This window comes from Pseudonocardia sp. GCM10023141 (assembly GCF_042653605.1).
Map to the genome: position 1 here is coordinate 226,856 of NZ_JBHSIR010000055.1, position 55,947 is coordinate 282,802.

The 55,947-nt window shown below is 72.7% G+C and carries 55 protein-coding genes (2 of these 55 only partly in view); 33 read left to right on the plus strand and 22 right to left on the minus strand.

Translation table 11 applies throughout. The annotated features are described in order from the left end of the window. The 5 genes from prcB to ACFPFQ_RS30140 all read left to right on the plus strand — a co-directional run. Positions 1–359: the 3' end of a proteasome subunit beta gene (gene prcB / locus ACFPFQ_RS30120; protein WP_379624851.1), read on the plus strand. 508 nt of this gene lie to the left of the window's left edge; 359 of the gene's 867 nt are visible here — the last part of the coding sequence; its start codon lies off the left edge, out of view; its stop codon occupies positions 357–359. Positions 360–362: 3 nt separating this feature from the next. Next, positions 363–1,190, plus strand: coding sequence for a proteasome subunit alpha (gene prcA, locus ACFPFQ_RS30125; RefSeq protein ID WP_379624853.1), 828 nt, complete (start codon positions 363–365; stop codon positions 1,188–1,190). Positions 1,191–1,236: 46 nt separating this feature from the next. Then, positions 1,237–1,617 carry a VOC family protein gene (locus ACFPFQ_RS30130; protein WP_379624855.1) on the plus strand — a complete coding sequence of 127 codons (381 nt, stop codon included), beginning with the start codon at positions 1,237–1,239 and terminating at the stop codon, positions 1,615–1,617. A 220-nt stretch (positions 1,618–1,837) separates the two neighbouring features. Continuing rightward, complete coding sequence (locus tag ACFPFQ_RS30135; RefSeq protein WP_379624856.1) at positions 1,838–2,869, plus strand: LacI family DNA-binding transcriptional regulator; 1,032 nt, start codon at positions 1,838–1,840, stop codon at positions 2,867–2,869. Further along, the gene (locus tag ACFPFQ_RS30140) at positions 2,866–4,146 is read left to right on the plus strand and encodes a glycoside hydrolase 5 family protein (RefSeq protein ID WP_379624858.1); all 1,281 of its coding nucleotides are present in this window, start codon (positions 2,866–2,868) and stop codon (positions 4,144–4,146) included. Before ACFPFQ_RS30135 ends, ACFPFQ_RS30140 begins: the two co-directional genes overlap by 4 nt. A 9-nt stretch (positions 4,147–4,155) precedes the next feature. Here ACFPFQ_RS30140 and ACFPFQ_RS30145 read toward each other — a convergent pair whose 3' ends face one another. Then, a complete protein-coding gene (locus tag ACFPFQ_RS30145; RefSeq protein WP_379624860.1) occupies positions 4,156–5,691 on the minus strand; it encodes a bifunctional phosphatase PAP2/diacylglycerol kinase family protein in 1,536 nt (511 codons plus the stop codon). 66 nt (positions 5,692–5,757) lie between these two features. Between ACFPFQ_RS30145 and ACFPFQ_RS30150 the strand changes: the two genes are divergently transcribed. From ACFPFQ_RS30150 to ACFPFQ_RS30160, 3 genes are all read left to right on the plus strand, one after another. After that, positions 5,758–6,579, plus strand: a complete 822-nt coding sequence (locus tag ACFPFQ_RS30150) for a siderophore-interacting protein (RefSeq protein WP_379624861.1) — start codon at positions 5,758–5,760, stop codon at positions 6,577–6,579. A gap of 164 nt (positions 6,580–6,743) precedes the next feature. Beyond that, positions 6,744–8,105, plus strand: coding sequence for a Pup--protein ligase (pafA, locus tag ACFPFQ_RS30155; RefSeq protein WP_379624863.1), 1,362 nt, complete (start codon positions 6,744–6,746; stop codon positions 8,103–8,105). Between the two features lie 187 nt (positions 8,106–8,292). Continuing rightward, positions 8,293–8,664: a DUF1304 domain-containing protein gene (locus ACFPFQ_RS30160; RefSeq protein ID WP_379624865.1), complete on the plus strand. Its 372-nt coding sequence runs from the start codon at positions 8,293–8,295 to the stop codon at positions 8,662–8,664. Between the two features lie 18 nt (positions 8,665–8,682). On the opposite strand, the gene ACFPFQ_RS30165 is transcribed toward ACFPFQ_RS30160, so the two are convergent. Further along, positions 8,683–8,931, minus strand: a complete 249-nt coding sequence (locus tag ACFPFQ_RS30165; RefSeq protein ID WP_379624867.1) for a hypothetical protein — start codon at positions 8,929–8,931, stop codon at positions 8,683–8,685. Positions 8,932–9,012: 81 nt separating this feature from the next. Here ACFPFQ_RS30165 and ACFPFQ_RS30170 point away from each other — a divergent pair, with 81 nt between their 5' ends. From ACFPFQ_RS30170 to tatC, 5 genes are all read left to right on the plus strand, one after another. Further along, positions 9,013–10,017, plus strand: coding sequence for a helix-turn-helix transcriptional regulator (locus tag ACFPFQ_RS30170; RefSeq protein ID WP_379624869.1), 1,005 nt, complete (start codon positions 9,013–9,015; stop codon positions 10,015–10,017). After that, a complete protein-coding gene (locus ACFPFQ_RS30175) occupies positions 10,014–10,982 on the plus strand; it encodes a helix-turn-helix transcriptional regulator (RefSeq protein ID WP_379624871.1) in 969 nt (322 codons plus the stop codon). The genes ACFPFQ_RS30170 and ACFPFQ_RS30175 overlap by 4 nt, the downstream gene beginning before the upstream one ends. After that, a complete protein-coding gene (locus ACFPFQ_RS30180; protein ID WP_379624873.1) occupies positions 10,979–11,164 on the plus strand; it encodes a hypothetical protein in 186 nt (61 codons plus the stop codon). The genes ACFPFQ_RS30175 and ACFPFQ_RS30180 overlap by 4 nt, the downstream gene beginning before the upstream one ends. 182 nt (positions 11,165–11,346) lie before the next feature. After that, entirely contained in the window at positions 11,347–11,637 is a 291-nt protein-coding gene (gene tatA / locus ACFPFQ_RS30185; protein ID WP_379624875.1) for a Sec-independent protein translocase subunit TatA, read from the plus strand. Positions 11,638–11,703: 66 nt separating this feature from the next. Beyond that, positions 11,704–12,639 carry a twin-arginine translocase subunit TatC gene (tatC, locus tag ACFPFQ_RS30190; protein WP_379625482.1) on the plus strand — a complete coding sequence of 312 codons (936 nt, stop codon included), beginning with the start codon at positions 11,704–11,706 and terminating at the stop codon, positions 12,637–12,639. Here tatC and ACFPFQ_RS30195 read toward each other — a convergent pair. After that, positions 12,632–13,603 carry a helix-turn-helix transcriptional regulator gene (locus ACFPFQ_RS30195; RefSeq protein WP_379624877.1) on the minus strand — a complete coding sequence of 324 codons (972 nt, stop codon included), beginning with the start codon at positions 13,601–13,603 and terminating at the stop codon, positions 12,632–12,634. The two genes, tatC and ACFPFQ_RS30195, sit on opposite strands and share 8 nt — an antisense overlap. A gap of 82 nt (positions 13,604–13,685) precedes the next feature. Between ACFPFQ_RS30195 and ACFPFQ_RS30200 the strand changes: the two genes are divergently transcribed. Next, the gene (locus ACFPFQ_RS30200) at positions 13,686–14,384 is read left to right on the plus strand and encodes an alpha/beta fold hydrolase (RefSeq protein WP_379624879.1); all 699 of its coding nucleotides are present in this window, start codon (positions 13,686–13,688) and stop codon (positions 14,382–14,384) included. Here ACFPFQ_RS30200 and ACFPFQ_RS30205 read toward each other — a convergent pair whose 3' ends face one another. The 3 genes from ACFPFQ_RS30205 to ACFPFQ_RS30215 form a co-directional block, all read right to left on the minus strand. After that, on the minus strand, positions 14,385–15,962 hold the full coding sequence (locus ACFPFQ_RS30205; protein WP_379624881.1) for a carboxylesterase/lipase family protein: 1,578 nt from the start codon (positions 15,960–15,962) through the stop codon (positions 14,385–14,387). A 51-nt stretch (positions 15,963–16,013) separates the two neighbouring features. Next, positions 16,014–17,198: a Cmx/CmrA family chloramphenicol efflux MFS transporter gene (locus tag ACFPFQ_RS30210; RefSeq protein WP_379624883.1), complete on the minus strand. Its 1,185-nt coding sequence runs from the start codon at positions 17,196–17,198 to the stop codon at positions 16,014–16,016. Positions 17,199–17,275: 77 nt separating this feature from the next. Further along, the gene (locus tag ACFPFQ_RS30215; protein WP_379624885.1) at positions 17,276–17,863 is read right to left on the minus strand and encodes a TetR/AcrR family transcriptional regulator; all 588 of its coding nucleotides are present in this window, start codon (positions 17,861–17,863) and stop codon (positions 17,276–17,278) included. Between the two features lie 107 nt (positions 17,864–17,970). Here ACFPFQ_RS30215 and ACFPFQ_RS30220 point away from each other — a divergent pair, with 107 nt between their 5' ends. The 3 genes from ACFPFQ_RS30220 (at position 17,971) to ACFPFQ_RS30230 (ending at position 23,069) form a co-directional block, all read left to right on the plus strand. Next, the gene (locus tag ACFPFQ_RS30220; protein ID WP_379625483.1) at positions 17,971–20,766 is read left to right on the plus strand and encodes a DEAD/DEAH box helicase; all 2,796 of its coding nucleotides are present in this window, start codon (positions 17,971–17,973) and stop codon (positions 20,764–20,766) included. Positions 20,767–20,912: 146 nt separating this feature from the next. After that, the gene (locus tag ACFPFQ_RS30225) at positions 20,913–21,776 is read left to right on the plus strand and encodes a DUF4333 domain-containing protein (RefSeq protein WP_379624887.1); all 864 of its coding nucleotides are present in this window, start codon (positions 20,913–20,915) and stop codon (positions 21,774–21,776) included. Positions 21,777–21,848: 72 nt separating this feature from the next. Next, positions 21,849–23,069, plus strand: a complete 1,221-nt coding sequence (locus ACFPFQ_RS30230; protein WP_379624889.1) for a GNAT family N-acetyltransferase — start codon at positions 21,849–21,851, stop codon at positions 23,067–23,069. Positions 23,070–23,082: 13 nt separating this feature from the next. Here ACFPFQ_RS30230 and ACFPFQ_RS30235 read toward each other — a convergent pair whose 3' ends face one another. The 5 genes from ACFPFQ_RS30235 to ACFPFQ_RS30255 form a co-directional block, all read right to left on the minus strand. Continuing rightward, positions 23,083–24,420 carry an MBL fold metallo-hydrolase gene (locus ACFPFQ_RS30235; RefSeq protein ID WP_379624891.1) on the minus strand — a complete coding sequence of 446 codons (1,338 nt, stop codon included), beginning with the start codon at positions 24,418–24,420 and terminating at the stop codon, positions 23,083–23,085. Then, complete coding sequence (locus tag ACFPFQ_RS30240) at positions 24,417–25,322, minus strand: carbohydrate ABC transporter permease (protein ID WP_379624893.1); 906 nt, start codon at positions 25,320–25,322, stop codon at positions 24,417–24,419. Before ACFPFQ_RS30240 ends, ACFPFQ_RS30235 begins: the two co-directional genes overlap by 4 nt. A gap of 2 nt (positions 25,323–25,324) precedes the next feature. After that, complete coding sequence (locus tag ACFPFQ_RS30245) at positions 25,325–26,632, minus strand: extracellular solute-binding protein (RefSeq protein ID WP_379624895.1); 1,308 nt, start codon at positions 26,630–26,632, stop codon at positions 25,325–25,327. Positions 26,633–26,634: 2 nt separating this feature from the next. Further along, positions 26,635–27,561 (minus strand): carbohydrate ABC transporter permease, encoded by a 927-nt coding sequence (locus ACFPFQ_RS30250; RefSeq protein ID WP_379624897.1) that lies wholly within the window; start codon positions 27,559–27,561, stop codon positions 26,635–26,637. A 225-nt stretch (positions 27,562–27,786) separates the two neighbouring features. Continuing rightward, the gene (locus ACFPFQ_RS30255; RefSeq protein ID WP_379624899.1) at positions 27,787–28,755 is read right to left on the minus strand and encodes a 5'-3' exonuclease; all 969 of its coding nucleotides are present in this window, start codon (positions 28,753–28,755) and stop codon (positions 27,787–27,789) included. A 33-nt stretch (positions 28,756–28,788) separates the two neighbouring features. Between ACFPFQ_RS30255 and ACFPFQ_RS30260 the strand changes: the two genes are divergently transcribed. Beyond that, positions 28,789–29,913 (plus strand): M24 family metallopeptidase, encoded by a 1,125-nt coding sequence (locus ACFPFQ_RS30260; RefSeq protein ID WP_379624901.1) that lies wholly within the window; start codon positions 28,789–28,791, stop codon positions 29,911–29,913. 10 nt (positions 29,914–29,923) lie between these two features. On the opposite strand, the gene ACFPFQ_RS30265 is transcribed toward ACFPFQ_RS30260, so the two are convergent. Then, the gene (locus ACFPFQ_RS30265; RefSeq protein ID WP_379624903.1) at positions 29,924–30,964 is read right to left on the minus strand and encodes a GDSL-type esterase/lipase family protein; all 1,041 of its coding nucleotides are present in this window, start codon (positions 30,962–30,964) and stop codon (positions 29,924–29,926) included. Between the two features lie 241 nt (positions 30,965–31,205). Between ACFPFQ_RS30265 and ACFPFQ_RS30270 the strand changes: the two genes are divergently transcribed. From ACFPFQ_RS30270 to ACFPFQ_RS30295, 6 genes are all read left to right on the plus strand, one after another. Beyond that, positions 31,206–31,397, plus strand: a complete 192-nt coding sequence (locus ACFPFQ_RS30270; protein WP_379625484.1) for a PspC domain-containing protein — start codon at positions 31,206–31,208, stop codon at positions 31,395–31,397. A gap of 22 nt (positions 31,398–31,419) precedes the next feature. Then, positions 31,420–32,961, plus strand: a complete 1,542-nt coding sequence (locus ACFPFQ_RS30275; RefSeq protein ID WP_379624905.1) for an amidohydrolase — start codon at positions 31,420–31,422, stop codon at positions 32,959–32,961. Between the two features lie 251 nt (positions 32,962–33,212). After that, on the plus strand, positions 33,213–34,037 hold the full coding sequence (locus tag ACFPFQ_RS30280; protein WP_379624907.1) for a PIG-L deacetylase family protein: 825 nt from the start codon (positions 33,213–33,215) through the stop codon (positions 34,035–34,037). A 48-nt stretch (positions 34,038–34,085) separates the two neighbouring features. Then, positions 34,086–35,696, plus strand: a complete 1,611-nt coding sequence (lnt, locus tag ACFPFQ_RS30285; RefSeq protein ID WP_379624909.1) for an apolipoprotein N-acyltransferase — start codon at positions 34,086–34,088, stop codon at positions 35,694–35,696. Further along, entirely contained in the window at positions 35,689–36,540 is an 852-nt protein-coding gene (locus tag ACFPFQ_RS30290) for a polyprenol monophosphomannose synthase (RefSeq protein ID WP_379624911.1), read from the plus strand. The genes lnt and ACFPFQ_RS30290 overlap by 8 nt, the downstream gene beginning before the upstream one ends. Beyond that, on the plus strand, positions 36,537–37,034 hold the full coding sequence (locus ACFPFQ_RS30295) for a phosphoribosyltransferase (protein WP_379624913.1): 498 nt from the start codon (positions 36,537–36,539) through the stop codon (positions 37,032–37,034). Before ACFPFQ_RS30290 ends, ACFPFQ_RS30295 begins: the two co-directional genes overlap by 4 nt. Before the next feature lie 58 nt (positions 37,035–37,092). On the opposite strand, the gene ACFPFQ_RS30300 is transcribed toward ACFPFQ_RS30295, so the two are convergent. From ACFPFQ_RS30300 to ligD, 4 genes are all read right to left on the minus strand, one after another. Continuing rightward, a complete protein-coding gene (locus ACFPFQ_RS30300; RefSeq protein WP_379624915.1) occupies positions 37,093–37,437 on the minus strand; it encodes an RNA polymerase-binding protein RbpA in 345 nt (114 codons plus the stop codon). Between the two features lie 394 nt (positions 37,438–37,831). Continuing rightward, the gene (locus ACFPFQ_RS30305; RefSeq protein ID WP_379624917.1) at positions 37,832–39,169 is read right to left on the minus strand and encodes an MFS transporter; all 1,338 of its coding nucleotides are present in this window, start codon (positions 39,167–39,169) and stop codon (positions 37,832–37,834) included. A gap of 40 nt (positions 39,170–39,209) precedes the next feature. Next, on the minus strand, positions 39,210–40,004 hold the full coding sequence (locus tag ACFPFQ_RS30310; protein WP_379624919.1) for a glycerophosphodiester phosphodiesterase family protein: 795 nt from the start codon (positions 40,002–40,004) through the stop codon (positions 39,210–39,212). 26 nt (positions 40,005–40,030) lie between these two features. Continuing rightward, positions 40,031–41,941, minus strand: coding sequence for a non-homologous end-joining DNA ligase (gene ligD, locus ACFPFQ_RS30315; protein ID WP_379624921.1), 1,911 nt, complete (start codon positions 41,939–41,941; stop codon positions 40,031–40,033). Between the two features lie 127 nt (positions 41,942–42,068). Here ligD and ACFPFQ_RS30320 point away from each other — a divergent pair, with 127 nt between their 5' ends. Continuing rightward, on the plus strand, positions 42,069–42,266 hold the full coding sequence (locus tag ACFPFQ_RS30320) for a (2Fe-2S)-binding protein (protein WP_379624923.1): 198 nt from the start codon (positions 42,069–42,071) through the stop codon (positions 42,264–42,266). Between the two features lie 136 nt (positions 42,267–42,402). Beyond that, positions 42,403–42,888, plus strand: coding sequence for a bacterioferritin (bfr, locus tag ACFPFQ_RS30325; RefSeq protein ID WP_379624925.1), 486 nt, complete (start codon positions 42,403–42,405; stop codon positions 42,886–42,888). A gap of 394 nt (positions 42,889–43,282) precedes the next feature. On the opposite strand, the gene ACFPFQ_RS30330 is transcribed toward bfr, so the two are convergent. Further along, on the minus strand, positions 43,283–43,606 hold the full coding sequence (locus tag ACFPFQ_RS30330) for a type II toxin-antitoxin system prevent-host-death family antitoxin (protein WP_379624927.1): 324 nt from the start codon (positions 43,604–43,606) through the stop codon (positions 43,283–43,285). Positions 43,607–43,647: 41 nt separating this feature from the next. On the opposite strand from ACFPFQ_RS30330, the gene ACFPFQ_RS30335 reads away from it, so the two are divergent. After that, entirely contained in the window at positions 43,648–44,286 is a 639-nt protein-coding gene (locus ACFPFQ_RS30335; protein ID WP_379624929.1) for a nucleotidyltransferase domain-containing protein, read from the plus strand. Here the strand turns inward: ACFPFQ_RS30335 and ACFPFQ_RS30340 are convergent. The 3 genes from ACFPFQ_RS30340 to ACFPFQ_RS30350 form a co-directional block, all read right to left on the minus strand. Then, the gene (locus ACFPFQ_RS30340; protein WP_379624931.1) at positions 44,283–46,223 is read right to left on the minus strand and encodes an LLM class flavin-dependent oxidoreductase; all 1,941 of its coding nucleotides are present in this window, start codon (positions 46,221–46,223) and stop codon (positions 44,283–44,285) included. The genes ACFPFQ_RS30335 and ACFPFQ_RS30340 overlap by 4 nt on opposite strands. Then, the gene (locus ACFPFQ_RS30345) at positions 46,220–46,864 is read right to left on the minus strand and encodes a maleylpyruvate isomerase family mycothiol-dependent enzyme (RefSeq protein ID WP_379624933.1); all 645 of its coding nucleotides are present in this window, start codon (positions 46,862–46,864) and stop codon (positions 46,220–46,222) included. Before ACFPFQ_RS30345 ends, ACFPFQ_RS30340 begins: the two co-directional genes overlap by 4 nt. 81 nt (positions 46,865–46,945) lie before the next feature. Continuing rightward, positions 46,946–47,839 carry a LysR family transcriptional regulator gene (locus tag ACFPFQ_RS30350; RefSeq protein WP_379624935.1) on the minus strand — a complete coding sequence of 298 codons (894 nt, stop codon included), beginning with the start codon at positions 47,837–47,839 and terminating at the stop codon, positions 46,946–46,948. 202 nt (positions 47,840–48,041) lie between these two features. On the opposite strand from ACFPFQ_RS30350, the gene ACFPFQ_RS30355 reads away from it, so the two are divergent. Genes ACFPFQ_RS30355 through ACFPFQ_RS30365 form a run of 3 tightly spaced genes read left to right on the plus strand, consistent with a single transcriptional unit; the run spans position 48,042 to position 50,159 of the window. Further along, entirely contained in the window at positions 48,042–48,638 is a 597-nt protein-coding gene (locus ACFPFQ_RS30355) for a HEAT repeat domain-containing protein (RefSeq protein WP_379624936.1), read from the plus strand. After that, positions 48,632–49,660, plus strand: a complete 1,029-nt coding sequence (locus tag ACFPFQ_RS30360) for a MerR family transcriptional regulator (protein WP_379624938.1) — start codon at positions 48,632–48,634, stop codon at positions 49,658–49,660. Before ACFPFQ_RS30355 ends, ACFPFQ_RS30360 begins: the two co-directional genes overlap by 7 nt. A 19-nt stretch (positions 49,661–49,679) precedes the next feature. After that, positions 49,680–50,159: an alpha/beta fold hydrolase gene (locus ACFPFQ_RS30365; RefSeq protein ID WP_379624940.1), complete on the plus strand. Its 480-nt coding sequence runs from the start codon at positions 49,680–49,682 to the stop codon at positions 50,157–50,159. Positions 50,160–50,204: 45 nt separating this feature from the next. On the opposite strand, the gene secA2 is transcribed toward ACFPFQ_RS30365, so the two are convergent. Then, a complete protein-coding gene (gene secA2 / locus ACFPFQ_RS30370; RefSeq protein ID WP_379624942.1) occupies positions 50,205–52,493 on the minus strand; it encodes an accessory Sec system translocase SecA2 in 2,289 nt (762 codons plus the stop codon). A 104-nt stretch (positions 52,494–52,597) separates the two neighbouring features. Here secA2 and ACFPFQ_RS30375 point away from each other — a divergent pair, with 104 nt between their 5' ends. Continuing rightward, a complete protein-coding gene (locus ACFPFQ_RS30375) occupies positions 52,598–53,278 on the plus strand; it encodes a FadR/GntR family transcriptional regulator (RefSeq protein ID WP_379624944.1) in 681 nt (226 codons plus the stop codon). Further along, positions 53,278–54,501, plus strand: a complete 1,224-nt coding sequence (locus tag ACFPFQ_RS30380) for a CynX/NimT family MFS transporter (protein ID WP_379624946.1) — start codon at positions 53,278–53,280, stop codon at positions 54,499–54,501. Before ACFPFQ_RS30375 ends, ACFPFQ_RS30380 begins: the two co-directional genes overlap by 1 nt. A 30-nt stretch (positions 54,502–54,531) precedes the next feature. On the opposite strand, the gene ACFPFQ_RS30385 is transcribed toward ACFPFQ_RS30380, so the two are convergent. Then, positions 54,532–55,614, minus strand: coding sequence for an ABC transporter substrate-binding protein (locus ACFPFQ_RS30385; protein WP_379624948.1), 1,083 nt, complete (start codon positions 55,612–55,614; stop codon positions 54,532–54,534). A gap of 174 nt (positions 55,615–55,788) precedes the next feature. Here ACFPFQ_RS30385 and ACFPFQ_RS30390 point away from each other — a divergent pair, with 174 nt between their 5' ends. After that, positions 55,789–55,947: the 5' portion of an AAA family ATPase gene (locus ACFPFQ_RS30390; RefSeq protein ID WP_379625486.1), read on the plus strand. Its footprint extends 2,085 nt past the window's final position; only the first 159 of its 2,244 coding nucleotides appear in the window; it begins with the start codon at positions 55,789–55,791; its stop codon lies beyond the right edge, outside the window.

Here is a 55,947-nt window from a genome sequence, read left to right on the forward strand (position 1 = left end):
CCGATGCGGAGCCGTCGAAGGCCGGCCGCATCGTCACCTACGACGCCACCGGTGGCCGCTACGACGAGTGGGGCGGCTACCACTCCGTCGGATCGGGCTCGGTGTTCGCGAAGTCGGCGCTGAAGAAGCGCTACGACCACGCCGCCGACCTGCCCACCACGGTGCGCACCGCGATCGAGGCGCTCTACGACGCCGCCGACGACGACTCCGCCACCGGTGGACCCGACCTCACGCGGCGGATCTTCCCCGTGGTCGTCAGCATCACCGGTGCCGAGGGCGCGGTCCGTCGCCCGGAGGCCGAGATCGAAGCCGTGGTCCGCGAGGTCGTGGCCGGCCGTACCGAGAACCCGGGGGGCTGAGCCATGACGATGCCGTTCTACTCATCGGTCGACCAGCTGCTGCGCGACCGGTCGGAGCTGGCCCGCAAGGGCATCGCCCGCGGCCGCAGCGTCGTGGTCCTGACCTGCACCGACGGCGTGCTGTTCGTCGCGGAGAACCGCTCCAGCGCGCTGCACAAGGTCTCGGAGATCTACGACCGCATCGGCTTCGCCGCCGTCGGTCGCTACAACGAGTTCGACAACCTGCGCACCGGTGGCATCCGGATGGCCGACGTGCGTGGCTACGCCTACGACCGGCGCGACGTCACGGGCCGGATGCTCGCCAACGCCTACGCGCAGTCGCTCGGTTCGGCGTTCGTCGAGCAGCAGAAGCCCTACGAGGTGGAGCTGTGCCTCGCGGAGGTGGGTGTCACCTCCGATGCCGACCAGCTCTACCGCATCACCTACGACGGCTCCATCACCGACGAGCCGCAGTTCGTGGTGATGGGCGGCACCACCGAGCCGATCAGCGCGAAGCTCAAGGAGATCTACCAGCCGGGGCTCGGGCTGGCCGAGGCCATCGCGATCGCGGTGGAGGGACTGCAGGCCGGTGCGGCTCCGGGTGCGGCCCCGAGCAGCACCAGCGCCAACGGTGGCACCGCCGCACCGCGGGTGCTGGGGGTCAGCGCGCTGGAGGTGGCCCTGCTCGACCGGGCCCGGCCGCGTCGCACGTTCCGGCGCATCACGGGCACCGTCCTGCGTGACCTGTTGCCCACGGCCAACCAGGAGGTCGACGCTCCGGCGCCGACGTCCGACGAGGCCGTCGGCGGCGACGACACCGCGGCCGGTGGCGGGGACGACTCCACGAGCTGATCCATCCCTTGACCTGCAGTCGGGTCGAGGTCGCATGCTGGTGGACATGGCCATCGAGCTGAACCACACCATCGTCGCCAGCAAGGACAGGCGCAGCGCTGCGCGGTTCCTGACCGAGGTGCTCGGCCTTCCCGAGCCCGTCTCGTTCGGGCCGTTCGCGGTGGTGGCGCTGCACAACGGCGCCAACCTGGACTTCATGGACAGCGCCTCCGAGATCACGACGCAGCACTACGCGTTCCTGGTCTCGGAGGCGGAGTACGACGCCGTCACCGCCCGGGTGGCGGATCGGGGCGTCGCCACGTTCGCCGATCCGGGGCATCGCAGGCCGGGCCACAACACCCATGACGGTGGCCGGGCCTGCTACTTCGACTCGCCCGACGGGCACAACCTCGAGGTGTTGACCCGCTCGTACGGCAGCGGGGGCTGAGCGCGCCCGGTGGGGTGATCAGCGCGGGCACCATGAGTTGCAGGAAAGCCACTTTCCTGCCACGTCGTTGCGGGAAAGTGGCTTTCCTGCAACGGGGTACGGCTGGGGCCCACGGTATCGATAAACCGGTATAGTGCGGAAACGCATCGGGCCCCTCGGACGACTGCCAGTGGTCGGGCCCGGCACCGGCGGCGGCCCGATCGGGTGGGAAGGACTGCGGGTGGCCAAGCGACGGCCCAGGATCGACGACATCGCCGTGCGCGCAGGCGTCTCGAAGGGCGCGGTGTCGTTCGCGCTCAACGGCCGGCCGGGCGTCAGCGAGGAGACCCGCAGGCGGATCCTGGAGATCGCCGCCGAGCTCGACTGGCATCCCAACAGCGCTGCCCGCAACCTCGGGCGCTCCAAGACCGACGTCGTCGGGCTCGTCATCGCGCGCCCGGCGCGGACGCTGAGCGTGGAGCCGTTCTTCGCGTTGCTGACCTCGGGCATCCAGGCGGCGCTCGCGCAGAGCGGGCTGGGGTTGCAGATGCAGATCGTGGAGGACGTCGCGGCGGAGATCGGCGTCCACCGGCGCTGGTGGAACGAGCGCCGTGTCGACGGGCTGATCCTCATCGACCTGCAGGTGGACGACGCCCGCATCCCGGTGCTCGAGGAGCTCGGCGTGCCCGCTGTCGTGGTCGGCGGGCCCGGGCGCCACGGCACCGTCGCGAGCGTCTGGGCGGACGACCGCAAGGCGATGACCACGATCCTCGACCACCTGCTCGAGCTGGGCCACGAGCGCATCGCCCACGTCGCCGGACCGCCGCAGTTCCTGCACACGCAGCGCCGTCACGAGGCCGTGACGGCCGTCGCGCAGCGCCTCGGCAGCGCCACCGTCACCACGGTGAACACCGACTTCAGCGACGGTGAGGGCGCCGCGGCCACCCGGCAGCTGCTGGCCGCCCCGGTGCCGCCCACCGCGATCGTCTTCGACAGCGACGTGATGGCGCTGGCCGGGCTGGGGGTGGCCCGGGAGCTGGGCCTCGACGTGCCGCGGGACCTGTCGATCGTCGCCTTCGACGACTCGATACTGACGCGGCTGACCCACCCGTCGATCACGGCGCTCTCGCGCGACACGTTCGACTTCGGTTTCCAGGTGGCCAGCGCCCTGATCGACCAGCTCGACGGCGGTGCGCCCGTGCTCGAGCGCGAGCAGGTGACCCCACAGCTCGCGGTGCGCCAGAGCACCGCGCCCCCCGCTCGCACGACGTGAGGCAACCGACCTCCATGCCGCCCCGCTTCGGCGTCAACTACACCCCCCGCACGGGCTGGTTCCACCACTGGCTGGACTTCGACCTCGACGCGGTGCGTGCCGACCTCGACGCCATCGCCGCGCTGGGCGTCGATCACGTGCGGATGTTCGCGGTGTGGCCGCTCTTCCAGCCCAACCGCGGGCTGGTCCGGCCCGCGGCCCTGCGTCAGCTCGGCGCCATGGTCGATGCCGCCGCCGAGCGCGGGCTCGACGTGAGCGTCGACGGGCTGCAGGGGCACCTGTCGAGCTTCGACTTCGTCCCGTCGTGGGCCACCACCTGGCACCGGCAGAACCTGTTCACCGCCGACGGCGTGGTGGCCGGTCAGGCCGCCTACCTGACCGCGATCGCCCGGGAGCTGGCCGGGCGGCCCAACTTCCTGGGCATGAGCGTCGGCAACGAGTTCTCCCAGTTCGCGGGCGCGCAGCACCCCGAGCCGTCGACGTTGACGGTGGCCGAGGCCGAGCACTGGCTGCGCACGATGCTGGCGGCGTGCACCGCGGGTGCACCGCACGCCGAGCACCACCACTCCGAGTACGACGCCGCGCTGTTCGATCCGCAGCACCCCTTCACCCCGCAGTTGGGGGCCCGGCACGGCGCCCGCACCACCGTCCACTCGTGGATCTTCAACGGCACCGCGCGCCGCTACGGCGGGCTCAGCGAGCAGAGCGTGCGGCTGGCCGCGTACCTCGTGGAGCTGGCGAGGGCGTACGGCACCGATCCGCACCGCGAGGTGTGGTTGCAGGAGATCGGCGCGCCGGCCCCGCACGTCAGCGCGGCCGAGGCGCCCGAGTTCGCCCGGCGCACGCTCGAGCACGTGCTCGACTGTCACGGCCTCTACGGCGTGACGTGGTGGTGCTCGCACGACGTGGGCCGCGAGCTGCTCGACTTCCCGGAGCTGGAGTACTCGCTGGGCCTGATCGACCAGCAGCAGCGCGTCAAGGCCACGGGCTCGGTCGTCGCGGCGTTCGCCGGGGCACGATCGGCGCTCGCCGCGCCGGCAGCGCGCGCGGTCGGTCTCGTGCTCGAGGCCGGCGCCACCTCCGGCGACGACCTGCACGCACCGTTGCGTGCCACCTGCGCACCCGGTGGCGCGTTCTTCGAGGCCTGGATGGACCTGGCCATCGCGGGCCACCGGCCGGCGGTGGTGCTCGCCCCGTTCGCCGCGGATCCCGCCCACCTGACCGCCCGCGGCATCACCCACCTCATTCAGCCGGCCGAGGTGCACGCCGGAACCTGACGACCGCGGTCAGGTGCGCTGGAAGGGCCGGGCGCGTCCGGTCCAGCGGTCCTCGTCGCGGCGGTACACGGGGATCGGGTCGGGGGAGATCCGGAAGGTGAACCGGCTCGCCTTCGCCACCACCTCGCCGTCGGTGGCCAGCCGAGCGGGCCTGGTGAGCTCGATCTCGACCTGCGGCACCTCGATCTGGTGGTAGACGCGGCTGTGGGCCAGCGCCCCGAACACGAGACCACCGACCGCGCGGGTGCGGGCGAAGCGCAGGTCAGCGCGCAGCCAGCGGACGTCGAGCAGGCCGGAGTCGAGGGAGGGCCGCCAGGCCGGAACCATGCCGCGGGGGTGGTAGGGCCCGTTGCCGATGAAGATCAGCCACACCGACGTGGGCGTTCCGTTGATCGTCATCTCGACCGGCTGGTTGCGGCGCAGCATCGCCACGAGTGCCACGGCGAACGCGGGCCACTTGCCCCACTTGCCCTCCCAGCGCTCCCGCAGCCGCACGAGGTCGGGGTAGGCCCCGATGCTCGCGGTGTTGAGGAAGGGGCGGGCGTGGTCGCCGGTGGCGTCGTCGCCGTCGTGGACGTCGACGACGCCGATGTCGACGGCGACGGCCTGGCCCGACGTGCCGGCGTCGACGGCTTCCTGCATGTCGTAGATGCCGACGTCGCGGGCGAAGTGGTTGAGCGTGCCGGTGGGCACCACCACGAGCGGCAGCTTGCGGCGCGCGGCGACCGCGGCAGCAGCGGCCACCGTGCCGTCACCGCCCGCGACCCCGACCGCCTGCACCCAGCCCCCGCGGGCCGCGACGGCCTCGTCGAGCTGCTCGTCGAGGTCGCGGTCGGGATCGGCCCGGATCACCACGGCGCCCGGCAGGGCCGCCTCCAGCTCGCCTGCGGGGTCGACGTCGGCGTCGCCGGAGCGCTGGTTGGACACGATCACCAGGCCCTCGCCGCCGGGGAGCTCCGGTGCGGTGTCGATCGGGCGGGCGCGCGCCTCGTCCTGCTCCCGCACGGGCCACCAGCGGCGCGTGGCGAGCGCGACGCCGGTGCCCACCGCGGCACCGGCGAGCACATCGGTGCTCCAGTGCACGCCGTTGTGCACCCGCGAGTACGCGACGGTGGCGGCGATCGGGATCACGGCCATGCCCAGCCGTGGGCTCTCCAACGTGACCGCGGTGGCGAAGGCGGCAGCGGAGGCGGCGTGCCCGGACGGGAACGACGAGGACCGGGGCGCGTTGGCCAGCGTCCGGTAGCCCGGCAGCTCGTCGGCGGCGGGTCGGCGGCGCGGCAGCAATGGCTTGAACACGGCGTTGGACAGCGTGCTGGCTCCGGCGATGGACGCGAGCGCCCGCGCGGCGGCCTTGCGGCTGGTGCCGCGGCGGCCGGCGAGCAGTGCCGCGACGGCGAACCACAGCAGGCTGTGGTTGGCCGCGACCGACGTGCCCTTGAGCACCCCGTCCAGGCGCGAGGGCGGGAAGGCGGCGACGGCACGGGTGATCGCGTGGTCGGCGTCGTCGATGGTGCGTCCGGCACGCCGGATCCAGGAGAACACCAGCCGACCCTACGGGAGACATCCTGCCCTTTCCGGACGGAGTTCAGTGAGGTTAGCCTTGCCAATATGACGCGTGACGAACCGGACATCCAGCCCTACGAGGTGGAGGTGGTCGGGGTCCGGCCGCTGACCCCGAGCATCGTCCGGATCGAGGTGCAGGGCGCCGCACCCGAGCCGCTCGGCGTCCCGGACGAGGGCTGCGTGCTGCACGTTCCGCTGGCCGGGGGTGGGCGAGACACCGATGGTCGCTGGTACACGGTGCGCGCCTGCAACGGCAGCCGCCACACGTTCGACATCGTCACGCACGAGGGCGGGATCGGCGCCTCCTGGGCCCGGCGGGCCACCGTCGGGGACCGGATCGGCATCTCCGGTCGCCAGAGCTGGTTCAAGCGTCCAGCCGACGCGCGGTGGCAGGTGCTGATCGGTGACATCGCCGGGCTCCCCGCGATCTCCCGGATCGCCGAGGAGGCCCCCGCGGGGGTGGCCACCACGGCTGTCGTCGAGGTGCCGACGGCCGCCGACCGGTTGCCGATCGAGCGGGCCGCCACGACCTGGGTGCACAACCCCGACCCGGCAGCCGGCAGCAGGCTCGAGGAGCTGGCCCGCGGCATCGACCTGCCCGTCGGGTCGGGTTACGTCTACGTCGCGGGGGAGGCGGCCGCCACCCGCGGGGTGCGGAAGTACCTGCGCCACGAGCTGGGCATGGCCGCCGGCACGTACGGCGTCGTCGGGTACTGGCGGGTCGACGCGGAGCGCTGGCGCCGGCGCTACGAGAGCTCGGTCGAGGTCTACGAGAAGGCCTGGGAGCACGCCGAGCAGGCGGGCCGGGACGAGGAGGAGTCGGCGGACATCTACGAGGCCGATCTCGCGAAGGCGGGCCTGCTGTGAGCCGATCCCGTACGGTGCGTCGCCGCCCGGGTCGGCATTCCCCCTGATCGGCCGCTTGCCGGACATCCCGGCAGCTGTGTCGGCGTGGCCGACCGACGCGACGCGCCGGAATCCGACCGTCTCAGTCGTGACATCTGCGGGCCCTCTCCGCCTACGCTGGGGGGATGCAGCGGCGGATCTACGGTGTGGAGACCGAGTTCGGGGTCACCTGCACCTTCCACGGCCAGCGGCGCCTGTCCCCGGATGAGGTGGCGAGGTATCTGTTCCGCCGCGTCGTCTCCTGGGGACGTTCGTCGAACGTGTTCCTGCGCAACGGCGCGCGGCTCTACCTTGATGTCGGCAGCCACCCCGAGTACGCCACCGCCGAGTGCGATTCCCTCGCCCAGCTCGTCGCCCACGACAAGTCGGGGGAGCGGATCCTCGAGGATCTGCTCGTCGACGCGGAGCGCCGGCTGATCGACGAGGGCATCGGCGGCGACATCTACCTGTTCAAGAACAACACCGACTCGGCGGGCAACTCCTACGGCTGCCACGAGAACTACCTGGTCGCTCGCGCCGGCGAGTTCTCCCGGATCGCCGACGTGCTGCTGCCGTTCCTCGTCACGCGCCAGCTGATCTGCGGCGCCGGCAAGGTCCTGCAGACGCCGAGGGGAGCCGTCTACTGCCTCTCGCAGCGGGCCGAGCACATCTGGGAGGGTGTCTCGAGCGCCACCACCCGCTCCCGCCCGATCATCAACACCCGCGACGAACCGCACGCCGACGCCGAGCGCTACCGGCGCCTGCACGTCATCGTCGGCGACTCGAACATGTCCGAGGTGTCGCTGCTGCTCAAGGTCGGCTCCGCCACCCTTGTCCTGGAGATGATCGAGGCGGGTGTCCAGTTCCGCGACTTCACCCTCGACAACCCGATCCGCGCCATCCGCGAGATCAGCCACGACCTCACCGGCCGCCGCACCGTCCGGCTCGCAGGCGGGCGGGAGGCCAGCGCACTCGACATCCAGCGCGAGTACTACGCCCGCGCCGTCGAGCACGTCGCCACGCGCGGCTCCGAGGACCCCATGATCGAGCGGGTGCTCGAGCTGTGGGGCCGCACGCTGGACGCCATCGAGTCGGGCGACCTGTCCCGGATCGACCGCGAGATCGACTGGGCGATCAAGCACCGCCTGATCGAGCGCTACCGCGCGCGCAACGACATGGACATGGCCAACCCGCGCGTCGCGCAGCTCGACCTGGCCTACCACGACATCCGCCGCGGCCGTGGCCTGTTCGACCTGCTGCAGCGCAAGGGCATGGTCGACCGCGTCACCGACGACGGTGAGATCGAGGCGGCCAAGGACACTCCGCCCCAGACCACCCGGGCCAAGCTGCGGGGCGACTTCATCGCCGCCGCGCAGTCGGCCGGGCGCGACTTCACCGTCGACTGGGTGCACCTCAAGCTCAACGACCAGGCCCAGCGCACCGTGCTGTGCAAGGACCCGTTCCGGGCCGTCGACGAGCGGGTGGACCGGCTGATCGCGTCGTTGTAACGGCCCTCGCAGCAATCCGGGGCCTGGCGCGTGCCGGACGAGTGATCAACGCCCACAGGTTCCGGTTCGATCATGAGCCAGTGCGCGCTCGACCACCGGCACCTACTCGGCGCGGCGGGGGCAAGCGGCGAGAGAGGCACGGCCCACGGGCGCTACTGTGCGGCTCCCTGATCTTGTGGAGGACCCCGTGCTGATCGCCGCAGACGTTTTCATCGCGCTCGTTGCGCTGATCCACATCTACATCGTGGTGCTGGAGATGTTCCTGTGGCGCACGCCCCGGGCCCGGGCGGCTTTCGGGACCAGCGAGGCGGAGGCCGAAGCCACCGCCACGCTGGCCGCCAACCAGGGTCTCTACAACGGCTTCCTCGCCGCCGGTCTCATCGTGTCGCTCATCGTCGGCGGCCCGGCGACGGTCGCCGGGTTCGCGCTGGCGGTGTTCTCGCTGGCCTGTGTCGTGGTGGCCGGCATCTACGGCGCGGCCACCGTGAGCGTGCGGATCCTGCTCGTGCAGAGCGTGCCGGCCGCGATCGGACTCGTCCTGTCGTTCCTCGCGCGCTGACGGGCTGCCCCACCGGGCTCAGGCAGGCGGCTCACCGAGCATCCGGGTCCTGATCGCTGCCAGCTCGTCCTGCACCGTTGCCGAGGTGACGGTCTCGTCGTTGCGTCCGGGGTCGATACCGAGCGTGCGCAACAGCGCGGTGGCCGGTACGGCCGGATCACCGCCCTCACCCAGCACGGGGTGCAGCCCCTGGTCGACGAGATGGTGGAACACGAGGTTGACGACTGTCCACGGGCTGAACGTCTCCGCTGCCGGTACTGCTCCCATGACACCAGAGGGTGGAACCGCCGACGTCCCAGGTCAAGGCCGCGGGTGTTCCAGACTGAGACGGCGGATAAGATTCCCGGGGTGTCCTCCGCACGGGCCGAGCGTCTGGTGAACCTCGTGCTCTGCCTGCTGTCCACCCGGCAGTTCCTCACTGCCGAGCGCATCCGTTCGATCGTGCCCGGTTATGCCACGGCGCCGAACGACGAGGCGTTCTTCCGCATGTTCGAACGCGACAAGACCGAGCTGCGTGAGCTGGGCGTTCCGCTGGAGACCGGACGCACCTCCACCTTCGACGCCGTCGACGGCTACCGCATCGCGCGGCAGGACTACGAGCTCGCCGAGATCGACCTGGAACCCGACGAGGCCGCCGCCGTCGCGCTGGCCGGCAGGCTGTGGGATTCCCCGGCGCTGGCCGGGCCCGCCCACGGGGCACTGGTCAAGCTGCGAGCGGCCGGGGTCGAGGTCGACGAGGAGCAGGGCCGCGTCCAGCCGCGGGTGCGGGCTGCAGATCCGGCCTTCGCGCCGCTGCTCGCCGCGGTGCAGGCCGGCCGCGCCGTCACGTTCCTGCACCAGCGGGGCGGCCCCGGCGGCGAGGTCGTCCAGCGCACGGTCGAGCCGTGGGGCGTCGTGTCCTGGCGCGGACGCTGGTACCTGGTCGGTCACGACCGGGGCCGCGACGCGCCGCGCTCGTTCCGCGTGTCGCGGATCAGCGAGCCGGTCACCCCGATCGGTCCGCCCGGTGTGGTCACGGTGCCGGCCGGGGTGGACCTGATGACGATGGTGCGCCGCAACGTCGAGCCCGCCCCGGTGTCGGGCACCGCCCGGGTCTGGGTCGCAGCCGGACGCGCGCACGGGCTGCGCAGGCTGGGCCGGATACTCGGCCCGTACCAGCACGGTGGCCGGCCCGGCGACGAGCTGGAGATGGACCTGCGCGGCGTCGACACCGTCGCGCGCTGGCTCGCCGGTCACGGCCCCGACGTCGCGGTGCTGCAGCCGCCCGCGCTCGCCGACGCCGTGCGGGCGCTCTGGGTGGCCGCGGCGACACCGGCGGGCGAGCCCGCCGAGGTTCCCACGGGCGCGCCGTGAGTACCGGGGGCGTCGCCGACCGGTTGCCGCGCCTGCTGTCGCTGGTGCCCTACTTCCTCGGCAGGCCCGGCATCCCGATCGCCGAGGCCGCCGCCGACTTCGGCATCACCGAGAAGCAGCTGCGCCGCGACCTCGAACTGCTGTGGATGTGCGGGCTGCCCGGCTACGGCCCCGGTGACCTGGTCGACCTGTCCTTCGCCGGTGACACGGTCACCGTCACCGAGGACGCCGGGATGCGCCGCCCGTTGCGCCTGACCACCGCCGAGGCCACCGCCCTGCTCGTGGCGCTGCGCACGCTGGGTGACGTGCCCGGCGTCGTCGACACCGCCGCCGTGCAGCGGGCCACCGCGAAGATCGAGCGAGCCGTCGGTGACGCCGGCCTCGGTGGGCTCGCGGTGGCCATGTCGAGCATGGAGGAGGACACCACCGCCGCCGTGCGGGAGGCGCTGGCCGGCGGGCGGGCACTGCGCATCACCTACTACACCGCGGGCCGCGACGCGATCTCCCAGCGCACGATCGACCCCATGCGGCTGCTGATCGTGGAGGGTCGCGGCTACGTGGAGGCGTGGTGTCGCCGGGCCGAGGCGGTGCGGCTGTTCCGCCTCGACCGGGTCGAGGACGTCACGGTGCTCGACGAGCCCGCAGCGCCGCCGCAGGACGCCGAGCCCACCGACCTCTCCGAGGGCCTGTTCCGGCCCAGCGCCGAGCACCGCTACGCCGTGCTGCTGCTGGAGCGGGAGGCGCTGTGGGTGGCTGAGTACTACCCCGTCGACGAGATCGTGGAGCTCGAGGGTGACCGCGCCCGGGTGCTGATGCGCTTCGCCGACCCGGCCTGGCTGGTGCGGCTCGTGCTCGGCCTCGGCGGCGCCGCGCGGGTGCTGGAACCGCCCGAGCTGGCCGACGCCGTCGGCCGCCGGGCCCGGGAGGCGCTGGCCGTGGCCGGCGAGGAGGTGGGGCAGCCGTGAGCGACTTCGTTTCGGCCATCGGGATGCTCGTGCTCGGCGTGGTGTTGCTGGTGGTGCTCCTGTTGGTGTTGCTGCGCCCGCCGCTGCGGCGGTTCCTGCAGGCCAGGGCGCGGCTCGGCACCGAGGTCGGCACGCGGCTCGCGGTGCTGCGCAGCCTGTCGGACGAGCGCAGGCTGCGCTGAGCTCGTCGATCCGGGTGAACCGTCGCGGGCCGCGGCACGAATGAGGGGTGTCGCGATCACCGACACCGGTGCCGCGACGCGCACGGCGTAGACTGCGCTGGATTTCTCCTGGGGGAAGGGTTTCTCCGCGGGAGAGGGCATTTCTCGGGGATCCACTCCCCACGGGCGGAAGGACTGGTGCCATGCCGAGCCTCGGTGGCTGGGAGATCGTGATCATCCTGGGCGTGCTGGTGCTGCTCTTCGGCGCCAAGCGGCTGCCCGACATGGCCCGTTCCATCGGGCAGTCGGCGCGCGTGTTCAAGGGCGAGATGAAGGGCATGAAGAACGACGAGCCCGAGACGCCCGCGGCGCAGGCCACCCCGCCCGCACCGCCTGTCGCGCCGGCCCCGCTGCCGGCCGCCAGCACGACGGAACCGCCCGCGGCGCCGTCCACCCAGAACGCGTCGGGGCAGCCCGGCAGCAACGCGCAGTAGCCTGCGGCGGTGCCCAAGATCTCCTTGCGCCGAGGTGGCCGGAAGCCGGCCAACCCCGACGGCACGATGTCGCTCATCGAGCACCTCTACGAGCTGCGCTACCGGATCACCATCGCGCTGATCGCGATCGTGATCACCACGGTGTTCGGCTACATCTGGTTCGACGTGGCGTTCTTCGGCGCCCCGAGCCTGGGCAACATCCTCAAGGAGCCCTACTGCTCGATCCCGGCGTCGTCACGCGCGGTGTTCACCGCCGACGGCTCCTGCAAGCTGATCGGCACCGGCCCGTTCGACCAGTTCACGCTGCGCCTCAAGGTCGGCGTGCTGGCCGGGGTGGTGCTGGCCTGCCCGGTGTGGTTCTACCAGCTGTGGGCGTTCATCACCCCGGGTCTGTACGCCAAGGAGCGCCGCTACGCGCTCACGTTCGTCTCGTGCGCCGCGGTGCTGTTCCTCGCGGGTGCGGTCCTCGCGTTCTTCGTGGTGTCGCAGGGGCTGGCGTTCCTGCTCACCATCGGTTCCGAGGTGCAGACCACGGCGCTGTCGGGCGATTCCTACTTCGGGTTCGTCATCGCGCTGCTGCTGATCTTCGGGGTCAGCTTCGAGCTGCCGCTGCTGGTCGTGATGCTCAACCTGGTCGGCGTCGTCAGCTACGCCAAGCTCAAGGCGTGGCGCCGCGGCCTGGTCTTCGGCCTGTTCGTCTTCGCCGCCGTCGCCACCCCCGGCCAGGACCCGATCTCGATGACGGCGCTCGCGCTGGCGCTGGTGCTGCTGTTCGAGATCGCCATCCAGATCGCGCGGGTCAACGACGGGCGCAAGGCCAAGCGCCGCGAGGCGGAGGGCTGGGACAGCTGGGATCCCGACAGCCCGTCACCGATCGACACCACCCCGAGCGCCATCGACACCAGCCCGAGCATGGTCAACACCTCGCCGGCGCCGCTGCCGTCGGCGGTGCCCACACCGGAGCCGGTGGAGCGCCCGCAGCGCCTCGACGACGTCACCTGAGCGGTGGGTCCAGCGCGCTGCTCAGGCGCTGGGCCACTGCCGCGACCGCGGCACGCAGCTCGGGCCCGCCCTCCACCTGGAAGGGCAGCGGGATCCCGGCCAGCCATTCCCCGGCGTACATCCGGGGATTGCTGGTGGCGCCGACCAGTACGCACCGCTGCCCCTCGTCGAGGGGTTCGAGCCGGCCCATCGGCGCGGCCGCGTAGCGGGCGACCTCGGCAGCGGGCGCGTCGAACACGACCCGGGTCGCGAACTCCCAACCGGTCGCGAGGTGCTCCTCGAGCAGCCCGGCGGCGTCCAGGTCGGCCGGTACCCGGAACCCCTCGGTGCCCTGCGCGGCCGCTGTGATCCGGTCGACGCGGTAGGCGCGGACCGCCTCGACCCGCAGCGAATGGCACAGCAGGTACCAGTAGCCGTGGCGCACCACCACCGCCCAGGGTTCGACCTCCTCGTGCCACTCCCGCCCCGATGCGCTGCGGTAGCCGATGTGTACCCGTCGCTGCGCGTCGACCGCGTCGACGAGCGCGCTGGTCGTCGCCGGGTGGGGACGGTTGTCCTCGCGGACGGGTACGGCGGTGGCGTGTGACCGCAGGGTGGCGGCCTCCCGGCCAACCCCCTCCGGGAGCGCGCGGATGATCTTGCCGAGGGCGGCGCCGACCGGGTCGGCGGGGTCGGCGGCCGCGTGGTGCCCGTCGAGCACCGCCATGACCAGCCCGAGCGCCTCGGCGGCACTGAAGATCAGCGGCGGCAGTCGCAGGCCCCGGCCCAGGCGGTAACCGCCGTAGGGACCTCGCTCCGCGTCGACGGGGATCTCGGCCTCCCGCAGGATCGCGATGTAACGCCGGGCCGCCCGCCCGGTGACACCGAGCTGCTCGGCGATCTGGTCGGCGGTGATGCCGGGCTGGGCCTGCAGCAGCGCGAGCACGCGCAGCGCCCGCGCCGTCGGGCTCGCGTCCCTCGTCACGGCGAACAACGTATTGCGGAAGGAGATCGTCCGGTACGTCTCCTACGCTCGCGGCCATCCGATGGGGACGGGGAGTGGATCGATGGACATCGTGTTGATCGCGGGCCTGTGGCTCGACGCGCAGGTCTGGGACGGCGTGGCAGGCGAGATCGACGCGCGGGGCCACCATCCCGTGCCGGTCCGGCTGCCCGGGCAGGACGACGGGAACGCGACGGCGACGCTGGCCGACCAGCTCGACGCCGTGCTCGCCGCCGTCGATGCCGCCGTGGCCGCCGCGCGCGGCCCGGTGCTGGTGGCGGGGCACTCGGCCGCCTGCAGCCTCGCGTGGCTCACGGCCGACCGTCGACCCGACGCGGTCGCCGCCGTGGCGCTGATCGGCGGCTTCCCCACGCCGGACGGGGATCCCTACGCCCCGTTCTTCCCGATCCGTGACGGCGCGATGTCCTTTCCCGGCTTCGAGCCGTTCGCCGGGCCGGACACTGCGGACCTCGACGAGGCCACCCGGGAGACCATGGCCGCGGCGGCGATCCCGGTGCCGGAGGGGGTGGCGACGGGCGTGGTGCACCTGACCGACGCGCGCCGCTTCGACGTGCCGGTGGTGCTGGTGTGCCCGGAGTTCGACCCGGACCAGGCCCGAGCGTGGATCGCCGCCGGTGACGTGCCCGAGCTCGCGAAGGCCACCCGGGTCTCCTACGTCGACATCGACTCCGGGCACTGGCCGATGATCACCGCACCCGCCGAGCTCGCCCGACTGCTGGTGGCGGCCACCGGCGCCGGGTGATCAGCGCAGGCCCCTCCAGATCGCCCGCTCGGCGGCGTGGGGGTCGTCCAGCACCGCCGAGACGGTGTCGAAGCGCATCGTGGCGCGCCGGGCGGTGTCGTAGCGGGGCCAGCCCGGGTCCCCGGTGGTCGCGAAGTCGACCCAGGCCTTGTGCATCGCGGTGGCGAGCTGCTGCGGAGCGGTCGAGGCGCTGCCGACGAGCGAGAAGAACCGGCGCTGGTCCTCGAGGCGGTCCATGACGAACGCGACCTCGACCGCGTGGCAGGAGCCCAGCTGCGCGCCGTACTGCGGGGAGCGCCACGCGAACTCGTAGAGGTAGGTGGGCGCGGCTGTCGCGGTGCGGGCCTCGGCGACCGCGAGGGCGGGCATCCGGTGGTACCAGTCGGTCTGCAGCGCGGCCAGCAGGTCACCGGGCCGGGCGCCCGGGTGCGCGGCACCGAAGGCGGCGTAGGCCGCCCCGGTGAGGCCGTAGCCGCTCGCGGCCCGGGCGACGAGGTCGGACGTGGCCCGGTCGATCGTGCCGTCCGGCACCAGCCACAGCCTGCTCTCCTCGGCGTTGCTGCCCACCAGCACGGGGACGCCTGCGGCGGACCCGGACGCGACGCGGGTCAGCGGCAGGGCGGCCAGTACGTCCTCGTCCACCACGGGCAGCCACGGGCGCACCGGGGCTCCCGCGCCGCCGCCCCAGGCCTGCGGATCGGGTCGGGCACCCAGCGCCGCTCGCAGCACGGTCTGGGCATCGACGACGCTGCCCAGCGGTGCGGCCGCGATGGCGGCAGGCGTCGGCTCGACGTCGAGCACCGCGGCGAACGCGCTGGTGACCTGCCTGGCGGCGTCGGCGGTGAGCGCCTGCTGGGCCGAGCCGCTCTCCATGATCATCCGGTGGTAGAGGCCCTCGGCGCGGCGCATCGCCATCAGCGCGGCCACCGACTCGCCGACGACCGTGACGTTGCCGGGATCGCCGCCGAACGCGGCGATGTTGTCGTGCACCCACTGCAGCGCCGCGACCTGGTCGAGCAGCCCGATGTTGGCCTCGACGCCGTCGGCGAACAGGAACCCGTCGACGCCGAGGCGGTAGTTGATGCTGACGAACACGACGCCGTCGCGGGCGAACGTGGCGCCGTCGAAACTGCCGCTGGTGCCGGTCTCGCCGTCCCCACCGGGGATCCGGACCATCACCGGCAGGCGGGTGGAGCCGGGATCGGGCGTCCAGACGTTGAGGTTGAGGGAGTCCGGCCCCGGGAACGCGAACAGCATCGCGTCCTCAGGAGGTGCCACGATCGGCTGGTAGGGAGCCGCGCCCCAGTCCAGTGCGTCGCGCACACCGGTCCACGGCTTCACCGGCGCCGGGAGCTGGAACCGCGCGTGCCCGATGGGCGGCGCCGCGTACTGCACGCCCCGGAACGCGAGCACCCCACCGGAGGCGCCGCCCCGCAGCGTCCCGTTCCGGGTGGTGACCACCGCTGCGCCGGCCGCTGTGCCGGTGGCGGCGGGCGGGGTCGCCCCGCAGGCGGTGAGGAACGGGAGGCCCGCGGCGGTGGCCGCGAGGCCACCGACGAAGGATCGACGGGAGATCACCGCGTCACCCTGCCGGAGCTGTCGCGCCCCACCGCGGGCACCCCCGGCGCGTCAGCCGCTCGCGGGGACCGGCTCGCGCACCGGCGGGCTGCGGTGGGCGAGCGCGGCGGCGAGCAACACCGTCGCGAGTGCGGCCAGCCCCAGCCCCGCCCCGATCCACGCGACCGACGGGTAGCCGAACCCGGCGCCGATCGCGAGCCCCCCGAGCCATGGCGCCACGGTGATCCCGATGTTGAAGGCCGAGATGTTGGTGCTGACCGCCAGGGTGGGTGCGGCCTCGCCCAGCGCGAACACGCGGGTGTTGACGGCCGGGTTGGTCAGGAAACCGAACGCGCCGAGCACGCCGACGAGCACCACGACCACCACCGGGAACCGCGCGGTGAGGGCGAGCGCCACCGAGACGACCACCACGCCGCTCAGCCCGACGTAGAGGGTGGGGAACGGGCGGGTGTCGGCGATGCGGCCGCCGATCGCGATGCCGGCGGCCGAGCCGACCCCGTAGATCACCAGTACGACGGGGACCCACCCGGTCGGCAGGCCGGTGACGTCGATGAGCAGCGGTGCGAGGTAGCTGAAGGTCACGAGCGTCGCACCGACCGACAGCGCGGTGACGGCGTAGGCGATCCACAGCTGCGGCTGGGCCATGGCGCGCAGCTCCAGCCGCAGCCGGGGCGGGTTCGCCGTGTCGGGGCGCCCGGCGGGGACGGTCACCGCGACGGCCACCATCGCCAGCGCCGACATGATCGCCACCGCCCAGAAGGCGGCCCGCCAGCCCAGGTACTCGCTGATGAACGTGCCTCCGGGCAGGCCGATGACGGTGGCCAGGGTCAGCCCGCCGACCAGTACCGCCATGGCCCGGCCGCGCCCGGTGGGCGCGACGAGCCGCAGCGCGGTGATCGTGGTGGCCGCCCAGAACCCGGCGTAGGCGACCGCGCCGACGATCCGGGTCGCGAACAGCACCCCGTAGTTCGGCGTGAGCGCCCCGGCGACATGGGTGCCGACGAAGATCGCGAGGAACACCAGCATCGCGGTCCGGCGTGGCACCCGTAGCGTCAGTACGGCGAGCACCGGAGCGCCCACGAGCATCCCGATCGCGAAGGCCGAGATCAGCAGGCCGGCGTCGGGGATGGAGACCCCGAGGTCGGCGGCGAGCTGGGGGAGCAGTCCGGCGAGCATCAGCTCGGACGTGCCCTGGGCGAAGATGGCCAGGCCGAGCACGTAGATGGCCAGAGGCATGCGAAGGACTCCCGTGGTGGACGGTGCGGTACGACATCAGGGCGGACCGGCGGCGCTGCCGGAGGGGATCTAGGCCGCTAGAGGGCCGCGAGCGTGGTGGCCGCGATGCCGTCGAGGGTGGCGCGGTCGGTGCCGCCCCTGGCCATGACACGCATGCCCGAGATCGCGGCGATGACGAACTGGGCCAGCGCGCGCGGGTCCTTCTCCCCGTCGATCTCGCCGTCGCGCTGCCCGGCTTCGATGATCGCGATCAGCACCGCGAGGCGCCGCTCGGCGTCGCGCCGCAGCACCGCTGCCACGTCCTGGTCGCGAGCAGCGAGCTCGACCGTCGTGTTGACCACGAGGCAGCCCGCCGGTTCGTCGACCCCGATGTCGATCCCGGTGCCGCTACCGGCCTGCAGCATCAGTGCCCGCAGCGTCGCACGCGCGCCGCGCCCGCTGCCGGCCAGCTCCACGAGCCATCCGGTGCGCTCGTCGGTGTAGCGCCGCAGCGCGCGCAGGAACAGGGCGTGCTTGCCGGTGAACGTGTTGTAGATGCTGCTGCGGCCCAGCCCGGTGGCGGTGCACAGGTCGTCGGTGGACGTGGCCTCGTACCCGGCGACCCAGAACGCCCGCATCGCCGCGTCGAGCGCCTGCTCCTCGTCGAACGTGCGTGGCCGCGGCATGGTGCCACCGTACCAAGTTCTGTAACGATCAGTGCAATACGATCCGGGACACGCAGCTCGACGCGGTGACCTGCGACATCACCGAGAAGCCGTCATCGGCGACGCACATGTGGAAGCCTGGACCCGTGGCCAGTAGCACGGAGGCTCCCGCGGACAAGTTCGCCGCCGCCAGGAGCCGAGCCGCACATCCCCGGCTCACGGAGTTCGCCCAGAGTCTGCCGTTCGATCTCGACGGGTTCCAGATCGCCGGCTGCTCGGCGCTCGAGGACGGGCACGGCGTGCTCGTCTGTGCCCCGACCGGAGCCGGGAAGACCGTGGTCGGCGAGTTCGCCGTGCACCTCGCGCTCGCGCAGGGGTTGAAGTGCTTCTACACGACGCCGATCAAGGCGCTGTCGAACCAGAAGTACGCCGACCTCGTCGCGCGCCACGGCGTCGACGCCGTCGGCCTGCTCACCGGCGACACGGTGATCAACGGCGATGCGCAGGTGGTGGTGATGACCACCGAGGTGCTGCGCAACATGATCTACGCGGGCAGCCGGGCGCTGGAGCACCTGGGCTACGTCGTGATGGACGAGGTGCACTACCTCGCCGACCGCTTCCGGGGAGCGGTGTGGGAGGAGGTGATCCTGCAGCTTCCCGAGCACGTCGCGCTGGTCAGCCTGTCGGCCACGGTGAGCAACGCCGAGGAGTTCGGCGACTGGCTGGTCACCGTGCGCGGCGACACCACCGTGGTCGTCGACGAGCACCGCCCGGTGCCGCTGTGGCAGCACATGGTCGTCGGCAACCGCCTGCTCGACCTGTTCGCGGGGGAGGACGAGAGCGGGCAGCTCCAGGTCGACCCCGACCTGGTGCGCAGCACCCGCGAGCTGGAGCGCCAGTCGTCGATGACCAACTGGGAGCGCGGCACGCGCGCCCGCGGTCGCAGCGGGCCGCCGCCCCGGCGCGGGCCGGGCGGGTTCCGGCCGCCGTCGCGCACCACCGTCATCGACCGCCTCGATCGCGACGGGCTGCTGCCCGCCATCACGTTCGTGTTCAGCCGCGCGGGCTGCGACGCCGCCGTAGGGCAGTGCGTGCGGTCGGGGCTGCGGCTCACCACCGAGGACGAGGCCGCCGAGATCCGCCGCACGGTGGAGCGGCGCACCGCCGACCTGCCGCAGGCCGACCTGGCCGTCCTGGGCTACTGGGAGTGGCGCGAGGCGCTCGAACGCGGCATCGCCGCCCACCACGCCGGCATGCTGCCGGCGTTCAAGGAGACGGTGGAGGAGCTGTTCGTCCGCGGGCTGGTGCGCGCGGTGTTCGCCACCGAGACGCTGGCGCTGGGCATCAACATGCCCGCGCGCACCGTCGTGCTGGAACGGCTGGTCAAGTACAACGGCGAGTCCCACGCGGAGCTCACGCCCGGTGAGTACACGCAGCTCACCGGCCGGGCCGGCCGGCGCGGCATCGACGTCGAGGGCCACGCGGTGGTCATCTGGCAGCCGGGTGTGGACCCCGTGCAGGTGGCCGGGCTCGCCTCCACCCGCACCTACCCGCTGCGCAGCTCGTTCCGGCCCGGCTACAACATGGCCGTCAACCTGGTGGCGCGGCTGGGCACGGCGTCGGCCCGGGACCTGCTCGAACAGTCGCTCGGCCAGTTCCAGGCCGACCGTTCCGTCGTCGGGCTGGCCAAGCGCATCGAGCGCAACGGGGAGGCGCTGGCCGGCTACGCCGAGTCCATGCGGTGCCACCTGGGCGACTTCGCCGCGTACGCGGCGCTGCGCCGGCAGGTCAGCGAGCGGGAGAAGTCCCTCTCACGCCAGGGCCTCGACGAGCGCCGCGACGCCGCCGCCGAGTCGCTGCGGCTGCTGCGCACCGGCGACGTGATCGCGGTGCCCGGCGGGCGGCGCTCCGGGCTGGCCGTCGTGCTCGATCCGGGCCTCGACGGCGACGGGGACCCGCGCCCGCTGGTGCTCACCGAGGACCGCTGGGCCGGTCGGCTCTCCACCGCCGACTTCCCGACGCCCGTCGAGTCGCTGGGCCGGATGCGGCTGCCCCGCCGCGTCGATCATCGGACGCCGCGGGTGCGCCGCGATCTCGCCTCGGCGCTGCGCGACACCCGCATCGTCGCGCCCTCGACGCCGCGGCGGCGCACCCGCGGTGCCGGCGGCGACCCCGTCGACGATCCGGAGCTGGGCGCGCTGCGTCGGGCGCTGCGGGCCCACCCGTGCCACGGCTGCGAGGACCGGGAGGCGCACGCGCGCTGGTCGGAGCGCTACGGCCGGCTCGAGCGCGAGACCGAGCAGCTGCGGCAGAAGGTGCGCGCCACCACCCACTCGCTGGCCCGGTCGTTCGACCGGATCCGCACGCTGCTCACCCAGCGCGGCTACCTCGCCGAGCCCGACACCGTCACCGCGGACGGCGCCCGGCTCGCGCGGCTGTGGGGCGAGTCGGACCTGCTCACGGCCGAGTGCCTGCGCCACGGCACCTGGGAGGGGCTGGAACCGGCCGAGCTGGCGGCGGTCGTCTCGGCGCTGGTGTACGAGTCGCGTCGCGACAACGGGCCGGTGCCGCGGGTGCCCACGGGACCGGTGGCCGACGCGCTGGCCGCCACCGTCCGGATCTGGGCCGACCTGGAGTCCGACGAGCGCCACCACCGGGTCGACCGCACGCGGGAACCCGACCTCGGTTTCGCCTGGCCGATGCACCGCTGGGCCCGGGGCGAGACGCTCTCGGCCGTGCTCACCGCCGCCGAGCAGAACGGCAGCGAGCTCTCGGCGGGCGACTTCGTGCGCTGGTGCCGGCAGGTGCTCGACCTGCTCGACCAGATCGCCGGCGTCGCCGGTCGCGACAGCGGCGTCGGGAAGGTCGCGGTGCAGGCGGGGGCCGCCGTCCGGCGCGGGGTCGTGGCGGTGGGCACCGCCTGAGCGTGCGGGAAAGGACACTTCGGGCGGGCGAATTCCGGGATGTGATCACTTTCGAGTGGCCGACACCCCTGTGCGGGCTGCTGCGGCTGTGCTTTGATCGCCGCACCCGCGACACCGACGACGGGCGATCACCAGAAGGGTCTTCGATGAGCACGCCCCAGGGCCCCGGCCCCCACCCTCCGCAGGGCAACCCGGCCGATCAGCCGGCCGAGCAGCCGGCGTGGGGCCAGCAGCCCCCCGGCGGCTGGGGCCAGCCCGCCCAGGACGGCAACTACGACTACGACCCGGACGCGACGCGTGCCGTCAACCCGCAGGGGTGGGGCCAGCAGCAGCCGCCGCCCGCGCAGGGCGGTTGGGGTGGCCCGGAGCAGCAGCAGCCGCCGTACGGCGGCCAGCAGGGCGCCCAGCCCCAGTACGGCGGTCAGCAGCCGCCGTACGGCGGGCAGCAGTACGGCCAGCAGCCCCCGCCGGGCCAGTGGGGCGGGCAGCCCCAGCAGGGTGGACCCCAGCAGGGTGGACCCCAGCAGGGCTGGCCGCCGCCGCAGGCGCAGCCCGGTCAGCAGGGCTGGCAGCCGGGCCCGGAGCAGGGCTGGCAGGGCCAGCAGCCGCAGCAGCAGTGGGGCGGCCAGCCCCAGGGCGCTCCGCAGCAGCAGTGGGGTGGCGCACCCGCCGCCGCACCGGCCGCTGCGCGTGGTGGCCGGTCGAAGCTGCCGCTGATCCTCGGCGCCGTCGTCGTGCTGATCATCGCCGCGGTGGCCGTGCTCGGGTTCGTCACGCCCGGCTTCTTCGTCAGCAAGGTCTTCGACACCGCGGCGGTGCAGAACGGCGTCACGAAGGTCCTCAACGACAGCTACGCGGTCAAGGCCACCGGCGTCACGTGCGACAAGGACGTGAAGGTCGTCAAGGGGGCCACGTTCAGCTGCAAGGCCACGGTCGACGGCGCGCAGGTCACCGTCCCGATCCGGATCACCGGCGACGACGGCGCCTACGAGGTCGGCCGCCCGGCGTAACCGCCCCGGGTAACACACACGCTGGGTGAACTCGCTTTGCGCGCCGGTCCGGATCGGGCACGATCGCGATCCGTGGCACCTGACATCCGGGCACTCGAGCCCGCCGAGCTCCGCGCGGCCAACGCCGTGTTCACCACGGCCCTGCACTTCGGTCCGCTGGCCGACGCGCGGTGGGCCGACGGCGAGCCGCTGCGCGATCCGTCCCGGCATGTCGGGGCGTTCGACGAGGGCCGGGTCATCGGGGCCGCAGGCTCCTTCGCCGTCATCGCGGCCGTTCCCGGGGGAGCGCTGCTGCCCGCTGCCGCCGTCACCTGGGTCGGTGTGCGTGCCGACCGCACCCGCCGCGGCGTCCTGTCGGCGATGATGCGCCACCAGCTCGCCGACGTCGCGCGGCGCGGCGAGGTGTTCGCGTCGCTGCGCGCGTCGGAGGCCGGCATCTACGGCCGCTTCGGCTACGGCGTCGCGAGCCGGGCCCGTTCGGTGGCCGTCAGGCGCAGCGGGCGCGGCTGGCTCCCCACGGCGCCCGCGGGCGGCACCGTCCGGATGCTCGAGCGCGACGAGATCATCCCGGTGCTGTCGGCCCTGCACGAGAAGATCGGCCTGCAGCGTCCCGGCGCCATCAGCAGGCCGGCCGGCTGGTGGACGATGAAGTACGGCACGTTCGTGCGCGGCGAGGAGAGCGTCATCGCCGCGGTGCACACCGGCGCGGGCGGCGACGACGACGGGTTCGCCATCGCCTCGCCCCGCAAGAGCGACGCGCCGTGGGGCCAGCAGGTCATGTCGGTGCTCGACCTGCAGTCGGTCGACCTGAACGCGACCGCCGGGCTGTGGCGGTTCCTGCTCGGGCTCGACCTCGTCGGCACGCTGGAGGCCCACCGGCCCGTCGAGGAGCCGCTGGAGCTGATGCTCGCCGACCCCCGCGACTGCGCCACCACCGCCCTGGAGGACGAGACCTGGCTGCGGATCGTCGACGTGCCCGCCGCGCTCGCGGCACGCAGCTGGGGCTCCGGGGAGCCGGTGCTGCTGGGCGTGCACGACCCGCTGATGGCGTCCAACGCGGGCGTCTACCGGATCGCCGACGGCACCGCCGAGCGCGTCGGAGCTCTCGACGGCCCCGACGCACCCGAGCTGGAGTGCGACATCGCCGCGCTGGCGATGGCCTACCTGGGTGACCGCGCGCCGTCGGAGCTCGTGGCCATCGGCTGGTGGACGGAGCGCACGAACGCGGCATCGGCCCGCGCCGACGCCGCGTTCGCCACCGCGATCAGGCCGTGGTGCGGCACCTACTTCTGAGCCGCTCGTGCCCTCAGACCGGTAGCGGCGTGCCGTCCAGCGCGTAGCGCACGCCGTACTCGGGCAGCAGCGTCGGCACGTCCACCACCAGCGCCTCCGGCCGGAACCCGTGGATCGGCACGACGACGCCGGGGTGCACGTCCATCACCATCTTGTGCAGCGCTGCTCCGGTGGCGTGGCCCGACGATCCCGCGGCGACGAAGGTGAACCCGAGCTGGGCGAGCCACTCGATCCAGCCGGCCCAGTTGGCCATGAACGGGCCGAGCGGCTCACCCTGGGAGTGCACGAATGGCTGGAAACCGCCGTCTCGGGGCAGGTCCAGCAGCGCCGGGGTGTCGTCGACGTCGGGCTGCACGACGAACGCCGAGGGTGTCGCCTCGACCGCGGCGAGGCTCACCCGGCGCAGGTCCGCGGCGGCACCGAGGCGCCGCACCGCCTCGAGGTGCACGGGTCGCTGCGGCCGCGACGCGTCCCACGTCGCCACCCCGCGCAGCCCGACGTGGTGCAGCAGCGTGGCCTGCTGCCCGGGCCACACGAGGGTGCGGCCCCGGCCGCGGACCACGTCGATCAGGCGCTGCGCCCGCTCGACGTCGCGCTCGTACGCGCTCAGCAGCGCGATGCCGGGGGCCGCGTCGAGTGCCTGCGCCACCACCTGCAGCACGGCGGACTCGCTGCGCGGTTCGTAGGGTGCGGCGCCGGGCGGGGGATCGAAGCTCAGGGTGGTGGTCTCGGTGACCAGCATCGTGGTGCCGGCGACGGCGCGCACGAACTCGGCCGAGCGCAGGCCACCGTCGCGATGGAAGTTCAGGTCGCCGGTGTAGGCGAGCGTGCCGTCGGGGGTGTGCACGAGGAAGCCGCAGGCGCCGGGCACGTCGTGGTCGACGGGCAGGGCCTCGACCCGCAGGTCGCCCACCGCCACCGGCGCGGTCATGGCCGTGAGATCCAGCTCCGCCCCGGTGCCCGCCACCGCGGCGGCGGCCTCGATCGCCACGGTGTCGGGGTGGGCGTGCAGGGGGATCTCCGGGCGGGCGAAGGCGAGCGCGCCGTCGTGGTCGAGGTGCGCGTGCGACAGGAAGATCGCCGTCGGGCGCCGGTCCGGCGCCGCCAGCGGCGAGCCGGGTGCGAGCTGGTCCGGGTCGTAGAGGCCCGGCATGGGTGGCGCGGCCCCCACCGCGAGCCGGTCCCGCAGCCGGTACGCGGTGCGTTCGGCCACCGGCGGCCGGAACAGGTCCGGCTCGCCGGGGATGTCCAGCCCCATGTCGAGCAGGACGCGGGCCCGCTCCGTACTGATCATGATCTTCGAGGAACCGATGACCCGCAGCCCCCCGAAGAACTCCACGGCAACACTCATCCTCGTACGCTTCCTTGCGTTCCGTAGACGCCGCTCACGAAGTACCGCTGCAGGAACAGGAACAGCACGATGATCGGCACGGTCGTGAACGTGACCGCTGCGCACAGCCCCGTCCAGTCGGTGCCGTCGGAGCCGTAGAAGGCCTGCAGCCCCACCTCGATGGGGCGCACACTGTCGGATTTGGTCATGATGTAGGGCCAGACGAACGAGTTCCACGAACCCATGAAGGAATTCAGTCCGACCAGCACCAGCGATGGCGCGGCCAACGGCGCGGCCACCGAGAACAGCATCCGGAACGGACCTGCGCCGTCGATCTCGGCCGCTTCGAACAGCTCTCGCGGCAATGTCACGAAGAACTGGCGGAGCAGGAAGATCCCGAAGACCGACGCCCCCCACGGCACGATCTGGATCAGGTAGGTGTCATACCACCCCAGCTGTTGGGCGATGAGGAAGTTGGGGATGAGCAGCACGGTCTGCGGCACCATCAGCACGCTCATGACCACGAGGAACAGCACGCCCCGGCCGCGGAACCGCATCACGGCGAACGCGAACCCCGCGAGCAGCGACGTGCCGAGCACGAGCACCACCACGGCACCGGCGATCAGCACCGTGTTGCCGAAGTACATCAGCCACGGGCTGCGGCTCCAGGCCCGCGCGTAGTTCGACCATTCCCAGGCCGGCAGCAGTTTCGGCGGGAACTGGAAGACGTCGGAGTCGGCCGAGACGCTGGTGAGCAACATCCAGAGAACCGGCAGCAGGAACAGCAGCGCCACCACGACCGCGACCGTCCGGCGGACCGACCGCCCGGCAGGCGCTGGCCGGCGGCGCGGCCGCAGCACCCGCGCCGTCGCGGGAGCGGTGCGCCCTGTCCGGCGGGTGGTCCCGGTCGTGGTGGCGGCCACGGCTACTGGGCTTCCTTCTGCGCCTTGAGCGCGCTGTCCTGCGCCTTCTGCAGCGCGTCGCGGCTCGGGGTCGCGTTGTTCACCGCGTCCTGGATGGCCAGCGCGAGCGCGCCGGAGGCCTTGTTGACCCACGACTTGGGTGGCAGCGACGTCGCCGTGTCCAGCTGCCGGGTGGCCGCGACGACCCAGGGGTTCTTGGCCGCGTAGGCCGTGAACGCCGGGTCGTCGAGTGCGGCCTTGTTCACCGGCAGGTAACCGGTGGTGGTGGCCCAGTAGGCCATTTCGGGTGCGGAGGTGAGGAACTGCAGGTACTTCCAGGCCGCGGCCTTCTGCCCGTCGGTGGCCTTGTCGAACAGCGCGATGTTGGTGCCGGCGAGCTGGTTGGCGGCGCCGCTGGGGCCCTTGGGCAGCGCGGCGACGCCGAGCGTGAACTTCGTGCCCACCGCCTTGAGGTTGAACGGGTAGCTCGCCACAGACGAGACGTCGAACGCGCCGGTCTGGCCGCCGAGCGCGACCTGACCGGGGTAGTTGGTGCCCAGCGACAGCGATCCGTCCTTCTTCATCTGCGCGAGGAAGTCGAGTGCCTTCACCACGCCGGCGCTGGTGAACTGCGGCGAGCCGTCGGTGGCGAAGGCCTGGTCGCCGTAGCTGCCCGCGATGATCTCGAGCAGCGCCGTCCCGCCGGCGGGGCTGCTGGAGCTGCCGGGGTCGATCGAGATCCCGACGACGTTGCCGGTGGTGGCCTTCTTCGCCGCGGCGGCGAACTCGTCCCAGGTGGCGGGCGCCTGCGGCACCATCGTCGGGTTGAAGTACTGCACCACCACCGACTTGTTGAACGGCCACATCCAGGTGCTGCCGTCGGTGAGCTTGAGGTCGTTCTGGATCCCGGAGTAGAAGTTCTTGTAGTCGGCGCTCTGCGCCACGTAGGCATCCAGCGGCACGATCACCTTCGAGGAGGCCAGCTCGTCGGCCCAGTTGCTGTAGACCTGCGCGATGGTGGGCGGCGTGCCGGCCGCGGTCTGGGCGTTGATCTTGGTCTGGAGGTTGCCGTAGTCGGGCTGCTCCTGCAGCTCCACGGTGATGGTCGGGTTCGCCGCCATGAAGTCCTTGGTCATCTTCGCCAGGGAGTCCTTCTGCGCTCCCGACGACATCGCCTCCATGAACGTGATCGTGACGGGGTCCTTCGAGTCGGGCGGGACCGCGGCGGACACCGGGCCCGTCGAGCCGCCGCCGCACGCCGTGGCGAGCAGCGCGGTGGCGGCGAGCAGGGCCAGCGCGCCTGCCGCGGTGCGGGGTGTGGACCGGAACATGCTCACTCCTGGGTGGCGGGATGCCGGTCGAGCGACCGGCTGGTGCGGAGTTGCAGGACGGACAGGGCGATCGTGATGGCGAACAGCACGACGGCGAGCGCCGCGGCGTAGCCCGTCTTGCGGAACACGAAAGCCTGCTGGTAGAGCTGGAACCCGAGCGTCGCGGTGTCGAACCCGGGGCCGCCCGAGGTCATGGTGAAGAACTGCGTGAACGCCTGCAGCGAGGTGACGGCCGAGATCAGCACGACGAACACCACCACCGGCCGCAGCTGCGGGAACGTGACGTACCAGAACTCCTGCCAGCGCCCGGCGCCGTCGAGCCGCGCCGCCTCCGACAGTTCGGTGGACAGGGTCGTGAGGCCGCCGATGAAGACCAGTGTGGTGAACCCGATCTCGTGCCAGAGCGAGTAGATGATCACCGCGGGCATCGCCGACGCCGAGTTGCCCAGCCAGTCGATGCTGCCGATCCCGAACAGGCCCAGCACGACGTTGGCCAGGCCGTAGCGCGGATTGAAGATCCAGACCCACACGATCGACGTGGCCACCAGCGGCGTGACGTGGGCGAGGAAGACCGCCGCCCGGGCCGCCACGAACAGCCGTCCGGCGGCCCGCAGCAGCAGCGCCAGCGCCAGCGAGACCACGGTGCCGCCGACGACCATGGCGACCACGAAGTAGCCGCTCACGAGCATCGTCTGGCCGAACGGGGGATCGGTGGACCCGTTGACCAGGTCCCGGTAGTTCTGCAGCCCGATGAACGTGTTCTGCGAGGTGTTCAGCCAGTTCCACTTGAACGTGCTGACGACGAACGTGAAGATCGTCGGGCCGATCGTGAACACGGTGAAGATGGCGAGCGCGGGCAGGACGAACAGGTAGGCGACCGGGGAACGCAACCCGGACGTGCGCCGCGTGGTGACCGGCACGGCTGCCACAACCACTCCAGGGGCGGGGTCCTGGCCAGGAGAGGCCCTCGGCGGTCGGCCAAGATTTCAGCCTCTACCCGCGCCGCGGACCCGCGCAACCCCTGGCGCCGTGAACGTCGCATGAACGGCGCCGACCTCGCACAGCCGGCCCCACCTCGCACACCGTTGCCCGACCTCGCACACCGTGGAACCCGTGCGACGACCGGGGACGGTGTGCGACGTCGGGGCGCGGTCCTAGCCGCGGGCGCGGACCAGCGCCGCGAGCAGCCGCTCCACCGAGCTGTCGAGGCCCCAGCGCGCGGTGAGGTCGACCAGCGCGCCGGGATCGGCGGGCTCGGTGGGCAGCAGGTCGGAGCGGTCCTGCAGGATCTCGGCGTCCTGGGCCACGCGCACGACCGGTTCCACCACCGCCAGGTACGGCTCGGCCGCCGCGAGCTTCGCGCGCACGGTGGCGGTGATCCGGCCGTCGGTGCGGTCGGTGATCGCCTCGCGCAGCTCGGCCCACGACCCGAACTTGCCCACCAGCGTGGCGGCGGTCTTGGCACCGACGCCGGGGACACCCGGCAGGCCGTCGGACGGGTCGCCGCGCAGCATGGCCATCTCGGCGTACGCCTCGCCCGCGCGCCCGGCAGGCACCCCGTACTTCGTGGCCACCTCGGCCGGTCCCAGGTACTCGGCCTTCGCGAGGCCGCGCCCGACGTAGAGCAGCCGCACCGGCACCGGCTCGTCGCGCACGATCTGCATGAGGTCGCGGTCGCCGGACACGGCCAGCACCGGGTCGACGCGCTCGGTGGCCGCCAGGGTGCCGATCACGTCGTCGGCCTCGTAGCCCTCGGCGCCCGCGGTGGCGATGCCGAACGCCGCGAGCACCTCGAGGATCACCGGGACCTGCGGCGCGAGGGTGTCGGGGATCTCCTCGGGCACCCCGGCGGGCGCGGTGGTCGGCTCCCCGGGCACCCGGTGGGCCTTGTAGGTGGGCAGCGCGTCGACGCGGAACTTCGGCCGCCAGTCCAGGTCCAGGCAGGCCACCAGGCGGGTGGGCCGCCGCTCACCGACCAGCCGGGCGATCATGTCGGTGAACCCGCGCACCGCGTTGATCGGCGTCCCGTCGGGGGCGGTGATCGACTCGGGCACGCCGAAGTACGCCCGGAAGTAGAGGCTGGCGGCGTCGAGCAGCATCAACGAGGGTGCAGGTGCGGTCACGGCGCCACAGCTTGCCGGAATACCCTGAGCGCCATGACACCGGCCGTTCCCGCAGCACTGTTCGCCGACCGACTTCGCCGCGCCGGCGAGGTGGCGGCCGACCAGGACGTCGAGCTCCTGCTCATCACCCCGGGCACCGACCTGCGCTACCTCATCGGCGCTGTGGGGGCGTCCCACGAGCGTCTGACCTGCCTCGTGCTGCCCGCAGCCGGGCACCGCGCGCCCCCCGCGCTGGTGGTGCCGAAGCTGGAGGCACCCGGCCTCGCGCACCTGCCGCTCGCCGAGCTGGGTGTCGAGATCGTGACGTGGACCGACGGCGAGGACCCCCACCTGCTCGTCAGCGACCTCGCGGGCGGGCCCACCACCGTCGCCGTGGCCGACGAGATGCCTGCCGTGCACGCGTTCGGGGTGCGCGACACGATCCCGGAGGCCACGTTCGGCCTGGCCGGACCCGTGCTGCGCGAGCTGCGGATGCGCAAGGACGCCGCCGAGGTGGCCGAGCTGCGCGCCGCGGGTGCCGCGATCGACCGCGTGCACGCCCGCATGGGCGAGTTCCTCAAGGCCGGGCGCACCGAGGCCCAGGTCGGTGCCGACATCGCCGCCGCGATCGTCGAGGAGGGCCACACCGAGGCCGCGTTCGTGATCGTCGGTTCCGGGCCCAACGGGGCCAGCCCGCACCACGAGCTGTCGGACCGCGTGATCGGCACCGGCGAGCTGGTGGTCATCGACATCGGTGGGCCCCTGCCCAGCGGCTACAACTCCGACTGCACCCGCATGTACGCCATCGGCGAGCCCGACACGGCCGTGCTCGACGCCTACGCGGTGCTGCAGGGCGCCCAGCAGCGCTCGGTGGACTCCGTGCGCCCCGGCGTCACCGCGGAGCAGGTGGACGCCGCCGCGCGCGAGCCGATCGCCGCCGCGGGGCTGGGGGAGCGGTTCATCCACCGCACCGGCCACGGCATCGGCCTGGACGTGCACGAGGAGCCCTACATCGTGGGCGGCAACTCCCGCACGCTGGAGCCCGGGATGGCCTTCAGCATCGAGCCGGGCGTCTACCTCGCCGGCCGGTGGGGTGCCCGCATCGAGGACATCGTGGTGGTCACGGCCGACGGCTGCGAGCGGCTCAACAACAACACCCACGACCTCGTGATCCTCTAGCCGCCGCCCGTCAGACCGGGACCGCCACCGGCGCCCCGACATCGAGGTGGTCGTGGCCGTCGACCCCGGCCACGCAGGCGCCGGTGGTGGCCCCGGTCCGTACGAAGTCGCCGAGGCAGCGGCCCATCTCCGCATGACCCGCGGCCGACGGGTGGAACGACTCCTGGCCCAGGTGGTAGCCGATCGCGTCGAGCCCGCCGTAGGCGAACGCCGCCGGGTCGACGGTGAGCCGGCGCTGCCACTCCTGATCGCCGCTGGAGTGGGTGCAGGCCTCGTACCCCTCCGTGGCGCGGTCGAGGTCCAGGAACCGCGCACCGGTGCGCTGCGCCACGCCGCGCAGTGCTGCCGACAGGGCCGGGAACAGCACGGTGCGTCCCCAACCGGCGTCGGCCTTGCTGAACGGGCAGCCCTGCACGGCCTGCAGCGCCACCATGTTCTCGGTGATCGGCGCCGCGTAGGACGTGAGCACGAGCTGGTAGCCCGACGGGGCGTAGCCCGCCCGATGCATCGCCTCCTGCACGTCGCGCACCGCGCCCTCGACCTTCGTGGCCGTGGCGGCCATCCGCGCCGGTACCAGCGGCCCGACGGTGTCGCGGCACGGCGGCTCCCGCAGATCCAGGAAGGCCCGGATGCACGCGATGCCGGTGCCGGTGAGCGCCGCGTCGTCGTTGGCACCCACCTGCAGCACGACCGTGGTGACGCGGAAGCGCTCGGCCACGTCGACGAGCTGCTGCGCCTGCGATCCCTCGGTGTAGTGGGCGGCCGACCCGAACGCGACATCGGCCGACGTGGCTCCCGAGCACGCGAGGTTGACCGCGACCGGCGTGAGGCCGGTGGCGTTGATGTAGGCGTGCGGCGAGCGGTGGCACCAGTCGCCCTGCTCGCCGCGCGTGCCCGGCGCGTAGTCGCCGGCGCCCTCACCCGATGCGGCGCTGTCACCCAGCACCACCACCGCAGGTGTGCGGGCCGTTGCCGACGCCGGTGGGGCGAGGGCCGGCGCCGCGGCAGTGGCGAGCGCGAGCGCGACGAGCAGGAGGCGGAGTCGAGGCACGGGCAGGACGCTAGACGCGGGCACCCCCACTGACCAGGGCGTTCACCGACACCTGTGGATAGTTTGCGATCTTCGCTCCGACGGAGCAACCGAAGATCACCCACAGCGATGGCGGTACCCGGTCGGGGGTGGTGGGGAAAAGCTCCGGGTCGATTCGGGGGCATCCCCGAAGGCGCTGCCACCCGCCGACGGGCAGAGTCGATCTCAGCGGCGAACGCGCCGCACGAGAACGAAGGAGCCCATCGTGGCATCGACCCTGACCCGCCCGCGTCACGGAAAGGTCATCGCCGGCGTCTGCGCCGGACTGGCGGAGCGCTTCGGCTGGAGCGCCAACGGCGTCCGCCTGCTGTTCCTGCTGTCCTGCCTGCTGCCCGGCCCGCAGTTCGTCATCTACCTGATCCTGTGGTTCCTGATGCCCCGCCGGGAGTTCTGAGCGTCTCGGGTATCAAGGCGGGGTGAACCGCACCCTGCTGCTCGGAGCCACCGTCGTCGATCCCGTCGACGGGCCGGGCCACGGTCCGGGTGCCGTGGAGATCACCGGCCACCGGATCAGCTTCGTCGGCACCGCGGACGAGGCCGCGGACCGCGTCGCCGGCGCCACGGTCCTGGAACTGGACGGCGCGGTGCTCACCCCCGCCTTCGTCGACGCCCACGTGCACGCCACGGCCACCGGCCTGCTCGTCGACGGCCTCGACCTCACCGCTGCCGCCTCGGCACGGGAGGTGCTCGACGCCGTCGCGGCGCGGGCCGCGACCCACCCGGGCGCGCTGGTGTGGGGCCACGGCTGGCAGGAGCAGGACTGGCCCGACCCGGTGCCCTCGCGCGCCGCCCTCGACCGGGCCGCCGCGGGGGCACCGGTGTACCTGAGCCGCATCGACGTGCACTCCGCGCTCGTGTCCACGGCCCTGCTCGACCGTGCCCCCGACGCGACCTCGGCGATCGGATGGTCTCGCGGCCCGCTGGCCGCCGCGGCGCACCACCTGGTTCGCCGCGCGGCCCTCGACGCCATCGACCCCGGCACCCGCGGCCGGACCCAGCGTGCCTTCCTCGCCGCCACGGCGGCCCGCGGGGTCGCGGTCGTGCACGAGTGCGCCGGACCCGACATCTCCTCCGCGGCCGACCTGCACGAACTGCGCGCGCTCGCCGCCGATCCCGGGGCGCCCGAGGTCGTCGCGTACTGGGGCGAGGCGGTCACCACCGCGGAGCAGGCCGACGCCCTGCTCACCGCGACGGGCGCGCACGGGCTGGCGGGCGACCTGTTCATCGACGGCTCGATCGGCTCGCACACCGCCGCGCTGCGCGAGCCCTACACCGACGCACCCGGCGAGCGGGGCCGGCGCTACCTCGACCCCGACGCCGTCGGTGCGCACGTGCTGGCGTGCACGCTCGCCGGCGTCCAGGCGGGCTTCCACGTCATCGGCGACGCCGCGGCCGACATCCTGCTGGCCGGCCTGCACGCTGCGGCGCGCGCCACCTCGACCGACGCGGTGCGCGCCGCGGGGCACCGCGTCGAGCACCTGGAGATGGTGGACGCCGCGCAGGCCGCCGCGCTGCACGCGCTGGGTGTGGTCGCGAGCGTCCAGCCGCAGTTCGACGCGCTGTGGGGCGGCCCCGACGGGATGTACGCCGAGCGGCTCGGCCCGCACCGCGCCGCCGCCATGAACCCGTTCGCTGCGCTGCAGGCGGCCGGGGTGGCGCTGGCGTTCGGCTCCGACTCGCCCGTCACACCCGTCGACCCGTGGGCCACGGTGCGCGCCGCCGCCGAGCACCGCACCCCGGGATCGGCCGTCGCGCCACTGGCGGCGCTGGCCGCGCACACCGTCGGCGGCCACCGCGCGGCGGGCGACGCGTCCCCGCGCGCCGGCAGGCTCGTGGCCGGCGCACCCGCCTCCTACGCGATCTGGGACGGCGGTGGCCCGCTGACCGGCGCGCCGGGCGCACCACGGTGCCTGCGCACGGTGCACCGTGGCCGCACCCTCCACGACCCGACGACCTAGATCCACCCGTCGTCGCACACCCTCTCCGGTCGTCGCACACGCTGAAACCCGTGCGAGGACCGGAGCCGGTATGCGAGGAGGGACTGCACGACCCGTCGCCGGGTGGCGTGTGCCATGATGTGCGCGTGACGGATCGGACGAGCGGCCTGGGCGTGGCCCGCTGCTGTCCGGCGTGTTGTCGCTGTTGTTGCAGCTGACCGCCGCCCTGTCCGTCCTGCCGCCGTCGCGGCCCGCACGTCTGCGATCACGCCATGTCGAGTTCTTCCGTCACCCCGGAGCTGCCCACTCCTGATCTGCGGGGCCGCACCGTGCTCGCCCTGCACGCCCACCCCGACGACGAGTCGATCTTCACGGGCATCACGCTGCGCCGCCTCGCCGATGCCGGGGCCCGCACGATCCTCGTGGTCGCGACGGCGGGCGAGCTCGGCGAGTCCCGGGTACCGCTGCGCACCGGCGAGACGATCCCGGAGCGGCGCATCGCCGAGCTGGAGCGCTCCGCCGAGCTGCTCGGGGTGTCGCGGCTGGTGCTGCTGGGCTGCCGCGACTCCGGCCTCCCCGGCTGGAGCGCCGCCTCCCACAGCCGGGCGCTGGTGGCGGCCGACCCGCTGCGGCTCGCCCGCGTCGTCGCGGAACTGGCCGACGACGAGGGCGTCGACACGGTCATCCACGACGACGAGCACGGCATCTACGGCCACCCCGACCACCGCGCCACCCACCGCATCGGCGCCACCGCCGCCGAGCTGATCGGCGCCACCGGCTACCGCATGACCGTGGACCGGGAGCACCTGCACAACAGCGCTCCCGACCGGCACCTGATCCACGGTGCCGCCCGTGCCGCCGACGTCCGCTTCGGGCGCGTCACCGCCGAGATCGGGCTCGCCGTCACCGGCACCGCCGCGCACCTGGACCGCAAGCGTGCGGCCATCACCGCCCACGCGAGCCAGGTTTCCCCCGACGACGTCCCGGCCGCCGACTTCGCCGCGGCCTACGGCTACGAGTGGTACCGCCGCAGCGGCGCGCCCGGCGTGCTCGACACCCTCGGCAATGCGCACCTGGTGGCGGGCGCTCTCGTGTGATCGATCCAGCTGACGACCAGCTGACACGCTCGACGTAGGCTGCCCGACGTGGCTGCACCCACCCTCGAACCCCTTCCCGAGCCGCCGGCTCCACCACCGGCGCCCGCTCGGTCGCGCCGATCGTGGCTGCCGCTGCTGGCTCGCATCATCGGTGCCGTCGGCTCGGGGGTGTTGCTGTACGTCAGCTTCCCGCCGCGCACGATGTGGTGGCTCGCGCTGCCCGCCTTCGCCGTGTTCGCCGTGGTCGTCCACGGCCGCCGGGCCCGCGCCGGTTTCGGCTACGGCTGGCTGTTCGGCATGGGCTTCCTGCTCCCGCTGCTCACCTGGATCGGTGAGCTCGTCGGGCCGGTGCCGTGGGTGGCGCTCGTCGTGCTCGAGTCGCTGTTCGTGGGCCTCGCCGGTCTCGGTATGGCGTTGGTGTCCCGGCTGCCCGCAGCGCCCCTCTGGGCGGCAGCGGTGTGGGTGGCAGGCGAGGCGCTGCGCGGCCGGGTCCCGTTCGGTGGGCTGCCGTGGGGCCGGGCCGGGTTCGGCCAGCCCGACGGCCCGTTCCTGCCCGTCGCCGCGATCGGTGGCGTGCCGCTGCTGTCGTTCGTCACGGTGCTCGCCGGGCTGGCGCTCGGCGAGCTGCTGCGCCGCGTGGTGACGCGCGACGGGGGAGTGCGCGGCTTCGTCACGCCGGCCGTGCTCGCGGCGCTGGCGATGGTCACCGGTCCACTGGCCGCACTCGTGCCGGCCACGCCCAGCCCCAAGCCCGAGCGCACCGTCACCATCGCCGCCGTGCAGGGCAACGTGCCGCGGCTCGGGCTGGACTTCAACGCCCAGCGCCGCGCCGTGCTCGACAACCACGTCAACGAGACGCTCAAGCTCGCCGCCGACGTCGCGGCCGGCACGAAGCCGAAACCCGACCTGGTGATCTGGCCGGAGAACTCCAGCGACATCGACCCGCTGCAGAACGCCGACGCCGCCGCGCAGATCGACCGCGCCGCCCGCGCGGTGGGCGTGCCCATCCTCGTCGGCGCCGTCCTGCGCAACCCCGACGGCATCACCACGAGCAACTCCGCGCTCGTCTGGCAGGCCGGCGTCGGGGTGGTCGAGCGCAACGACAAGCGCCGCGTGCAGCCCTTCGGCGAGTACATGCCGTGGCGCAGCTTCTTCCGGATGTTCTCCTCCTACGTCGACCGCGCCGGATACTTCGTGCCCGGTGACGGGCCCGGTGCCGTGGACATGGCCGGGGTCCGGGTCGGGGTGACGATCTGCTGGGAGGTCGCGTTCGACGACCTGGTGGACGACAGCGTCGACGCGGGCGCCGAGGTGCTCGCCGTGCCGAGCAACAACGCCACGTTCGGGTTCACCGAGATGACCTACCAGCAGATGGCGATGTCGAGGGTGCGGTCGGTCGAGCATGATCGTTCGTCGATCGTGGTCACCACGAGCGGGGTCAGCGGCACCATCCTCCCGAACGGCACGGTCACCGCCAGTACGCGACAGTTCACGCCGGATGTGCTGGTCGATCGAACGGTTCTGAAGGACACCACTACGCTGGCAACGCGATGGCGGTCGGCACCGGAGTGGGTGCTGGTCGCACTGGGAGTGCTGGCAATGGCGGCGGGAGTCGTGTCGCGGCGCCGGGCGCGGGCAGGAAAGGACGAGGATGGCTGAGCCGCCGGGGCCGGTGCTGGTGGTGATTCCCACCTACAACGAACGCGAGAACATCGGTCCGATCATCTCGAGGCTGCACGCCGCCGTTCCGCAGGTCGACGTCCTCGTCGTGGACGACGCGAGTCCGGACGGCACGGGTGAGCTGGCCGACGAGATGGCTGCGGCCGACTCCCGGATCCAGGTGCTGCACCGCACCGGCAAGGATGGGCTCGGCGCCGCGTACCTGGCCGGATTCGCCGCTGCGCTCAGCGGCAAGCACCAGGTGGTCGTCGAGATGGACGCCGATGGTTCGCACGCGCCGGAGGATCTCCCGGCGCTGCTCGCGGCACTCGAGGACGCCGACCTGGTGCTGGGTTCCCGGTACGTGCCGGGTGGTCAGCTCGTGAACTGGCCCGCGCACCGCAAGTGGTTCTCCCGCAGCGCCAACCTGTACTCGCGGGTGGCGCTGGGGGTGCCGATCCGGGACATCACCGCCGGGTACCGCGTCTACCGGCGCCAGGTGCTCGAGGAGATCGACCTGGCCGCGGTCTCGTCGCAGGGCTACTGCTTCCAGATCGACATGGCCTGGCGCGCGGTCAAGGCGGGCTTCCGCGTCCACGAGGTGCCCATCACCTTCACCGAACGTGAGCACGGCTCGTCGAAGATGGGCAGCTCGGTGGTCACCGAGGCGCTGTTCAACGTCACCCGCTGGGGTGCGGAGCGGCTGCTGCGCCGCGAGACGGTCTCGGCCCGGCACACCACCGGCGCGCTGCCGGCGGTGTCGGCGGCTCCCGAGGGTGCCACCGCGGGCAGCACCGGCGGTCCCGACGGCGGCGCCGTCTCCGACGGCCCCGTCCGCGCATGACGGCGGATCGCGAGGAGCTCGACTGGAACCTGTTCGGTGCGGCGTCCCGGGAGCTGGCCGAGCAGGTGGCCGTCGACGGCTACACACCCGACATCATCCTGTCGATCGCCCGCGGCGGGCTGTTCGTCGCCGGGGCGCTGGGCTACGCGCTGGACGTGAAGAACCTCCACGTCATGAACGTGGAGTTCTACACCGGCGTGGATCGGCGGCTCCCCGTGCCGATCGTGCTGCCGCCGGTGCCCAACGTCGTGGACCTGTCCGGAGCCAGGGTGCTCGTGGCCGACGACGTCGCCGACACCGGGGCCACGCTCAAGCTGGTGCGCGACTTCTGCGCGGGTCACGTGGCCGACGTGCGCTGCGCGGTGATCTACCAGAAGCCGCACAGCACGGTGTCCTGCGAGTACGTGTGGCGCCACACCGACCGCTGGATCAACTTCCCGTGGTCCACCCTGCCGCCGGTCGTGCAACGCGCCGACCAGGTGCTGGACGCCTGAAACAGGGAACCGGGCCGCCCCGAAGGACGACCCGGTTCCCCGGCGATTGTCTCGCGCGTCAGGCGATCTCGCGCCGGCGCTCGGCGAGCAGCTCCAGACGCTCCGCGAGCAGCACCTCGAGCTCGGCGACCGAACGCCGCTCGAGGAGCATGTCCCAGTGGGTGCGCGGGGGCTTCACCTTCTTCTGCTCCGGCTCGTTGCCGTCGACAAGCTTCGAGATGCTGCCGTGCAGGCGACACTCCCAGGTTGCCGGTGCCTCAGCATCGTTGGCAAACGGCACCTCGAAGTCGTGCCCGCGCGGGCACGCGTAGCGCATCGACTGCCGCGGCGCGAGGTCGTGGTTGCGATCCGTCTCGTAGCTGACAGCCCCGAGCCGGCTGCCACGGAGCACGCGGTCGGCCATGCGTCATCCTCCCGTTCACGGGTCGAGGGAGCCTCCCTCGACCATCACCACCGGGTGTAACGTCTGCATCACAGTCGTCTGTTCCCGCAAAGCGGAACGATCCCCGTCCGGTGTCGTCACACGACAGACACCCGACGTTCGCCGTCCCGATCGTTGAGTGTCCACCATCGCAGCCGTCTACACACGCGACTGTGACGTGTCAGCCAACTGTGACTTATGTCACCCGGTTCTGACGCGGTGTTTACACTCGCGCCCGATCGACGTTACCCGAAAGCCCGATTCGGCGACGTCAGCGCGACATGCCGCGTGCACCGACCGGTCGGTCGGGCGTGTCGTCACCCTCGGTCGTGCCGCGATCGCCCGGTGCACGGTCCACCCGGGCGAGTGATCACCTTCATGCCGGTTCGACGGTCCGGGCCGCGTGGTGCACGGGCGGGTGCACCGGCCAGAGCGCGACGAGCCCGACCGCGAGCACGAGCAGGATGCCCACGATGCCGGCGCGCGGCGCTCCGAACAGCGACGTGAACACCCCGAAGAGGGTGGGCGCGAGGAACGACACCGCGCGGCCGGTGGTGGCGTAGAGCCCGAACAGCTGGCCCTCGTGCCCGACCGGGGCCAGCCGGGCGAGGAACGTCCGCGACGAGGACTGCGCGGGCCCCACGAACAGCGTCAGCATCAGACCGAAGATCCAGAACATCATCGGCCCCGAGACGAACAGCAGGACCATGCCGGCCACCAGCATGCCGATCAGCGAGCCGGTGATCACCGCCTTGGGCCCGATCCGGTCCTCGAGCCGGCCGCCGGTGAGCGCGCCCGCCGCCGAGGTCACGTTGGCCACCACACCGAAGATCAGGACGTCGCCCGCGTCGATGCCGTAGACCGACACGGCCAGCACGGCACCGAAGGTGAAGATCGCCGCCAGACCGTCGCGGAACAGCGCGCTGGCGCCCAGGAAGTACACGGTGTGCGGGCTGACCCGATAGAGGTCGCGGATGTCGGCGAACAGCTTGCGGTAGGACCCCACGATGCCGATGCCCGCCACCTTCGGGCGCGGCGGCACCTCGGGCACCTTCGCGAACAGGGGGAGCGCGAAGATCAGGAACCATGCCGTGGCGACGAGCGCCACCACCCGGATGTTGAGCCCGCCCGCGGTGGCCACACCCAGGAAGCCGCGCGTGTCGCCGGAGCCCGCGATCAGGCCCGTGTACACCGTCAGCAGCAACACGATGCCGCCGAAATAACCCATCGACCAGCCGAAACCCGAGACGCGACCGATCGTGGCCGGCGTCGAGACCTGGCAGAGCATGGCGTTGTAGGACACCGAAGCGAGCTCGAAGAAGATCGAGCCCAGCCCCAGCAGGACCAGCCCCAACCACAGGTACGTGTAATGGTTCTCCACGAAGAACAGTGCCGCCATCGAGACGATGGTCAGCCCGGTCCAGACCCCCGTGGCGAACTTGCGGCGCCCGGCCGAGTCTGCGCGCGCCCCGATCACCGGCGCCAGCAGCGCGATGAGCAGCCCAGCGGCCCCGATCGCGTACCCCAGCCAGGCGCTGGCATCGATCGGGCCCGGCAGGTCGGCCCCGACGGAGTCGGTGAGGTACACCGAGAACACGAACGTCAGGATCACCGCGTTGTAGGCCGACGATCCCCAGTCCCACAGGCCCCAGGCGATCACCTGGCTGCGGGGTGCCGGTACGGGCGGCGCCGGGTTGTCGGCCGGGGAGTTCATGGGCGGAGGGTAGCGGCGCCGACCCTCCGATGGGGTGACCTCACGCCGTCCACTGGCCACGATCCTGCAACACCGCGCGCAGGACGTCGGGACGGTCCGACAGCAGCCCGTCCACACCCATGTCGAGCAGCTCCGCCATCTCGGCCGGCTCGTCAACGGTCCAGACGTGGACCTCGCGGCCGGAGTCGTGTGCGGCCCTGAGCAACCCCGAGTCGACGATCGAGAGCGCCCCGTAGCGGTGGGGGAGCTGGGCCATGTTGCCGTGCACCGGCGTGCCCGGGATGCGCGAGAGAGGACCGGGCAGCGCATCGAGCCAGGCGCGGCTGCGCAGCCCGAACGCCGACGTGTAGGCCATCGACGTGAACAGCCGCGGCCCCCCGCCCCGGCGGGCCCGCGCCAGCCAGCGCTCGTTGAACCCGCCGATGCACACGCGGTTCCACGCGTCGGTGCGCTCCAGGACGCCCAGCATCGGGAGCACGACGCGGTCGTTCTTCAGCTCGATGGTGATCCGGGTGTCGGGCAGCTCGGTCAGCACCTGCTCGAGGCGCGGGATCGCGTGGACACCGCCCACCCGGACGTCGTCGAGCGCGGCGGCGGGCAGCACCGCCAGCGGGCCGGAACCGTCGGTGGTGCGATCGAGCGTGGCGTCGTGGTGGACGAACACCACGCCGTCGGCGCTGACGTGCACGTCGAGCTCCAGGTAGCCGAACCCCTCGTCGACGGCGCGGTGGAACCCCGCCAGTGTGTTCTCGCACCCGGCGAGATCGTCGATGTGCCAGCCGCGGTGGGCGTAGGCGCGGGGGTAGGGCCCGTCGAGGTAGGGATGCCGTTCCACAGGTGGAGCCTGCCAGCCGCTCATGATCAGGCGCGAGGGGGCAGCCGTTGGCGATCGCCGAGCAACCCGACGAGCAGATCGCCGTGCTCGGCGATGCGGGCCGGGAGGTCGGCCGCGGTGAAGACCAGATCCTCCGGACGGCGACAGCTGCGCACCTCGTCCCAGGTCAGCGGCGTGGCGACGGTCGGACGGGCGCGGCCGCGCAGCGAGTAGCTCGCGATCGTGGTCTTGTGCGGGTTGTTCTGGCTCCAGTCCACGAACACCTTGCCGCGCCGCCGCGCCTTCGTCATCACCGCGATGACCCGGCCCGGCGTCTCGGCCGCCAGCTCCTCGGCGAGGTCCTTCGCGAACTCCGAGGTCTGCTCGGCCGCATCGACCGCGACCGGCAGGTACAGCTGCATCCCCTTGCCGCCACTGGTGCGCGGGTAGGCCACGAGCCCGTCCACCGCCAGCCGGTCGCAGATCCGCTCGGCCACCCTGGCGCAGTCGACGATCGTGGTGCCCTCGCCCGGATCCAGGTCGAACACCACCTGGTCGGGCAGCTGCTGCTCGCCGTCCGGCCCCACCCGCCACTGCGGCGTGTGCAGCTCCAGCGCAGCGAGGTTGGCCGCCCAGGCCAGCCCCTCGACGTCGTCGATGAGCGGGAAGTCGGCGTCCTCGGAACGGCCGCCCGGGGTGCCGACCCGGGCGGTGCGGATCCACTCCGGCGCGTGGCGCGACACGTTCTTCTCGAAGAACGACTGCTTCTCCACACCGTCGGGCCAGCGCACCATCGTGACCGGCCGGGCCCGCAGATGCGGCAGCATCACCTCCGCCACGGCGACGTAGTGCGCGAGCACGTCGGACTTCGTGGTGCCGGTGAGGGGGTAGAGGACCTTCGTGGGGTTGCTGAGCTTGGCCCGCCCGACCCCACCGCGCACCGGCCCCTGCGGGGCCTGAGGTCCACTGTGGACGCCCGTGGCGGCCTCGACCCACTGCATGCTGCGCCGGCCCGGCTCGTAGGCCGCAGCGACGTTCTTGGCCACGACCCCGCCGAGGCCCTGCTCCCTGGCGGCCGCCAGTACCTCGTCACCGGCGCCGGGGAACACGGGAGCGAGGCGCCAGTGCGGGCCGACGAGCGCCCCGATCCCCTCCAGCAGGGCCCGCCGCTCCCGGAACGGCAACGCGCACGTGTCGCGCCCGTCCAGGTGCAGCAGGTCGCCGATCCACAGGTCGGCGGTCGCCGTCGGTCCGACCAGTTCGCCGTCGAGGAGCACCTGCGTGATGCCCAGCGCCGGACCCAGGCCGCGCAGCCGCGGCGCCTCGACCTCCTCGCCGTCGGCATCGGTGATCCGGGCGCGCCCGCCGTCGACGCGCACGATCACCCGCCGCCCCCCGAACGCGATCTGCAGCCACCAGTCGTCGCCGGGCGGGGGGAGTGGGCCCGGTGTCGCGATCATCGGCAGCGCGTCGTGGGGGAGCGGTTCCCGGTCCGGTGCCGCGTCCGACCCGCGCAGCAGCCAGTTGTCCTTGCCTCGTTCCCGGTCGGTGCGGATGAAGACGAACCGGCCGTTCGCCCGGTTCCCGCGCATGCGGACGATGACCTCGCGCGAGTTCCACTTCTCGGTCTCGTACGTGCCGGTGTCCCAGATCGTCATCGAGCCGCCGCCGTACTCGCCCGCCGGGATCTCCCCGGAGAACTCGAGGTACTCGATGGGATGGTCCTCGGTGCGCACGGCCAGCCGCACCGTCTCCGGGTCCGTCGGCAGGCCCTTGGGCACCGCCCACGACACCAGCACGCCGTCGCGCTCCAGCCGCACGTCCCAGTGCAGCCTGCGGGCGTGGTGCTCCTGGATCACGAACCGGGTGCCAGGAGAGGGGTCGGTGGGGTCCTGCTCCGGAATCGGCTCGGGAGTGCGCCGGGCGTCGCGCTTCCGGCGGTACTCGTCGAGCGGCACGCACCCAGGGTAGTCAGGCGCGCGGCCACGGCGGACGAGAGATCCCGATGTTTCCTCCGGGTGACGTCTTGCGCGCTGCCGGATGGACTGAGAGCATAGGCTGACCTAAACGAAGGGGTGCCTGGCGATGTACGTGTGCATCTGCATGGCGGTCACCGACTCGGTGATCAGCTCCTGCATCGCTCGGGGTGCCAGCACGGTCGAGGAGGTCGGCGACGCCTGCGAGGCGGGCACCGGCTGCGGGTCCTGCCACGACCACATCGACGTCTTCCTGGCCGCGGCCAACGCCCCGTCAGAGCTGTCCGAACTGCCGATCTCCGCGTAGACGGGCACGATCGCGCGCTGCTGAGGCTCACCTGGGCTGAGTCTGACTTCGCCCTTGGCCAGGTCATCCTGCGTCGCACCCGTTCGGGTACCGCCGTTACGGTCATCTTCCCGACCGCTGACGAACGGACCACATCATGCAGGGCGATCCCGAGATCATCGAGCTGCTCAACGCTCAGCTCACCAGCGAGCTCACCGCCATCAACCAGTACTTCCTGCACGCCAAGATGCAGCAGAACTGGGGCCTGACGAAGCTCGCCGAGTACACCAAGGCCGAGTCCATCGACGAGATGAAGCATGCGGAGAAGATCACCGACCGCATCCTGTTCCTCGAGGGCCTGCCCAACTACCAGCGTCTCGGCACCCTGAAGATCGGGCAGAACGTGCGCGAGCAGCTGCAGTCCGACCTCCAGATCGAGCTGGGTGTCGTCGAGCGCCTGCGCCCGGGCGTCACGATGTGCCGGGCCAAGAACGACCACACCACGGCCAACCTCCTCGAGGAGATCCTCGCCGACGAGGAACACCACATCGACTACATCGAGACCAACCTCGAGCTGATCGACCGGCTGGGGGAGCAGCTCTACCTCGCGCAGCTGGTCGACCAGCCGCCGACCGCGGGCTGACGCGACCCGCACGACACGGGTCGGGTCCTGGGCAGGCGCAGTCCACGGTCGAGGGGCTTCCCGCCTGCCCGGGCGATCCGTCGCACTCTTGTCATAACGTCAGGCGGGCGCCCTCCGGTGAACAGCCCGGGGTGGAGTGATCAACGCGCACTGGTTCGGGTTGGACCATGAACCAGTGGGCGCTCGGCCGCGGGGCCGGTGATCACCGCGCACTGGCTCATGGTCGACACCGAACCAGTGGGCGCTCGGCCGGGGCCCATGGCGGCCGCGACCGCCCTCCTACAGGTCGAACGTCGATCCGATAATCGATGTTATGACATTATCGTGAGGGCAGGCCCACCGCCGAGTTCGTCGCCACTACCCGCGCGAGGGCGCCGGCTGTAGGGGTCCCAGCTCACCGGACGTAGCGTGCCGGTACCCGCTCGCGGAGTTGATCGGTGCTCAGCTCGCCCACGGCCACGGCGGTGAACAGCTCCAGGTCCTCGGGGCTGGGCTCCAGGCCCTCGGCGCGCACGGACGCCAACGCCTCGGCCACCGCTTCCCGCCGCTCCGCGGCCTCGGACAGCTCCTGGTACTGCGACACCGACATGACAACAGCCTCCGGTCGTCGGTGGGCCCCGATGAACACCGGCCTGCCACTCGGATCCCGTACGCGCTTCAGCGTAGCGGCCAGACCGGCCCGGAACTCGCGGACCGACAGCACTTCGGGCGCACGCATTGGCGCGAGTGTACGCGAACGTGTACACAGATGCGGTGGGCATGCCCGATCTTCCGGTCCCGTTCGACGAGCAGGTGACGCCGTGGCGGGCCTGGTCCCCCGCCGAGGCCCGCGACCGCCTCCGCCTCGTGCGCGTTGCCGGCGGTGCGCCGCTGCGCTGGGCGGTTGCCGGCGGCTGGGCGGTCGACCTGCATCTCGGCCACGAGACGCGCCCGCACAGCGACCTGGAGATCACCGTCGTCGACCGGGACGTACCGGCGCTGCTCGCGGCGTTCACCGCACCGCACTGGCGATGGGTCGTCCCGCACGAGGGCATGCTGCACGCCACCGACTCCCCCGCGCTCGGCCAGACGCATCAGGTGTGGCTGTGGTCCGAGGACGAACAGGCCTTCGTCCTCGACGTCTTCCGCGAGCCGCACGGCGACGCGACGTGGGTGTGCCGCCGCGATGAGCGGATCACGCTGCCCTGGGATCAGGTCGTGGAGCGCACGCCCGACGGCGTGCCCTACCTCGCGGTGGAGACGGTACTGCTGTTCAAGGCCAAGCACCTGCGGCCCAAGGACGTCGGCGACCTGGAGTCGGTGCTGCCGACCCTCGACGCGGACCGTCGCCGCTGGCTGCGGGAGGCCGTGGAGCAGGTCCATCCCGGCCATGCGTGGAGCGGCCTGCTCCGGAACTAGTTCCGGAACACGACCCAGCGCATCGCGCAGTACATGAACACGGCCTCGCAGCAACCGGCGACGATCCGGGCCGCCAGGTAGTGCATGCCCAGCGCGGTCAGGCCGGTGGCGAGCCCGAGGATCAACCCGAAGAAGTTGACGGCCACCACCACCGCGTAGATCGCGGTCTGCCTGCCGACCGGGGCGTGGGAGCGGAAGTTGAACCGGCGGTTGAGCACGAAGCTCACCGCGAACGCGATGAGGTAGGCGGTGCCGAAGGCGGCCGCGACGTCGAGCCCGAGCAGGCTGCGCAGGACGGCGAGCAGGCCGAGGTCGAGTGCGAACGTGCACCCGTTGATCACGGCGAAGCCGAGCAGGCTCGGGGCGACGATGCGGGCGAGGCCCCACGGCAGCCCGCCGACCACCGAGGCACACAGCCGGGCGAACCGGTCGGCCACCGGCGTCGCCGCCACGATCTCCTCCACCGCACCCAGCCTGCCGCAACCGCATGTCTCGATCATGAGCGGCGGGTGAACAGGGGGTTCGGCTACTCCCCTGGGCCCCGCTCCCCTGGTCTGGGTGGCCCGGCGTCCACCACCCGCAGCGACAGCTCCAGCGGGTCGAGGTGCATCAGCGACTCCAGCCACCACGTCATGCCGACTGCGGCGAGACCCGCGAGGTCGACGGTGGCCGGTTCGTCCCACGCGGGGCTGGCGTTGCCGCGCACCGCCACGTCGAAGGGGCGGTCGGCGGGCAGCCCGGCGGCGCGTACGGCGGCGAGGATGGTGGCCACCTCGGCGGGGGTCGGTGTGGTCGGGCGGGTTGGGGAAGATCCCGTCGGCCTGGACGGCCCGGCGGGTGACCCGGGGGTTGCCGGTGGAGCTCGCCATCCAGACCGGGATCGGATGCGGTTCCGGCGGTGACTCGTCGAGCGTGACGCGGAAGTGCGGGCCGTTGTGCCGGATCCGCCGTCCCGACCACATCTCCCGGATGAGGCCGAGGCCCTCGGTGAACGTGGCGGCGCGGGTGCGGACGTCGGCGGGCTCACCGACCCGGCTGAAGTCGCCCGACTCGTCGGTGCCCAGCCCGGTGCCGAAGACGAGCCTGCCACCGGAGAGCCGGTTGACGGTGGACGCCTGCCGGGCGAGCACCCACGGCCGGCGGCGAGCGGGCGGCGTGACCATCGGCCCGATCAGGATCCGGGTGGTGGCCTGCGCGATCGCGCCGAGGGTGGTCCAGGTGTCGACGATGGGCATCGCCGTGGTGACGACGTGGTCCCACAGGAAAACGCCGTCCCAGCCGGCTGCCTCGGCACGCACGGCGAGGTCGACGAGCACGGTGGGATCGCCGAACGGGCCGAACGGGGGCAGGTAGACCCCGTAGCGGACGGGCGGTGCAGTCATCCTCGGATCCTTGCCGAGTACCTCCGACCCGCCTGAATCGCCCCCGGTCACCGTCAGACGAGGCCGGCCAGCCGGTAGAGCACGAGCGATCCGGCCACGGCGACGTTGAGGCTGGCGCCCTGGCCGACCATCCCACACCTCGGCGGGGATGCCGTGGTGCTCGTGCCCGAGCAGCACCACCGTGCGTTGCGTGGCCGGCGCGAGCCGGGACAGTGCGATGGCCCCGTCGGCGAGTTCGACGGCGACGATGCGGCTGCCGCTGCGGCGCTGCTCCCGGACCCAGCGCAGCTTCGACGGCGCCACCCAGCGCACGCAGCTGCGGGTGGTCAGGGTGTTGCCGCGGCGCAGCGCGTCGCGGTAGTGCGGGGTGCGGGGCACCGCGAGGCAGGCGCCTGCGGCGTCGCACGTGCGCAGGAGGGTGCCGAGGTTGGCCTGGTAGGCCACCCAGAGCGGGGCGACGATCAGGTGGTCCCAGCACCCGTGGCGGCGCTGCCGGCGCCGGTGCTGCAGCTCGGCGGGACTGGGACGGGCATTGCGCTCCACTCCACCGGTCACCGCCCCCCCGCGCGGCCTCGCAGCGTCGGGACCCCGTCGCCGTCGAGGTCGTCGCAGAACGCGGCGCGGCCGGTCATCGCCATGATCAGGGCGAGCGTCGGGCCGGACACGAGCGGCCCCGACCCGGTGGTGAAGGGTCCGTCGGTGGCGGCGAGGTGGAGGCCGGTGATCCGTCCCTTCGCGAGCACGACCTGGTCGGACCCGCTGTAGTACGCGGCGACGCGGGTGACCGTGGCGATCGGCGGCACGTAGTCGATACCCAGGGGTCGGCGGATGTCGGCGCCGTGCACGATCGTCTCCCCCAGCATCGCGATCACGGGCAGCGGCGGCATCGTGGTGCTGGTGACGACGGTGCGGAACCGGGCGAGCGTCTCGTCGGCGTCGGCGCCCAACTGCTCGGCCAGGCGCATGGCCACCTGCTTGTCGAAGTCGAAACGGCACCGGATCACCCCGGCCAGCCACCGCAGCGGTGTCAGGCCCGCCGCGGACGTGAGGTGTGCGAGCACCTCGCGCACCGTCAGCCCGGTGCACAGCGACGGTGTGCTCCACCGGTCGGTGGTGAGGTCGGCGAGGTCGGCGGCGAGTGCGGCGCGCTCGGCGTGGACGAGTGGCCAGGGCGTGGCGGGTGCGGTCGTGGTCATGGTGTGGGCTCCTGGACGCGGGGGTGGGGGCAGCGCGCTGGACAGGACTTCCGCGGGGGCCGCGAATCATCGCGGGAGCGGTCAGGCGGTGTGCTGGTGCTGCAGTTCGGTGAGGGTGGCGCGGATCCGCTCCACCAGCGGGTTGGGGTCGGCGGCCCGCCAGACGACGTGGAGGGTGGTCGAGGTGCCCGCCAGCGGGCGAGCGGCCACCCCGACGCGGCGCAGCGCGCGGTGGGAGTCGGCGAGGACCGCGGCGCCGAAGCCGGCGGCGACGAGCGCGAGCAGGGTCTGCACGCTGCGGCCCTCGGCGCTGATCTTCGGCACGACCTCGGCGCGGTGGCAGAGCGCGATGATCTCGTCGTAGGAGCGCGGCGAGACGTCGCGCGGCCAGACGACCAGCGGGATCTGCCCGAGGATCGACAGCGGCGCCGGCTCGGGGTCGTGGGCCAGCGGGTGGGACACGGGCAGGAACAGGGTGAGGGGCTCGCGCCACCAGACCTGGGTCGCGAGGCGGGCGTCGCGCATCGGCAGGCGCTGCACGGCGATGTCGTAGCGGCCCTCCAGCACCCCGGTCGACATCTCGGCGTCGTTGAAGCTCTCCTCCAGGCGCAGGTCGACGCGCGGCAGCTCGCGGCGGATCCGGCCCAGCGCGTTGCCGAGCGGGCCGTTGATGCCCGAGCCCGCGAACGTGAGGGTGAGGCGCCCGCTCATGCCCTGCGCGGCCAGCCGGACGTCGGCCATCGCGGCGTCGGCCTCGGCGAGCACGGTGGCGGCGCGTCGGGCCAGCACCGCGCCTGCGGCGGTGGGGGCGAGCCCGCGGCCCTCCCGGGTGAACAGCGCGGTGCCCAGCTCCCGTTCGAGCTCGCGGAGCTGACGGCTCAGCGTCGGCTGCGTCAGGTGCAGTCGCCGCGCCGCCCCGCTGATGCTGCCCTCCTCCGCGATCGCCACCACGTAGCTCAACAGCCGCAGCTCCATCGATACCTCCCAGGCATGGGAAGGCTAGTGGTGGCGGCCTCCGGCAGTGCTCGCCCGTGCGGTCACGGCTTCACCAGCACGGGCGTGTGGGTGAGTGGTTGCTCGGGCTTTGGCCATGATCGTCGTCTGCGGTGCCTGAGCGCGGGCGCGCTTGACCTTGACACGGTGACAAGGTTTTGGCTGGGCACAGGAGGTGGTCCCCATGTACCCCGATACCCGCCTGATCGACGCGTTGAGCGCCGGCAGCTCGTCCACACGGCTGCAGGCGGCGCTGGCGGTGGGCACGCATCCGGATCCGGCGCTGGTCGACGTACTCGTGGCGCGGTCGGCGGTGGAGCCGGACTTCTTCGTGCGCGACATGCTCACCTGGGCACTGACCCGTCTCCCACCGGAGATCACGCTGCCCGGCCTGCGCGCGGAGCTGCGGTCCGGGCGCGCGCAGGCCCGCAGCCAGGCATTGCATACGCTGTCCAAGATCGGGGACAGCAGCGTGTGGCCCGCGATCACGCGGTCGTTGCTGCGCGACGCCGACGACGAGGTCGCACGCACCGCTTGGCGCACCGCCGTCCTCCTCGTGCCCGACGGTGAGCAGGGAGGACTGGCGGTGGAACTGGCCACCCAACTCGGCCGCGGCGACCGGTCGGTGCGGAGGAGCCTCAGCCGGGCACTCGTCGCGCTCGGGGACGTGGTCGTGGCGGCCCTGCAGCCGGGGTTGGCGAGCGCCGACCCGTCGGTGCGGGCGCACGCCCGCGCCACCGAAGCCCTCCTGCGCGATCCGGCAGGGGCGACGGGGTGCTGATCGGCGACGTGGCCCGCCGCTCGGGCGTGAGCGCCCGGATGCTGCGGCACTACGAGACCCTCGGGCTGGTGCGCCCCACGGGCCGCACCGTGGGGGGCTACCGCGAGTACCGCGACGAGGACATCCGCCGGATCTTCCACGTGGAGAGCCTGCGGTCGTTGGGGCTGTCGCTGCGCCAGGTCGGCCGCGCGCTGGAGGATCCGGACTTCACGCCGTCCGCGCTGGTCGGTGACCTCATCCGGTGGACGGAGGATCGGCTGGAACGTGACCGGGAGCTGCTCGAGCGGCTGCACACGGTCGATGCGACGACCCCGTCGGGCTGGCCGGACGTCCTGCGCATCGTCGAGCTCATGCAGCGGCTCGACTCGCCGAGCGCCTCCCGCCGCCAGCAGGCGGTGCTGGCCCCGGCCGAGGACGTGCCGGTCCCCCTCGAACTCCTGGCGGCCGCCGTCCTGACCGAGTCCGACCCGAACGTCGCGGGTGCGCTCCGATGGGCCCTCGTGCGGGCGGGTGGTGACGCGGTGGCGAGCCTGGCGCCGGGCGCGCGGTCCGACGATGTCGATGTCCGCTTGCGCGCGGTGCGGGCGATCGCCGTCATGACCGGCCCGGAGGCCGACGCGGTGCTCGCGGACGCGCTCGGTGATCCGGCCGTGACGGTGCGCGGGCGCGCCGCGCTGGCGATGGGTTCGCGGGGTTCGGCAGCGGCCGTGCCGATGCTCGTCGCCATGGTGGTCGAGGGCACGAGCGACGTGGAGGCTGCCGAGGTGCTGGGGACGCTCGCGTTGGACCCCGCAGCGGCGGACCCGATCATGGCTGCACTGGCGGGCGAGCTCGCCGCACCCGGCGCGGCTCCGGCAGTGCGCATGCGCCTGGTACAGGCGCTCGCGGAGATGCCGGCGCCCGCAGCGCTCGCGGTGCTGCGGCCACTGGTCCACGACGGTGACCGGGCCGTCGCCCTCACCGCCGCGGCGCTGGTGGGAGTTCTCGACAGCGGCCCCCCATCCAGTCCGGGGCCGGCCTGATCGCCCTCCCCTCGGGTTCATGGCGATCGCACGGGGAGCACCCCTGAACAACGGCCTGTCGGTGCTGATCGTCGGGGCCGGGCCACCGCTGGTGTCGATCCCGGGGCTGGGCGCAGGCGCCGACCTGTCGGTGGTGGTCCCCCGCGCCGACCGGTGGTCGGCCACCGCGCTGGCCACCGCAACCGGACGCGCGGTGCACCAGATCAACCGCCCGCTGGACGTGCCGGTCGGCACCTCGATCGCCGACGTCGCCGGGTGGTACGCCGTCGCGCTGCGGGACCGCTTCGAGGGCCCCGTCGACGTGTTCGGCGCGTCCGCGGGCGGGGTGACCGCGCTGCAGCTCGCGCTCGACCACCCCGACGTCGTCCGCAGGCTGGTGGTCGCGATCGCTCACGGCATCCCCGGCGCCGAGCTGGTGGTGCTTCCGGGCCGCGGGCACCTCACGACGCTGTTCGACCGCCGGGCGCCGGCGGCCCACACGCGGTTCCTGCGCGATTGACAACCGGTTGCGGGGCAGGCATTCAGAGTCCCCTCCGGACCGCTGCTACCCCGGTTCCGGGGCCGCAGACCCGGGCCGCAGCCCCGAACGGCGCATCATCGTGCCCATGGAGTGCAGGAAGCGGTCCTCGGAGTTGCCGAACGGGTTGTCATTGACCATGTAGGTCCAGGTCGAGGCGGGACGCTGGAGGCCGAGGCCTTCCAGGTCGACGCCGTCGGCGGTGATCGCGGCACTGTCGAACGTGGTGGTGGCCCGCTCGTAGGCCCGCTGCAGGAACTCCTCGAACTCCGCGATCGCGATCCGGTGGTACTCGTCAACAGGCGTCTCGCGCGCGATCGCGCGCAGGTGGATCCCCTCCCGGACGTCGGTGAGGAATCCCAGGTGATCGCTCCAGCCGCGGTCGAGGTGATACAGCACGATCTGGCGGGCGGCCTCGGCCACGACGTCGGCGCCGAGCTCCGTGCGCAGCCGGGCGTAGCGCTGCGGGCTGCGCTCCTCGAGGTGGCGGGCCGCCTCGTCGCCGCGCAGCACGTGGTCGCGGTGGGCGAGCAGGTCGGCGCGCTGGCCCTCGCCGAGCTGGTTGTAGCGCCACGTGCCGCGATGCCCGTCGAGGTGCGCGCCCTCCGCGGCGCGCTGCGCGTTCTCGACGGTGTGCTGTGCGCGGGCGTCGTGGACCGCACCGTCCTCGTCGACCTGCTGGGGCACGGGGGCGTCGGGCATCTGCTGCACGACCAGGTCGTCGTCGAAGCTGGTGAAGAACAGCGAACCGCCCGGGTCGCCCTGCCGGCCGGCGCGGCCGCGGAGCTGGTCGTCGAGCCGGCGGGTGTGGTAGCGGCCCATGCCGACCACGCAGAGCCCCCCGAGCGCGGCGACGCCCTCCCCCAGCCGGATGTCGGTGCCGCGCCCGGCCATCTGCGTGGAGATCGTGACCCGGTCCCGCTCGCCGGCGTGGGCGATGATCGCCGCCTCCTCGACGTCGTTCTTGGCGTTGAGGACGACCGCCTCGACACCCGCTGCGGCCAGCTGCGCGGCGAGTCGCTCGGACTCCGCGACATCCTGGGTGCCCAGCAGCACCGGCCGACCGGTGGCGTGCACGGCAGCGACGTACGTGACGACGGCCGCCTCCTTGGCGGCGACGGTGCGGTAGAGGCGGTCGGGCTCGTCGACACGGATGCAGTCGACGTTGGTGGGGACCCGGCCCACCGGGAGCTTGTAGAACTCCTGCAGCTGCTCGGCGACGGCGACGGCGGTGCCGCTCATGCCGCACACGGTGCGGTAGCGCTTCACCAGCGCCTGCACGAGCATGCTGTCGAGCACCTCGCCGCTGTCGCTGGCCGCGACGCCCTCCTTGGCCTCGACGGCGGCCTGCAGCCCGTCGGGCCAGCGCTGCAGCCTGCCCACGCGCCCGCGGGAGACGTTGATCAGCTCGACCTTGCCGCCCCGCACGATGTAGTCGACGTCGCGGTGCAGCAGCGCCTGGGCGTGCAGGGCGGCGTTGATCTCGGTGAGGCGGTGGCGGTGGTCCTCGCCGTAGAGGTTGACGTCGCCCAGTTCCTTCTCGAGGCGGTCGAGCCCGGCCTCGGTGAGGAAGACGTTGCGCCGGTCGTCGTCGGTCTCGTAGTGGGTGTCCTCCTCGAGCCCGGCCACCAGCGCGGTGATCGTGGCGTCGTGCGGGGCCTCGGCCGCCGCGCCGGCCAGTACCAGCGGCACCCGTGCCTCGTCGATGAGGACCGAGTCGACCTCGTCGACGATCGCGACGTCGGGCTCGGGCAGCTCGGCGCCCGCGGTATCGGTGCGCAACCGGTGGCGCAGGACGTCGAAGCCGATCTCGCTGACCGATCCGTACAGCACGTCGGCGGCGTAGGCCTCCCGGCGCTGCTCCGGGGTGGAGTGCTGGTCGATCCAGCCGACGGTGACGCCCATGAGGGCGAACAGCTCACGCATCCAGGTGGCGTCGCGGCGGGCCAGGTAGTCGTTGGGTGACAGCACGTGCACCCGGCGGCCCTGCAGCACGAAACCGGCGGCCGCCAGCGCTCCGGAGAGCGTCTTGCCCTCCCCGGTGGCCATCTCGACGACATGGCCGGTGAGCAGGCCGACGGTGCCGATCAGCTGTACGTCGAAGGGGCGCTCCCCGAGCGTGCGCCGCGCCGCTTCGCGCCCGATCGCACACAGCTGCGCCCAGGGCGCCTTCGCCGTACGCAGTGCCTGGGCGGCGGCGGTCAGTTCGGTGTCGGAGCAGGCCTCGAACTGCGCCTCGAGCGCACCTGCGGCCGTCGCGACCTTCCGGTAGCGCTGCACGTTGGCCGTGGCAGGTCGCTGGAGAACACGGAGCACGGCACTGCGAACCTGCTGGACGACCACACCTTGCAGCTTAGAGCGGCAGCGCGTTCGGTCACATCGTCACCTGGACGGGAAACATGGGATGTTAGGTTGATCCGGTGAATCTGACTCCGGTGCGTGTCGGGCGCGCATGCGACCAGGTGATGGCGCAGCTCGAAGGCCTCATCTCCACCGGAGAGTGGCCGGTCGGGTCCAAGATCCCCGCCGAGCCCGAGCTCGTCGCCGCGCTGGGGGTGGGCCGCAACACCGTGCGCGAGGCCGTGCGCGCGCTGGAGCACGCGGGCCTGCTGGAGCCCCGCCGCGGCGACGGCACCTACGTCCGGGCGGCGTCCGACCTCGGTGCGGCGCTGCTGCGCCGGGCCCGCCGCAGCACCGTGCTCGACGTGCTGGACGTGCGCGCCAGCCTGGAACGTGACGCCGCGGCCACCGCCGCGCTGTGTCGCACCCCGGCCGACGTGGTGGCGATCCGGGCCGCCGTCGCGGCCCGGCGGTCCGCCACCACCGGCGGTGACCGCACGCGGTTCGTCGCGGCCGACCTGGACTTCCACCGGGCGGTGATCGCCGCGACGGGCAACCAGGTGCTCATCGACCTCTACGCCGGGCTCACGGAGGCGCTGCAGCACAGCGTCGCGACCGTCGACGCGCTCGATGACGATCCGAACGGCTTCCCCGGCCACGACGACCTCGCCGAGGCGATCGCCGCAGGCGACCCGGTGGCGGCGCGCGCGGCCGCGAGCGCGTACCTCGACGCCGCCCGCGCGCTCGTGGAGGGGCTGTGATGACGGCGGCGGCACCGGTCCGGCCGGTCCCCGCGGTGCGTTCGACGTCGTTGTGGGTGGCACTCGCGATCGTGCTGGTGGCGATCAACCTGCGTCCGGCCGTGGTGGCCGTGGCGCCGTTGCTGGCCGAGATCCGCGTGGTCGAGGGCCTCTCCGGGGTCACCGCCGGGTTGCTGACCGCGCTGCCGGTGTTCTGCTTCGGGCTGTTCGCCCCGGTGGCGCCCGTGCTCGCGCGGCGGATCGGGATCGAGCGGGCGCTGTTCATCGCGCTGGTCCTGCTGGTGGCGGGCTTCGCGACGCGCCTGCTGCCGTCGCTGGTGGCGCTGTTCGCTGGCACCGTGCTCGTGGGCGCGGCGATCGCGATGGGCAACGTCTTGCTGCCCAGCCTGATCAAGCGCGACTTCTCCCACCGGACCGGCCTGATGACCGGGATCTACACGATGGCGATCTCCGCTGGCGGTGGACTGGCGGCCGGCCTGACCGTGCCGGTGGCGCAGGCGGCGGGCCTGGACTGGCGGCTCGCGCTGGGTGCGTGGGGCATCGTGGCGCTGGGTGCGCTGCTGTGCTGGTTGCCGCAGCTGCGCGGGGCCGGGCACCGCATCGGTGCCGGCGCCAGCCAGGTGGCCGCGCTGCGCCGCGACCCGATCGCGTGGCAGGTCACGGCGTTCATGGGGCTGCAGTCGATGAGCTACTACGGTCTCGCCGCCTGGCTCCCCGCGGTGTTCGTCGCCCGCGGATTCGACGCGGCTGCCGCGGGCTGGCTGCTGTCGATCGCGAGCTTCACCGGCATCGCCGGTGCCATGGCGGCGCCGACGATCGCCACGCGGTTCCGGCAGCAGTCGGCGGTGGTGGCCGGGGTCACGGCCCTGTCGGCGCTCGGGCTGCTCATGGTGCTGGTGATCCCCGGAGCGGAGATCGTCGGAACGGTCGTGCTCGGCGTCGGGCAGGGCGGCTGCCTCGGGGTGGCGCTGACGCTGATGGCGCTGCGCGCCCCGGACGCCGCACACGCCGCGCAGCTCTCGGGCATGGCCCAGAGCGTCGGCTACATGGTCGCGGCGGCCGGCCCGTTCGCCGTCGGTGCGCTGCACGACCTCAGCGGCGGCTGGACGGTGCCGCTGGTGGTGGTGCTCGTGATGTTCGCACCGCAGGCGGTGGTGGGGGCACTGGCCGGACGGGCCCGGTTCGTCGGTGAGCGCGAGGCGGCACCGGCGCCTGCTCCCTGACGGGCGCCCTATCGCTGAGGTGCGCGGCTCTCAGCCGGTGTGCAGCACCCGGAGGCGATCGGGTTGCGCCGGATCCCGGTCGACGACCTGGATCGGTGGCCAGGTCCACTGCCACACCGCGATGCCCGGTGTCCGGGAGAACCGGATCGTTCCGCGCGTGCCCTCGACGGCGACGTGCGGCCAGGACGCGGCGATGCTCGCCCGGTCGGTGCCGTGGGACCGCAGCACGTCGGCGAGGACGGTGACGGTGTCGTAGCCCTCGAAGGCGACGAAGGAGGGCGCCGCGGCCAGCCGCTCGCGCAGTGCCCCCTCGACACGCGCGCCGAGGGGTCCGAGGCGCTCGGGCAGGTAGCGCAGGAACGGGATCGCGGCGCCGTCGGCGCCGAGCAACGCTGCCCAGGAGGGGAACTCCGGTTGCCCGGCGGGGGCCCCGATCAGGAGCTCGGTGAGGCGCCGGTCGCGGCGCACGGCCCGCACGATCGGTACCGCCGGGTCCGGGTGGCCGACCAGCAACAGCAGTGCCGTGGCGCGCTGGTCGACGAGCGCCTCGCACACGGCCGCGGGGTCGAGTTCGGGGCCGAGGTCGACGACCGTGGCGCCGCGTGGAGTGAGGTGCTCGCGCAGGATGCGCGTGCCGGCGGCCCAGTAGACGCTCGGCTGGGCGGCGACGGCGATCCGGGTGTGGCCCGCGCCGAGGAGGAGGTCCGCGTAGGTCCGCCAGCCGCGTGACTGTGCCGGGGCGAGTCGCGCGACCCATTGCGTGGGCTGCTCGGTGAGGGCGTCGAGTACCGCTGACGAGCAGAGGAACGGAAGGCCGACTGCGTCGGCCCGGGCGGCGGCCGAGCGGGCGACGACGCTGTGGTACTCCCCCACGACGGCGGCAACCCCCAGCTGGGCCAGCTCGTCCACGGCCGCAGCGGCTCGCTGCGGGTCTGCTGCGGTGTCGCGGACCACCAGTTCCAGAGGCCGGCCACCGATCCCGCCTGCGGCATTGACGTCCTGGACGGCGAGCTCGAGGCCCGCGAGCAGCTGCCGGCCCGCCTCGACCCAGCCGGGCGGGGTCAGCGGTGCGAGTGCGCCGATCCGGACGGGCGGGGGTACCGGGGTGATCATGGGAGCCAGTGCACCCGCGGCCAGGGCGGCAGGCAACCGGTTATTCGGCGGGCGGGCGACCGAAACCTTGTCATCCGGCATTCCCGAAGGTGCCGATCGAATGCTATTCTGACAAGTCGGCGACCATGCAATTCCGCGCTGATAAATACCACTCTACCACATTTCGGGGTGCAGATGAAAGACGGGGTCCGCGATCCGGAGCTCACTGCGGAGAAACTGTATGTCAACGGCCTGTATGACCGGCTCGAGGCCGAGCGCCGGGCGGCCCAGGAGCGGGCTCGCCGGGTGTTCGACGAGCCGTTGGAGTCACTGGGCACGCTCAACCACGACCGC

Excerpts from the sequence above, each read along its gene's own strand:
- ACFPFQ_RS30355 (WP_379624936.1), top strand. The coding sequence starts at position 48,042 with ATGTACCCCGATACCCGCCTGATCGACGCGTTGAGCGCCGGCAGCTCG.
- ACFPFQ_RS30210 (WP_379624883.1), bottom strand. The coding sequence starts at position 17,198 with ATGCCTCTGGCCATCTACGTGCTCGGCCTGGCCATCTTCGCCCAGGGC.
- ACFPFQ_RS30235 (WP_379624891.1), bottom strand. The coding sequence starts at position 24,420 with ATGAGTGTTGCCGTGGAGTTCTTCGGGGGGCTGCGGGTCATCGGTTCC.
- ACFPFQ_RS30295 (WP_379624913.1), top strand. The coding sequence starts at position 36,537 with ATGACGGCGGATCGCGAGGAGCTCGACTGGAACCTGTTCGGTGCGGCG.
- ACFPFQ_RS30320 (WP_379624923.1), top strand. The coding sequence starts at position 42,069 with ATGTACGTGTGCATCTGCATGGCGGTCACCGACTCGGTGATCAGCTCC.
- ACFPFQ_RS30280 (WP_379624907.1), top strand. The coding sequence starts at position 33,213 with ATGTCGAGTTCTTCCGTCACCCCGGAGCTGCCCACTCCTGATCTGCGG.
- pafA (WP_379624863.1), top strand. The coding sequence starts at position 6,744 with ATGCAGCGGCGGATCTACGGTGTGGAGACCGAGTTCGGGGTCACCTGC.
- tatC (WP_379625482.1), top strand. The coding sequence starts at position 11,704 with ATGTCGCTCATCGAGCACCTCTACGAGCTGCGCTACCGGATCACCATC.
- ACFPFQ_RS30300 (WP_379624915.1), bottom strand. The coding sequence starts at position 37,437 with ATGGCCGACCGCGTGCTCCGTGGCAGCCGGCTCGGGGCTGTCAGCTAC.
- ACFPFQ_RS30245 (WP_379624895.1), bottom strand. The coding sequence starts at position 26,632 with ATGTTCCGGTCCACACCCCGCACCGCGGCAGGCGCGCTGGCCCTGCTC.
- ACFPFQ_RS30165 (WP_379624867.1), bottom strand. The coding sequence starts at position 8,931 with ATGGGAGCAGTACCGGCAGCGGAGACGTTCAGCCCGTGGACAGTCGTC.
- ACFPFQ_RS30290 (WP_379624911.1), top strand. The coding sequence starts at position 35,689 with ATGGCTGAGCCGCCGGGGCCGGTGCTGGTGGTGATTCCCACCTACAAC.
- ACFPFQ_RS30260 (WP_379624901.1), top strand. The coding sequence starts at position 28,789 with ATGACACCGGCCGTTCCCGCAGCACTGTTCGCCGACCGACTTCGCCGC.
- ACFPFQ_RS30130 (WP_379624855.1), top strand. The coding sequence starts at position 1,237 with ATGGCCATCGAGCTGAACCACACCATCGTCGCCAGCAAGGACAGGCGC.
- ACFPFQ_RS30200 (WP_379624879.1), top strand. The coding sequence starts at position 13,686 with ATGGACATCGTGTTGATCGCGGGCCTGTGGCTCGACGCGCAGGTCTGG.
- ACFPFQ_RS30345 (WP_379624933.1), bottom strand. The coding sequence starts at position 46,864 with ATGACCACGACCGCACCCGCCACGCCCTGGCCACTCGTCCACGCCGAG.
- ACFPFQ_RS30365 (WP_379624940.1), top strand. The coding sequence starts at position 49,680 with ATGGCGATCGCACGGGGAGCACCCCTGAACAACGGCCTGTCGGTGCTG.
- ACFPFQ_RS30385 (WP_379624948.1), bottom strand. The coding sequence starts at position 55,614 with ATGATCACCCCGGTACCCCCGCCCGTCCGGATCGGCGCACTCGCACCG.
- ACFPFQ_RS30215 (WP_379624885.1), bottom strand. The coding sequence starts at position 17,863 with ATGCCGCGGCCACGCACGTTCGACGAGGAGCAGGCGCTCGACGCGGCG.
- tatA (WP_379624875.1), top strand. The coding sequence starts at position 11,347 with ATGCCGAGCCTCGGTGGCTGGGAGATCGTGATCATCCTGGGCGTGCTG.
- ACFPFQ_RS30305 (WP_379624917.1), bottom strand. The coding sequence starts at position 39,169 with ATGAACTCCCCGGCCGACAACCCGGCGCCGCCCGTACCGGCACCCCGC.
- ACFPFQ_RS30330 (WP_379624927.1), bottom strand. The coding sequence starts at position 43,606 with ATGCGTGCGCCCGAAGTGCTGTCGGTCCGCGAGTTCCGGGCCGGTCTG.
- ACFPFQ_RS30225 (WP_379624887.1), top strand. The coding sequence starts at position 20,913 with ATGAGCACGCCCCAGGGCCCCGGCCCCCACCCTCCGCAGGGCAACCCG.
- ACFPFQ_RS30335 (WP_379624929.1), top strand. The coding sequence starts at position 43,648 with ATGCCCGATCTTCCGGTCCCGTTCGACGAGCAGGTGACGCCGTGGCGG.
- bfr (WP_379624925.1), top strand. The coding sequence starts at position 42,403 with ATGCAGGGCGATCCCGAGATCATCGAGCTGCTCAACGCTCAGCTCACC.
- ACFPFQ_RS30220 (WP_379625483.1), top strand. The coding sequence starts at position 17,971 with ATGTGGAAGCCTGGACCCGTGGCCAGTAGCACGGAGGCTCCCGCGGAC.
- ACFPFQ_RS30380 (WP_379624946.1), top strand. The coding sequence starts at position 53,278 with ATGACGGCGGCGGCACCGGTCCGGCCGGTCCCCGCGGTGCGTTCGACG.
- ACFPFQ_RS30150 (WP_379624861.1), top strand. The coding sequence starts at position 5,758 with ATGACGCGTGACGAACCGGACATCCAGCCCTACGAGGTGGAGGTGGTC.
- prcA (WP_379624853.1), top strand. The coding sequence starts at position 363 with ATGACGATGCCGTTCTACTCATCGGTCGACCAGCTGCTGCGCGACCGG.
- ACFPFQ_RS30350 (WP_379624935.1), bottom strand. The coding sequence starts at position 47,839 with ATGGAGCTGCGGCTGTTGAGCTACGTGGTGGCGATCGCGGAGGAGGGC.